The sequence below is a fragment of the Mesorhizobium sp. P2_A8 genome (genome assembly GCF_056404935.1).
Genome location: NZ_JBFUDB010000003.1, coordinates 565,505 through 610,829 on the forward strand (window position 1 = coordinate 565,505; position 45,325 = coordinate 610,829).

Here is a 45,325-nt window from a genome sequence, read left to right on the forward strand (position 1 = left end):
TCCCGGCGTTGCCAGCCTGCTGCCTGGGCAATTGGTGTCGATCTACGGCGCGCGCACCTGCGGCTTGTGCCGTGCCTGCCGCGAAGGCCGCGACAATCTCTGCGAACATGTTTCGGGCGTTCACGGCTTCCATCTCGACGGCTTCGCGCAGGAGAAGATCAACCTGCCGGCCCGCCTGCTGGTCCCCGCCCCGCCCGGCGTGACCGATATCGGTGCAGCGGTGGCACCCGTCACCTTCGGCACCGTCGAGCATATGCTGTTCGACAATGCCCGACTGCAGCCCGGCGAGACCATTCTTGTCCATGCCGGCGGCTCCGGCATCGGCTCGGCGGCCATCCAGCTGGCGAAGCGGATGGGCTGCACGATCATCACCACGGTCGGTTCGAACGACAAGATCGACAAGGCCAAGGCGCTCGGCGCCGACCACGTCATCAACTATCGAGACGACCGTTTCGAAGGCGTCGTGCGCAAGCTGACCAAGAAGAAGGGCGTCGATGTCGTCTTCGAACATGTCGGCGCCGACACTTTTGCCGGCTCGATGCTGTGCCTGAAGCGCGGCGGCCGTCTGGTGACCTGCGGCTCCACCTCGGGCGTGTCGACGCAGATCAATTTGATGCAGCTGTTCCAGCAGCAGTTGAAACTGCTCGGCTCCTTCGGCTGCCGTATGGAGAACATGGCCAACGCCATGCAGAAAATGGCGGCGGGACAGGTCGCACCGGTCATCGACACCGAAGTCGGCTTCGACGAGATCGATGCCGCGCTGAAGCGCATGGAAAGCCGCGACGTGTTCGGCAAGATCATCCTGCGCGTCGGCTAGGGCCCTGACCTCAGTGTTCAAGAAGTTTCGCCGGGATCTCAAATTTCGCTATGGCAGGCAGCTGCGCCAGTTGAACTACTGGCTGGTTGCGCGCGCGGCGATGATGATCATCTCGATCCTGCGCCTGCTGCCGGCCGACAGGGCACTGAATTTCGCCGACCGCGTCGCACGCCGTATCGGCCCCTGGGTGGGGCGCCATCAGGTCGCCGTCGACAATCTGCGCAAGGCCTATCCGGAAAAGAGCGAAGCCGAGATCCAGACCATCGCTTCCGACATGTGGGGCAACATGGCTCGCCTCGCCGCAGAATACATCTTCCTCGACGCCCTGTTCGACTACGATCCCGCAGCCACCAGCCCGGGACGCGTCGAGGTCAAGGGGATAGAGCATTTCGTCGAGATCGCCGCCGAAAAGCAGCCGCATATCGTCTTCACCGGCCATCTCGGCAATTTTGAATTGTTGCCGGTGGCCGCCGCCACCTTCGGCATGAACATCACGGCATTGTTTCGTCCGCCCAACAACCCCTACCTCGCCGACTACATCCTTTCGACGCGCCGCTCGACCATGGGATCGCTGCTGCCATCGATGGCCGGCGCTTCGTTTGCATTGGCGGGGGTCCTGGAGAATGGCGGCAACATCGGCATCCTTGTCGACCAGAAATTCTCCAACGGCCTGGAGACGACATTCTTTGGCCGCCCCTGCCAGAGCAATCGGGTGCTGGGCACCCTTGCCCGCCACTACGACTGCGACGTCTATCCGGCGCGCTGCGTCAGGCTGCCGGGTAACCGCTTCCGGCTCGAGATCGAGGACAAGTTGACCTTGCCGCGTACCGCCGACGGCAGCGTCGATGTCCACGCCACCACCCAGCTTCTCGCCGACGTGGTCGAACGCTGGGTGCGTGAAGACCCCGGCCAGTGGATGTGGTTCCACAAAAGATGGGAGATCGGCGGCGGGCGGAGAAAGCGGCCCCCACAGCCGGCTTCGATTGCAAGCACATGAGCCGATCCGCCGGCGGGAAAGCGGGTTCCGCGTCAGCCGACAATACTACGGCAAGCGAAACCGGGCTTCAGTTCGTCACGACAATCCGGGTGTTGCCGAAACCCACTTCCCGCACCATCGAATAGAAGGTTGCGGCATTGGCCGTGTGCAGCCGCACGCAGCCATGCGATGCCGGGCGGCCGAGCTGCCTGACGGCGCCCGTTCCATGGATGGCATAGCCGCCATGGAAGAACACGGAATAAGGCATCGGCGACATATGGTATTTGCGCGAATACCACATCCGGGCGGTACGCTGCGGACGATAGGTGCCGCGCGGCGTGAAATAGCCGGGTCGCGCAGTGGACACGCTCCACCGGTAAACTGAAAAGCCATATCTGACCGTCATCGTCTGTGACGATACGTCTATGTTTGCAACGAGGCTGGCTGCCCAGCCCTGCCCCGCAGCACCGAACAGCATCGCGACAAACACGGCTGCCATGAGAACTGTCTTTTTCATGCGATCAAACCCCTTTGATTGCCCTTTACTTGCCTGCCATCACGTTGTTTTTCATCTTTTTAATGGCTGGTGACCGGGATAACACACACTCCTTGACCAATTCGCCAATGCGATGCAGCGAATTTGAACGATTTCCCGCGATAGTTGCCGCAACGACACGCCGCACGGATCTCATCACCAGCGGGCTTGCAAAACCGTTGATATCGCTGCTCAACTTGTCGCATGAACGAGCGACTCCTCAAGGCAATCGATGACCGGCGCGACGATGTCGTCGCGCTGACCGCAGACCTGATCCGTTTTCCCACCATCAACCCACCCGGCGAGGCTTACAGGCCATGCGCCGAGTTTCTCGGTGCGCGGCTGAAGAAGAGCGGCTTCGAGACCGAATTCATCCGCGCCGAAGGCACGCCCGGCGACACCGATCGCTACCCGCGCGTGAACGTCGTCGCCCGTTTCGACGGGCGGTCGCCCGGCGCCTGCGTCCACTTCAACTCGCATATCGACGTTGTCGAAGCCGGCGACGGTTGGACCGTCGACCCCTTTGCCGGGGTCGTCAGGGACGGCAAGGTCTACGGCCGCGGCGCCTGCGACATGAAGGGCGGCCTGGCCGCCTCGGTCATTGCCGCAGAAGCTTTCATGGAGGTGTTTCCCGACTTTCCCGGCGCCATCGAGATATCGGGCACTGTCGACGAGGAGTCCGGCGGCTTCGGCGGCGTCGCCCATCTGGCCAGGCTCGGCTATTTCTCGAAACCCAGGGTCGACCACGTCATCATTCCCGAGCCGCTGAACAAGGATCGCATCTGCCTTGGTCATCGAGGCGTCTGGTGGGCCGAGATCGAAACCAGGGGCGAGATCGCGCACGGCTCGATGCCGTTCCTTGGCGACAATGCCGTACGCCATATGGGCGCCGTGCTGCAGGCCTTTGAGGACGATCTGTTCCCCGCGCTCGACCGCAAGATGACGCGCATGCCGGTCGTGCCCGAAGGCGCAAGGCGCTCGACCATGAACATCAACTCCATCCATGGTGGCCAGACCGAGGATTTCCGGCCCGGCCTGCCTTCGCCCAACGTGCCCGATTCCTGCCGGCTGACCATCGACCGCCGCTTCCTGCTCGAGGAGGATCTCGACACGGTCAAGGGTGAAGTGACCGGCATTCTCGACCGGCTGAAGCGCGAGCGGAAAAAATTCGACTACGAGATCCGCGACCTGATGGAAGTGCTGCCGCTGATGACGGAGCGCGACGCACCCGTGGTCAAGGCGGTGGCGCAAGGCATCATGGCAATCTTCGACCGCGAACCGGACTATGTCATTTCGCCCGGCACCTACGACCAGAAGCACATTGCCCGCATCGGCCACATCTATGATTGCATCGCCTATGGCCCGGGCATCCTCGACCTCGCCCACCGGCCGGACGAATGGGTCGGGATCTCGGACATGATCGAATCGGCCAAGGTGATGGCGATCGGGCTCAACGTGCTGTTGCGCGGCACAGCCGCGGGATAGCCGCGCATCGCGACAAGCTTCGACCTGCCTATGGCACTGCAACGGCAAAAATATTCCCAGCCATCCTGCCGGGCAGAACGAAACGCAATTTACTCCGTGGCAAAATCACGCTTCTATCGCCCGGGTTTGAGCACGTGTCTGAAACGCATGGGAGTTGCACGATGAGATTGTGGAAAACCATTCTGGCCGCCGCGGTGCTGTCGCTGGCCGCTGGAACCGCGGCATTCGCCGCGCGAACCGATCTCGTCATCGGCATTCCGCTCGAACCGCCGCACCTCGATCCGACGGCCGGTGCCGCCGCGGCGATCGACGAGGTTCTCTACGCCAATGTGTTCGAGGGCCTGACCCGCATCGGACCGAATGGCGAGGTGCTGCCGGATCTGGCCGAAAGCTGGACCATTTCCGATGACGGCAAGGTCTACACCTTCAAGCTGCACACCGGTGTCAAATTCCACGACGGCACCGATTTCGACGCCAGCGACGTGAAATTCTCGCTGGATCGCGCGCGCGCCGACAACTCGGTCAATGCGCAGAAGGGTCTGTTCGCGGCGATCGACAAGGTCGACGTCGTCGATCCGGCAACGGTCAAGGTCACGCTGAAGAACCCGCAAGGCTCCTTCCTCTACAATATGGGCTGGGGCGACGCGGTAATCGTGGCGCCGGAATCGGCCGACACCAACAAGGAGAAGCCGATCGGCACCGGCCCGTTCAAATTCCAGAGCTGGGCCAAGGGATCGTCGATCACGCTGGTCAAATCGGACAATTACTGGGGCACGCCGGCGTTCCTCGACAAGGCCGAGTTCCGCATCGTTCCCGATGCCGCGGCCTATGTGCCGGCACTGCTCTCGGGCGACATCCAGGCTTTCCCGTTCTTCGATGCCGACAGCGTCGCGCAGGTCAAGGACGATCCGCGCTTCAAAGTGGTGATCGGCGCAACCGAAGGTGAAACCCTCCTGTCGATCAACAACAAGAAGCCGCCCTTCGACAAATTGCAGGTCAGGCAAGCGATCTCCTACGCGCTCGACCGCAAGGCGATCATCGACGGTGCCTCGGCGGGCCTCGGCCAGCCGATCGGCTCGCACATGTCGCCGGCCAACAAGGACTATGTCGACCTCACCGGCCGCTATCCGCATGACGTTGCCAAGGCCAAGGAACTGCTGAAGGAGGCAGGCCTCGAGAACGGCTTCAAGGCAACGCTGAAGCTGCCGCCACCTTCTTACGCGCGGCTCGGCGGCGAGATCATCGCCTCGGAGCTTCGCGACGTGGGCATCGATCTAGAGATCGTCCCGGTCGAATGGGCGCAGTGGCTGGATCAGGTGTTCACCAAGAAGGACTACGACCTGACCATCGTCTCGCACACCGAGCCCAACGACATCGATATCTATTCGCGCAAGGATTATTACTTCAACTACGACAATCCGGCCTTCGACAAGGTGATTGCCGATCTGAACCTCACCTCCGACGAAGCCAAGCGCAAGGAACTGCTGGGGCAGGCGCAGAAGATCCTGGCCGATGATGCCGTGGTCGGCTTTCTCTTCGAACTGCCCAAGGTCGGTGTCTGGGACGCCAAGCTGCAGGGGCTGTGGGAAAACGCGCCGATCCAGGCCAATGACCTGACAAAGGTGAAGTGGAGCGAGTGAGGCTGTTGGCCAAAAGGCGACGCTTGCGCTCCTTCGCGTCCCCCTCGGAGGGGGGCGCCGCAGAACGATACCGTAGCCCGATCTTTGGGACCGGGAACGCAGCTGTTCTTTCACCTCCATGACCGCCTATCTCCTCAAGCGCCTTGCCATTGCGCTCGCCACGCTGGTGCTGGCCTCCATGGTGGTATTCGCCGTGCTGGAGATCCTTCCCGGCGATCCGGCGCGGCTGATGCTGGGCATGAACGCCAGTGCCGACCAGGTCGAGCTGCTGCGCAACCAGATGGGTCTCAACGCGCCGCTGCCTTGGCGCTATCTGCACTGGGCCGGCGGCTTGCTCAGCCTCGATTTCGGCCGCTCCTACACCTATTCGGTACCGGTCATCGATCTGGTGCGCGAAAGGCTTGCCGTCTCGCTGCCGTTGGCGCTGATCGCGCTGGCGCTCTCGACCCTCATCGCCATCCCGGTCGGCCTGTTTTCCGCCAGCCGGCGCGGACGCGCGGGCGACACGGTGGCGATGGGCGCCGCACAGCTTGGCGTCGCCGTTCCCAATTTCTGGTTCGCGCTGATGCTGATCTATGTCTTCGCCGTGTGGCTGCGGCTGGTCCCGGCCGGCGGCTTTCCCGGCTGGAGCGCCGGCGTCTGGCCGGCGCTGAAATCGCTGCTGCTGCCGGCAGTGGCGCTTGCCTTGCCGCAAGCGGCGATCCTGGCACGCGTTACCCGCTCGGCGCTGATCGAGGTGCTCAACGAGGACTATATCCGCACCGCCCGCGCCAAGGGCCTGCCCTATCGCGCCGTGTTGTGGCGGCACGCGCTGCGCAACGCCATGATCCCGGTGCTGACCATCCTTGGCCTGCAATTCGCCTTCCTGCTTGCCGGCACAATCATCATCGAGAATGTCTTCTACCTGCCCGGCCTCGGCCGGCTGGTGTTCCAGGCGATCACCCAGCGCGACCTGATCGTCGTCGAAAGCGTCGTCATGCTGCTGGTTGCCGCCGTCATAGCCGTCAACCTCCTCGTCGATCTTTCCTATGCGATCGTCGATCCGCGCCTGAGAGGCCGGCAATGACGCTGCACATCGACATCCCCGAGGAGACGTTCAGCAGCATCCTGGCCAAGGCGTTCAGGAACACCGCCTTCGTTACCGGTTTCGTCATCACCTTGCTGATCCTGGCGATGGCGATCGTCTCCTATGGCTGGACGCCCTACGATGTCACGAAACTCGTGATATCCGACAAGACGCAAGCGCCCTCGCTGGCGCACTGGTTCGGCACCGACCATTTCGGCCGTGACATCCTGTCGATGGTCATGGTCGGCGCCCGCAATTCGATTGCCGTGGCGCTCGTCGCGGTCGGCATCGGCATGGGTGTCGGCGTCCCGCTCGGTGCCTTTGCCGCGGCCCGCGGCGGCCTCGTCGACGAGGCGCTGATGCGGCTGAACGACCTCGTCTTCGCCTTCCCTGCGCTGCTGTCGGCGATCATGATCACCGCCATCTTCGGGCCGGGCGCCGTCAATGCCATCATCGCCATCGGCATCTTCAACATTCCGGTGTTCGCGCGCGTCGCCCGAGCCGGCGCGCTGGCGATCTGGCCGCGCGAGTTCATTCTTGCCGCGCGCGCCGCCGGCAAGAGCAGCACGCAGATCAGCATCGAACATGTGCTGCCCAACATCGCTACGCTGCTCCTGGTACAAGGCACCATCCAGTTCGCGCTCGGCATCCTGGCCGAAGCCGGGCTTTCCTATTTGGGCCTGGGCGCGCAGCCGCCAATGCCGAGTTGGGGCCGCATGCTGTTCGACGCGCAGACCCGCATGGTGGTGGCGCCATGGATGGCGATCTTTCCCGGCATGGCGATCGTGGTCACCGTGCTTGGGCTCAACCTCCTGGGCGACGGCATCGCCGATATCCTCGACCCGAAATCGCGGCGGCAGCGATGAGCCTGCTCGACATCGAGAACCTGTCGCTGACCATCGGCGACACGCCAATTCTGAGCGGTATCGACCTTTCCGTCGCGCCCGGCGAAGTGATGGGCCTGGTCGGTGAGTCCGGCTCGGGCAAGTCGATGACCGCGCTGACGATGATGCAGCTTCTGCCTTGGGCCGCGCGTGCCACCGGGCGCGTCACCTTCGACGGCATCGACATCCTTGCGGCTACCGAGGACCAGATGTGCGCGCTGCGCGGCGACGACATCGGCATGGTGTTCCAGGAGCCGATGACGGCGCTCAATCCGGTCAAGACCATCGGCGAACAGGTCGCCGAAGGCATACGCTGGCACACCAAAGCAAGCCGCGCCGACGCCGAGGAGCGGGCGCGAAAAATGCTCGACCGCGTCGGCTTGCCCTCGGCGAAATTCCCGCTGTCGCGCTATCCGCACGAACTGTCGGGCGGCCAGCGCCAGCGCGTCGTCATCGCCATCGCCTGTGCGCTGAAACCCAAACTGCTGATCGCCGACGAGCCGACCACGGCGCTCGACGTGGTGCTGCAGGCACAAATCCTTGACCTGTTGCGCGACCTCGTCGCCGAGAGCCGCATGGGCCTGCTCCTGATTTCGCACGACCTCGCGGTGGTAACCGAGATGGCGGACCGCATCACCATTCTGCGTCGTGGCGAGGTGATGGAAGCCGGCGACACGGCACGCACGCTGTCGCAACAACTCCACCCCTACACGCGCCAGTTGGCGCAAGCCTCGATGCATGTGCCGGCGCGGGCAAGACCGCATGGCGTCGAATCGGGCCAACCCTTGCTTCAAGTCGAGGGCGTGACCCGCGACTATCCCGGCCGGCGCACATCGCTGTTCAGGCGAGCAGCCTCGATTCGTGCCGTGGACGACGTATCACTGTCGATGGCGCCGGGCCAGTCGGTGGCGCTGGTCGGACGCTCCGGCTGCGGCAAGTCAACGCTCGCGCGCATCATCCTGGCGCTGGACCGGCCAAGCTCGGGCACGATCCGGTTTCGCGGCGAGACCATGACCGGCAAGAACGAAGCGGAACTGAAGCCTGCCAGACGCGATATGCAGGTTGTCTTCCAGGACCCCTATGGCTCCTTCGACCCGCGCCAGAAGGTTGAAAAACTGGTCGCCGAACCCCTGCATGTGCTGGACAAGAAGCCGACGCGCGCCGAGCGCCGCGAGATGGTGGCGGACGCGCTGCACGAAGTCGGCCTCGACCAGCGCGACATGGACAAATATCCGCACGAATTTTCAGGTGGCCAGCGCCAGCGCCTGTCGATCGCCCGCGCCATCATCACGCGCCCCAAGCTCCTCGTCGCCGACGAGCCGGTCTCGGCGCTCGACGTTTCGATCCGCGCCCAGATCCTCGACCTGTTCGCAGAGCTCAACCAGAAACTCGGCATCGCTTATCTCTTCATCACCCACGACCTGACCGTCGCCCGCGCCATCACGGACGAGGTGCTGGTCATGCATGACGGCAAGATCGTCGAGCGCGGCAACACGAACGAGGTGCTGGATCACCCGCAATCCGAAGCAGCCAAGGCGCTGGTCACCGCCGCTCCCGATTTGCACCGGGCGATCGCTCGACGAATGCAGGAGCAGGGTTAGCCCTTCAGATCATCTGGAATTTTCCGGTGGTCTTGAATCGCAGATAGGCCTCGATGCTGCGCGCCATATTGGGCAGCGTTTCGGGCAAGCTGTCGACGGCGAACCAGCCGACCGCGCTGCTCTCGTCGTCGGTGACGGCCGGCTCGCCTTCAAACGATCGCGTGTAGAACATCAGCGCGAAGAACTGGGCGCGATCGCCATTCGGAAACTGGAAGGTTTCATGGCGCGGGTCACAGCCAAACCCGAACGGCTCGACATCGCTGACGATCAACCCGGTTTCCTCGAGTACCTCCCGGATCACCACGGTCTCCAGGCCCTCGCCTTCCTCGGCACTGCCGCCGGGCAGGCCCCACAAGCCAAAATCGGTCCGTTTCTGCAACAGGATGCGGCCATCGGCGCGTTCGATGACGATGCGCGCGCCCGGCATCAGCACCAGACGATCACCGATCAGCGCCCGCAACTGTCCCAGATAGCTATCGGCAAAGCTCACACAAACGGCCCTCAGCGCCGGCGATTGGTTCTGCCACGCAGCGCCTCAGCCTTCCGGCTTGACCACGTCGACCGGACTGATGTCGAGCAGGTCGAGCGTGCGGCGGAGCAGCCGCACCTCGCTCTCGGCCAGCTGCGAATCCGCCTTGGCGATCTCGGCCATGTGGCGGGCCAATTGCTTGCGCCGCTCGATGTCGAGGTCACGGAACAGCGCAATGGCCTGCGAGCCGTTGGTCTCGTAGCCGAACTCGTTGAGATATTCGATGACGCTGTCGATGCTGGTTTCGGCGATGCCGAAGGCGTCCTTGCAGATCCTCCGGAAGGCAACCATCTCACTCTCGCTGACCGACCCGTCGGCCAGGATCATGCGGAACAGCATCAGAAGTTCCGCTGACAAGACCGGATCGTCCGCCACCTTGCGCACGCCCGGGTCGCCGTCGAAGATCGAGCGTATCTGGTCCAGCAATGCGAATGCCATCAGGGGCCTCTTTCCGATTCAGATGCGTCGCATGATTCCGTCCAAGAGCGACGCGCTTGGATAGAGGTAGCGCGGAATCGGCCTTGCGCAAACAGGGCGGTCGTGGTCGAACGCCCGATATCTCAGCCGACCGGACATCTCCATATATCAAATGATCGACCTTAGCACTCATACCGTCGCCATGCTGGCGTTCGCCGGCTTTGCCGCGGGTTTTGTCGATTCGATCGCCGGCGGTGGCGGATTGATCACCATCCCGGCGTTGCTGCTTGCCGGTTTCTCGCCGGTCGAAGCGCTTGGAACCAACAAATTGCAGGGCATGTTCGGCTCCGGGTCGGCGACGATCCACTATGCGTCCAAGGGTCATGTCGACCTGCGCCGGCAATTGCCGTCAGCGCTGCTTGCGCTTGCCGGAAGTGCTGTCGGCGCCTTGCTGGCAACGATCGTGCCAGGCGATCTCTTGCGCGCCCTCCTGCCCCTGGTGCTGATCGCCATCGCGCTCTACTTCGCGCTCAAGCCAAACATGAACGACGTCGACCGCACTGAGCGCCTGTCGCCATTCCTGTTCGGAGTGACCCTGGTTCCCGCCATCGGCTTCTATGACGGCCTGTTCGGACCGGGCGCCGGCTCCTTCTACATGCTGGCCTTCGTCGCCCTTGCTGGATACGGCGTGCTCAAGGCGACAGCGCACACCAAGCTGCTCAATTTCGCCTCCAACATCGGCGGCTTCATCGTCTTCGCCGCTGTCGGTGTCGTCTACTGGAAGATCGGCCTGATGATGGGTGTTGCCCAGTTCCTTGGCGCCCGCGTCGGCGCCAGCTTGGCCATGCGCGTCGGCGCAAGACTGATCAAGCCATTGCTGGTGATCGTCTGCCTGGCGCTGGCCGTGAAGCTCCTGGCCGACCCGGCGAACCCGCTGCGTGTCATGATTGGTGTGTGATCACGCGCCCTGATAGAATGCCGCTGTTCGAATCATGTTGCGAGGAGCCAGACATGAATCTTAGCGCACCCACCCAGATCGTTTTTATCATTTCCGTTGTTATCGCCATCATCGGCGTTCTTGCCGCGCTTGGCGTTCTTGCGTTTATTCCACTCGCATCGGTGTGGATTGTTCTTATTGCTTTCATCGTGCTTGCCGGCGGCTGCTTGATGCGCGGCGCCTGACACGTTTCCCTTGAAGTGGGGACCATGAGCGCCCGGCCAAAAGCCGGGCGTTTTTGATTCTGGTCTGAGGTCTGCTAGATTTCTGTCCGTTGAAGGATGCCGATGCCAGTCGAGATGCAACGCCAGCAGGAACAGGACCGGTCGGTCGCCGGGCGGTTCGAGATGCGCCGGCGTATTCCCAATCCTGCACTTCAAGGCACTATCACCGACATTTGCGGCTATCGCGAAATGGCGCCGGGCCATTTGCGCAATGTCGAATACGCATCGCTGACCGTGCCGCTGGTCATCAGCTTCGCCGAGCCTTTCGCCATCGGACTCGGCAAGGCGCCGGGTGACAATGACCGCTTCGCCAGTTTCGCCGCCGGCCTCTATGCCGGACCGGTGGTGATCGAATCCTTCGGCGGCGCCTGCTGCGTTCAGGTCAACTTCACACCGCTTGGCGCACGCCGGTTCTTCCGCCGGCCGATGAGCGAACTGACCGACAGCATGATCGTCCTCGACGACGTGCTTGGCGCCGAAGGCATGGCGCTGCGTGAACGGCTCGGCAACGCGCCGGACTGGTCGGCGCGTTTCGATATCGCCGAAGCCTTCGTCGCCGCCCGTCTCGACCATGCCGCCGAAACGCCGCTCGAGATCGCCTGGGCCTATGACCGCATCATCACCTCTGGTGGCCGGACCCGCATCTCATCGCTTGCCGAAAGGCTGGGCTGGAGCCGCAAACATCTTGCCAGCGGCTTTTCCAATGCGATCGGTATCGGCCCCAAGACGCTGTCGCGCATCGTGCGCTTCAACCGGGCGCTCGGCCTGTCGAGGCAGCCGACTGCCGACTGGGCGGATATCGCCGCGGACTGCGGCTATGCCGACCAGGCGCATCTGGTGCGTGAGTTCCGCGACCTTGCCGGAGAGACGCCGACCGCACTTTCGGTCAGGTAACATTTCTTCAAGACGATGGAACGGCCTTCGACCAAAATTGGGATATCGACCAACCCGGATGAAGGAGTTTTCATGCCCACCACCACTGAAGCACCCCGCCTCTACCCCGCGTTGCGCTACAAGAACGCGGCAAGAATGATCGACTGGCTGTGCGACGCCTTCGGCTTCAGCGTCCGTGCCCGTTATGGCGAAGGCGATGTCGTGCACCATGCCGAATTGGTTTTCGGCTCTTCGATGATCATGCTCGGCACAGTGCGCGACGACGACTACGGCAAGATGGTGGGCGAGCCCGGCTCAGGCGGCGGCAAGTCGATCTACATTGCCGTCGACGACGCCGATGCCGCCTATGCCAAAGCCAGAAAGGCCGGCGCCACGATCATCCAGGAATTGACCAACCGCGACTATGGCAGCCGCGAGTTCATCTGCCGCGATCCGGAAGGCAGTGTCTGGTCGTTCGGCACCTACTGGCCGAAGGCAGGCGAAAAGGCGTAACCCTACCGGGCCAGCGCGAAAATCGCGTCGCAGTCGAGGTGGGTTTCCAACTCGGCTGCGACCTCGTCCAGCGCCCGCTCGACTTCGGCCCGATAGTCGATGCCGCCACCCTTGATACCGAGGCTTTCGAGGAATTTCCCGCGAAAGCCGTCGGCGCCGAACAGGCCATGCAGATAGGTGCCGACCACCTTGCCGTCAGCGGAAACGGCGCCATCCTCGACGCCATTGATAATCGCCGACGGTCGCACCAAGTCCGGACCGGTGGTGCGGCCGAGGTGGATTTCGTAGCCTTCGAGCGGTAGGTCGAACAGCACCGAGCGGGCGCTGACATTGCGCACCGTCTTTTCCGGTTCCATCACTGTTTCGACATCGAGCAGGCCGAGCCCTTCGGCCTCGGTGACGCTGCCTTCGATGCCGTCAGGGTCGCGCACTGTCCGGCCAAGCATCTGGAAGCCGCCGCAAATGCCGACGACATGGCCGCCCCGCTTGCGATGCGCGAGCAGATCGCCATCCCAGCCGTTCTCGCGGAATTTCAGGAGATCACCGATCGTCGACTTGGAGCCGGGGAGGATCACCAGTCCGGCATCGGCGGGCAGCGGCTTTCCCGGCGGCACGAACACCACCTCGACCTGCGGTTCGGCCTTGAGCGGATCGAGATCGTCGAAATTGGCAATGCGGCCTAGCATCGGCACGGCAATCTTGAGCGCACGCGTCTCGCCGGACACCAGCCGTTCCAGCACCACCGAATCCTCCGAAGGCAAGCGTGCTGCCGCCCTCAGCCACGGCACGACGCCAAAACAGCGCCAGCCGGTGAATCCTGTGATCGACCTTAAGCCGTCGTCGAACAGCGAGACGTCGCCGCGGAACTTGTTGATGAGGTAGCCGACGATCATGCGTCGGTCTTCTTCCGGCAAGATCAGATGCGTGCCGGCGATTGAGGCGATGACGCCGCCGCGATCGATGTCACCGACCAGCACCACCGGCACGTCGGCGCGCGTCGCAAAACCCATATTGGCAATGTCGCGGCTGCGGAGATTGATCTCCGCCGGCGAACCGGCGCCCTCGACGATGACCAGATCGGCGCCCTCGCCAACCTTGCCCCAGGAGTCGAGCACGGCATCCATCAGCCGGCCCTTCAGCGCCTGATAGTCGCGCGCACGCGCTTCGCCAAACACCTTGCCCTGCACAATGATCTGGGCGCCGACATCGGTTTGCGGCTTGAGCAGCACCGGGTTCATATGCACCGATGGCACCACACCGCATGCGATCGCCTGCAGCCATTGCGCGCGGCCGATCTCGCCACCACCGGCATTGGTGTCGCCGGGAATGTCGGCGACGGCGGCATTGTTCGACATGTTCTGCGGCTTGAAGGGCCGCACCTTCAACCCGCGCTTTTTTGCTGCGCGGCAGAGGCCGGCGACCAGCACCGTCTTGCCAACATCGGAGCCTGTGCCCTGCAGCATGATCGCCTTGGCCATCAGTTCCTGCCCTGAGTAGCGGTGGCGGTAATCGTGGATTTCGCCGCCAGCGGCCCGCCGCGCCAGATGTAAAGCGCCAGCAATGGCTCTTCGGCCGTTCGCATGGCGTGGTTGACGTTGGAGGCGTGGTGGACGACCTCGCCGGCCGCGCGCCGGCGAAAGCCGCCCTCACCCATGCGCCATTCGGTCCCGCCGGTCAGCGGAATGTAGATTTCCTCGGCAACGTGATGATGGTCGGGATAGACGATTTCGGGGCCAAGGATCAGCAGGCCAGCGGCGACATCGTCGTTGGCGAAGTGGCCACGCGTGCCGAACATCTCCAGCCAGCCGTAATTGTCGATGAATGCCTTGCCGAAATCCGCCTCGCCATAGGTCTGTCCCCAGCGAAGATCGTCCCGGTGCTCGGCCAGCCATTGCACCAGCGGCTTGGCAGCCAGCGACGCCAGTTCCACGGCGCGATCGAGGTGGCGCAGGCAGCCAAGCCGATGCGGCTCCAGCGCGCGAACTGGCATGTCCCAGGCGATCCGCGCCACGGCGTCGCGCACCAGGGTGTCATCCACGGAAGCGAGATAGGTGTGGAACCGTTCCAGCAGCTCATCGAATTTTGTCGTCACATCTTGCTCCGGACATGCATTGGTGCACAGCCGCTCCGCGGAAGGTCGGGTTGCGCGGCGGCATCATTGGTCTAGATTGGTCTGCGCGAAAAGCCAAAAACGACAGGCCAGCGAGCTAGCTGGCCAGCACATAGGGAGCACGCCATGGACGCCGCGGTCGATGCGAGCACCAGCCAGTTCGAACTCAACGAGGAGCAGCGCGCCATCCAGGAGATGGCGCAGGCGTTCGCCGCCGACCGCGTCGCGCCGAACGCGCTCGACTGGGATCGCAGGAAACACTTTCCCGCCGACGTGATCCGCGAGACCGGCCCGCTCGGCCTCGGCGGCATTTACACCCGTGACGATGTCGGCGGTTCCGCGCTTGGCCGACTCGACGCCGTGCTGATCTTCGAGGCGCTGTCGCAGGCCGATCCGGCCTTTTCATCGTTCATCTCGATCCACAACATGGTGGCCTCGATGATCGACCGTTTCGGCAATGACGAGCAGCGCCAGCGCTTCCTGCCCAAGCTCACCTCGATGGAATGGCTGGCGAGTTATTGCCTGACCGAACCCGGTTCCGGATCCGACGCCGCGGCGCTGAAGACGCGCGCGGTGAAGAGCGGCGGCGACTATGTGCTGAACGGTACCAAGCAGTTCATCTCGGGCGCCGGCGACAGCGACGTCTACGCCGTCATGGTGCGCACCGGCGCCGACGGGCCGAAAGGCATTTCCACCATTGTTGTACCAAAAGATGCGCCTGGCCTTTCCTTCGGTGCCAACGAGCACAAGATGGGCTGGCACATGCAGTCGACCCGACAGGTCATCTTCGAGGACTGCAAGGTGCCGGCGGAAAACCTGCTGTCGGGCGAAGGCGCCGGCTTCGGCATCGCCATGGCGGGGCTCGACGGCGGCCGGCTGAACATCGCCGCCTGTTCGCTGGGCGGCGCGCAATCGGCGCTCGACAAGGCGCTCTCCTACACCGCCGAGCGCAAGGCTTTCGGCTCCAAGATCAACCAGTTTCAGGCGCTGCAGTTCAGGCTGGCCGACATGGAGACCGAGCTGCAGGCGGCGCGCATCTTCCTCTATGCCGCCGCCTCGAAGCTCGACCGCAAGGCGCCGGATGCCGGCAAATGGTCGGCCATGGCTAAGCGCTTCGTCACCGACACCGGATTCAATGTCGCCAACGATGCACTGCAACTGCTCGGCGGTTACGGCTATCTGCACGATTACGGCATCGAGAAGCTGGTGCGGGACCTGCGCGTGCACCAGATCCTTGAAGGCACCAACGAGATCATGCGCGTCATCATCGCGCGGGCGTTGATTGGCCGCTGACGCCAGAAGAACCCGGGAGAGAGACAATGACGACGATCGCCTTCATCGGCCTCGGCAACATGGGCAATCCAATGGCCGCCAACCTGGTCAAGGCCGGGCATGCCGTGCATGGCTTCGACCTGATGCCGGAGAATCTGGCGGTCGCGCGCGAGCATGGCGTCGTCATCATGGCCAACGCGCCGGCCGCGGTGAAGGACGCCGATGTGGTGATCACCATGCTGCCGGCCGGTAAGCATGTGTTGTCGGTCTATGAAGACATTGCCCCCAGGGCGAAAAAGGCCGCGTTGTTCATCGATTCCTCGACCATCGACGTCGAATCGGCGCGCAAGGCGCATGCCGTCGCCGCCAAACACGGCCTACGGTCCATCGATGCGCCCGTCTCGGGCGGAACCGGCGGCGCGGCGGCCGGCACGCTGACCTTCATGGCCGGTGGTTCCGACGATGCCTTCGCCGCCGCCGAGCCGATCCTGAAGCCGATGGCCGGGCGCATCGTCCATTGCGGCGGCGACGGCGCCGGACAGGCGGCCAAGATTTGCAACAACATGATCCTCGGCATTTCCATGATCGGCGTCGCCGAAGCCTTCGTGCTGGCGGAAAAGCTCGGCCTGTCGCATCAGGCGCTGTTTGATGTCGCCTCGACATCTTCCGGCCAGTGCTGGTCGTTGACCACCTATTGTCCCGTGCCCGGCCCTGTGCCGACATCGCCCGCCAACCGCGACTACAAGCCCGGCTTTGCCGCCGCACTGATGCTGAAGGACCTGAAGCTGGCGCAGGAAGCAGCACAAGGTTCCGGCGCGGTGACCCCGCTTGGTGCCGAGGCAGCCCAGCTCTATGCGCTGTTCAACGCTCAGGGGCATGCGGGCGCCGATTTTTCCGGCATCATTAATTTTCTGCGCGGCGCAAATCCATAAACTACTAAAATGACTGGGTTTTTTCGCACATCTTGAGAGAAACCCCGTGAAATTTAGGTTTGCTTAAGGTCTCGATAACCCCCCGGTAACGATGTCTCTATAAAACGGAATGCGAGGCGGACATATCGCGTCCGCCCGGCGCTCCGGATCAGGTCTCGCGTACCGGAGCCCGTAAGTTTCGCCAAGTGTTTGAGTAGCGAAGTGCCGTGCGTATCTGGCAAAAGCCGCGTTCCCGATGGAGCGCGGTTTTTGCGTTTCTGCGGGTCTGTCTGCGCAACCTGGTTTTATATTCCGATTGCCGCATTCGGGATCGAGACATGATCTTCGTTGATCAGCACGATCGGAGCATCGGCTCCCTCGACCCTGACCACCAGCAGGCGCAGGCTCCACGTGCCGGCCGTCCGGACAGCGGTTGAGTACGCGGTGCCCTTGCCCGTGGCGCCATGGACCGGAATGCTGAACTGGGCGTCGCCCGCCCCATTCGCATTGACATTGAGATGGCCACCGACCCAGAAACTGTCGGCCACGCCATCACCGAGAGCGGTCTTGACGCGATCGTCGGCGCGTAGCTTGTCCATCGTCATGTGATAGGCATCGCTGCCTTTCAGGACGTAGGGGATGCCGCCGACTATCGCCGCACAGCCGCCGATGCTGACCACCCAGACGGCAAGGCCGGCGATTGCCCAGTTGCGTTGCGTCTTGCGGAACTGTTCCGCGTCGCGCCAGACGCGGTTCTGCCAGGCCCAGCGGCTGCCGCGCGCACCCAGCACGATGATCATGATGATGTTGACGACAGGGATCAGCGCCAGCAGGGCGATGAAGGTGCTGTTGCCGATACCCCAGATCCAGTTGAGGAAGAAGGCGCCCCAGTTCCAGCGGTCGAGTTCAGCCGGAATTTCGGCGGGCTGGTTGAGCGGTTGTCCGGCCATAATGTTCCCCATCGGCAGATGTGCCTGACAGGGTTCTAACGTATGACCTCGAAAAACGGGAATCGGTTTTTCTGGATCGGCCTTTCGTTGTCAGGCCTTGTTGGACAGCCGGCGAAAGTTCGCTTTCACCGCGCGGCTGGCCGGCTTCAGCGCGGCGCTGATCGACTGTTCGGCCGCGACGCCGTTCAGCAGCGACGGTGTGCGGCCGGAAAAGATTTCCGGCCAGAACCGCGACACCGACTGCAGGAAAGACATCTGCGCCGCAAGCGCGCCTTCGGTCATTGCCACGGTCTTCTCGTTTACCGCACGCGCCGTCTCGGTGCCCCATGGCTGGCTGCTCCCGGCATCCATGGCCATCAACGGCAGCCGCATCATCGCCACCAGCGGCGCCAGCATCAGGTCACCGCCAATGCTGGCCGCTTCTGGCGTCCGTCGGCTCTTGCCGGTCTTTCTCATGAAAACAAACCCCTTTTTCGCGGCCGAATCAGCCGCTGCCCCACACACTACGCGCTGGGGATGGTATTCGTTCCCAATGTTTCTCCAGGCCGGGCGCTCCTGTCGAAAGAACGCCCGGTCGAGGGTCGTGCTCTACCGCTTGCGCAGATCCGCCTGTGCCAGATCCAGCGCCCTGGCGATACGATCACAGGCCATGTCGATCGTGTCGCGGGTCCAGATCAGTGGCGGCGACAGGATCATGGTGTCGCCGGTGGCGCGCAGCATCATGCCTTGCGCGATCGCGTGGTCGCGCACGGTCACCGCCGCACTTCCCGACGGCAGGAACCGCTCCTTGGTCGCCTTGTCCTTGACGATCTCGATCGCGCCCATCAGCCCGATCGAGCGCACCTCGCCGACCAGATCATGCCCGGCAATGCGCTCCTGCAAGGCCTTGGCAAAATACGGACCGGTATCGTTCCTGACACGGTCGACCAGCCCTTCCCGCTCGATGATTTCGAGGTTCTTCAGCGCCACGGCACAGGCCACCGGGTGACCGGAATAGGTGTAGCCGTGATTGAACTCGCCGCCCTTCTCGACCAGCGTCGCGGCGATGCGGTCGCCGACCAGCAATGCCGACAGCGGCTGATAGCCAGAGGTCAGCGCCTTGGCCGTGGTGATGGTGTCGGGCTCGATGCCGAGCGTTTGTGCTGCGAACCACTCGCCGGTGCGGCCGTAACCCGTGATGACCTCGTCCAGCATCAGCAGGACATCGTATTTGCGGCAGATGCGCTGCACTTCCGGCCAGTAGCTGACCGGCGGTATCTTCACGCCGCCCGCTCCCATCACCGGCTCGCCGATGAAGGCTGCAACCTTGTCGGCACCGGCTTCGAGGATCGCATCCTCGACGGCCTTTGCCGCCCGCAGGCCGAAATCATGATCGCTCTCGCCAGGCAGCGCCAGCTCATAGGCATAAGGCATCATCACATGGACGATGTTGGGCACCGCACCGCCGAGCTGCTTGTGCATGCCGTCCATGCCGCCGAGCGAGGTGCCGGCAACGGTCGAGCCGTGATAGGCCATCTTGCGCGAGATGATGCGGTTCTTCTCCGGCTTGCCTTCCAGCACCCAGTAATGGCGCACGAGACGCAGCGCCGTGTCGTTGGCTTCCGAACCGGACGAGCCGTAGAACACCTGGTTGACGTGCTTCGGCGCGATCTCAGCCAATTTCTTGGACAACAGCACCGGCGTCGGCGTCGAGCATTTGAAGAATGAGTTGTAGTATGGCAATTCCTTCATCTGCGCGTAGGCGGCATCGGCCAGTTCGTCGCGGCCATAGCCGATGTTGACGCACCACAGCCCGGCCATGCCGTCGAGGATCTCAGCCCCTTCGGAATCGTAGATGAACGGCCCATTGGCATGGGTGATGATGCGCGAGCCGGCTTCGCGCAGTTCCTTGTGGTCGGTGAACGGGTGGAGATGGTGCGCGGCGTCGATCTGCTGAAGCTGCTTCAGCGAATAATTCTGATAGGTCATGAATCTGATCTTTCCTCTGGATTCTATCCGGCTGCGCCGGGGCGAATTCGTCAGAGGAAAGCAGGTGGCGAATAACCGATGCGGGCGCACAGCCGCAAAAGCTCGGCGCGCAGCGTGCGCGGTGACGGTGTCACCGCGACCCGGAATGCGCGAGCCGATATCCTGACGAGAGCCATGGACGGCACCTTAGAGCAATTCCGGTGAAAGTGTGAAACGGTTTTCACGCGAAAAGCGCGTAGCGCTTTCCCCAGGAATTGCGTCAAGAGCAAAGGGCGGTCGAGGTGAACCACCCTTTGCGTCCGCGGAGCCTAGGCCTCATCTCAGGCCTTGCCGCTTAGCGCCCTTTGGAGGAAGACATATTTCATCGCCGTCTGCGCCGCCTGCGGCCGGCGGTCGCCGCGTCCACCATGTCCACCTTCGGTCTCCTCGAAGAACAGCGTCCGCGCATGGCCGGCCTCCTGCAGGCGGGCGGCCATCTTGCGCGCATGGCCGGGATGGACGCGGTCGTCCGCCGTCGACGTCGTCAGCAGCACCGGCGGATAGGCTGCACCGGCGTCGACATGCTGGTAGGGCGAGTAGGCCGAAAGCCACTTCGCATCTTGCGGTTTCGACGGATCGCCATACTCAGCCGCCCACGAGGCGCCGGGCGGCAATTCGGTGTAGCGCAGCATGTCGAGCAGCGGCACCTCGATGATGACGGCACCGAAAAGCTCGGGATGCTGCGTCAAGGAAACGCCGGTCAGCAGGCCGCCATTCGAGCCACCCTGGATGCCGAGCGAAGCGGCTGTGGCAATGCCACGCCTGACGACATCCTGCGCAACAGCGGCGAAATCGTCGAACCCGTTCTGGCGATTGCCCTTGAGCGCGGCCTGATGCCAGGCCGGACCGAATTCGCCGCCGCCGCGGATGCAGGCCTGCACATAAGCATTGCCCTTCTCCAGCCACAGCCTGCCGCGCACGCCGGCATAGCCGGGCAGCAGCGGCACTTCGAAGCCGCCATAGCCATAGAGCAGCGTCGGCACTGGACCCTTCTGGTCGCGTCGCCGGACGACGAAATAGGGGATCATCGTGCCGTCCTTCGAGCGTGCCTCGAACTGTTCCGAAATCAGCGGAGAGGCATCGAAACGCGCCGGCTGCGACTTCACGGTGGCCAGCGTCTCGCCATTGTCATCCGACCAGATGATCGAGCTCGGAGTCAGGAAATCGGTGAAGGAGAAGGAAACGCTGGAGCCGAAATGTTCGGCATGGCTGAGGCCGACATTGCCGTTTTCGGGCAGCGCCACAGGCTTCAGCGCCCAGCTTCCATCGTTACGTTCGCAGACGACGACCTTGCCGCGCACATTGTCCATCAGGTTGATGAACAGACGGTCCTGCGTGCGGGCAATGCCGGCAATCGACACGCGATACGCCGGCTCCAGCAAAGTCTCCACCGGGCCGAGCGTGCCGGTCTCGACCCAACGCGCCAGGTCCAGCGAATAGAGGCCGTCGGGTTTGCACGATGTGCCATCGGGCGCCGTCCACGGGCTGCGCACGCCGAAGACGAGCTGATCTCTGAAGATCGCCGTATCGGTCATGTCGTCAGGCAGCGGCAAACGCTTGTTCTCGCCCGAAGGCAGCCGCAGGAAGATATTCGAGGCGAAGAAATCGAGCGTCCGAGCCAGGATCAGATAGCGTCGGTCGCCATCGAACTCGAGGGCGGCACCGACAGCGAGATCCTCCTTCTGCGCCTCGAAGATCGGTGTCGCGTCTTCCAGTTTGGTGCCACGCTTCCACAGCTTGATCACGCGCGGATAGCCGGACTGCGTCTTGTCGGCCTCTTCGAAGGCCGCCGAGACGATGACAGTGTCCTTGTCCAACCAGCCGAAGCCCGACTTCGAGGCCGGCGCGCGAAACCCGCCTTCGACAAAGGATTTGCTCTCGATATCGAATTCACGCATCTCGCTGGCGTCACCACCGTCCGGCGACATCGAGACCAGGCACAGGTTGAAGTCCGGATAGAGCCGGCTGGCGCCGCTGAACACCCACTTGATCCCATCCTTCGCCGCAAGCTCGTCGAAGTCGACGATCGTTTCCCAATCCGGCTTCTCGGTCTTGTAGGAAGCGACCGTCGTGCGGCGCCACACGCCGAGCACATTGGTCTTGTCCTGCCAGAAATTGTAGACATGTCCGGCAATGGCGGCGCCGACCGCGATGTTGTCCTCGGCCGTCATCAGGTCGAGGGCGGTCTGGAACGCCGCCTGATAGGACGGATCGCCCTGCAACTCGCCAACCGTGACCTCGTTCTGACCATGCACCCAGTCGAGCGACTCTTTGCTGGTCCTGTCCTCCAGCCAGAGGAACGGATCGTCGGTCAAAGGGGTGGAATTGGACGTATTGGTGATGGGCTTGGTCATGAGATCTCCGATAAACGCGTCGCTGTTGGCACTGCCAACATCGATATGCTTTGTCCGATATTCAATATGTTCAGCCGACGATTGAGGCTTTCCGTCGGCCAGTAAGGCTCGCAATCGCCAGTGCCAGACATAGCAGGCCGAGTGTGATCGGCAGGCCTCTTGCCCCCACAATGTCCATCGCAGTGCCCGCCAGTGGCGGCACGGCGATGCCGCCGACGCCCCACATCAAGGAGAAGGCCGCGTTGCCGGCAACCAGTGTCGAGCCGGTGAAGCGTTCGCCGAGCTCAATGATCGACATCGTGTAGATGCCGTAAGAGACGGCGCCCCAGACAAAGATCATCGGCCAGATCAGTGGCGTGTCGATGACGATCGGCAGGAGCAGGCAGCCGAGCACCGTGATCGCGACGCAGGCAAGCCGCACAAGACGCGACGAGAGCCTTTCCGCCAGCAGGCCGAGCGGCACCTGCATGGCGATGTTGCCGGCGATCATCACCGACAGCAGCGCCGACATGCGGGGCTCGGGGATGCCGTGATGGGTGCCGTAGACCGGTAGCAAGGCCAGCGCGCCCTGCTCGAAGCCTGCGGCCACGATCACGGCAAACAAAAGCAGCCACGCCAGCGGCACGAAGCCAAGCACGGAAACCCGATGCCCGGCCTCATCGACCTTGGGCAAGCGCGGCAGCACCGAGGCCAGACAGATGCCACACAACACGAAGGCGAAAATGCCGACGAGGAATGGCGGCCAGCCTTCCGTGCCGACGGCAAGCAGGCACAGCGGCCCAGCCGCAAAGCCGGCCGAGATGATCGTCGAATAGACGCCCATGACGCGGCCTCGCCGCGCCGGCGGCGCCAGCGCGATCACCCAGATCTCGCTCAGCACGTAGAGCGGGTTGGTCACCACGCCGATCAGCAAGCGCAGTGGAAACCACAAATAGACATTCTGCGTCCAGCCGATCAGCGCCAGCACGATTGCCGAAAGCGCCGCACAGGTGAGCGCCGTGCGCCCTGCCCCGAACCGGCGCGCCAGCGCCGGTATCAGCGGCGACGAGACGATGAAGCCGACCGGTGTCATTGCCGCCGACAGACCGATCATCGCCGGCGACACGCCCTGCCGCTGCAGGATGAAGCTCAGCAGCGGATAGGACAGCCCCTGCGCGATGGCGAACACCGAAACGGTGGCGATCACGCCAGTGATCGCAGCCCATTGCATTCCCATCTCGCTGTTGCCCGAACCGCTCGCGATCATGCGTTGCCGCTCCGGCGCACGGACGAGCGATACAGTGCGAACATCACCAGCAACGCGTCGAGGCCGGCGATCACGACCGGCAGGCCAAGCGGGCCGATGCCTTGCATGAGCAGGCCGGCGCCGGGCGGCCCGACGATGCCGCCGGCGCCCCACATCAGCGCAAAGGCGGCGTTGCCGGCGACCAGCACCGAGCCCTTGAACCGGCTGCCCAGTTCGACCAGCGCCATCGTGTAGACGCCGTAGCCGACCGCGCCCATCACCAGCAGCACGCCCCAGATCAGCGGCGTCATGATCAGCAGCGGCAGCAAGAGCGCGCAGGTGGCGGTCGCCAGCGCACAGACGATGATCATGGCGCGGCCGCCAAAACGCTCCGCCAGCAGGCCGAGAGGAATCTGCAGCAGGATGTTACCCAGCGAAAGCGCCATCACCAGCGAGGCAAGCACGGCTTCCGCCAGGCCGTAGCTGGAGCCGAAGACCGGGACCAGCGCATAGGTGCTCTGCTGGACCGCGGCCGAAACCAGAACGGCAAGCAGCAGTGCCGGCGCCACCCTGGCAAAGCCGACAAGGCCGCTGGCGGGCTGGCCGTCCTCCTCGAAACCGGTCAGCTTTGACGAGACGGCGCGCAGGATCACCGCACACAGCGTGAAGCCGGCGACACCGACCAGGAAGGGAGCCCAGCCCGACGTGCCCAGCAGGGTCAGCGCGAATGGCCCGGCCGCGTAACCGACCCCCATCAGCGTGTTGAACACGCCCATGACCCGGCCCCGCCGCGATGGCGGCGCCAGCGACAGCGCCCAGACCTCGCCAAGGATGTAGAGCGGGTTGATGACCACACCAATGATGAAACGGATGACGAACCAGGCCACCCAGTCCTGCAGATAACCGATGGCCAGGAAGCAGATCGCGCCGATCAGCGAGCAGCCGACCGCCAGCGTGCGCGCGCCGACCAGCCGCACCGCGGCCGGCACGAAGGAAGCCGACAGGATCAGCCCGAGCGGCATCATCGCCGCTGACAGGCCGATCAGCGCCGGCGACATGCCCTGTTTCTGCATCAGCAGCGTGAACAGCGGCGAGCTCAGCCCTTGCGCCGCGCCGAACATAGCAAGTGCCGCGGTGACGCCGGCAAGCGCCGCCCACTGCGTTCCCGCTTCGCCTTCGCTCGAGCTGGTCGCGACCATGCTGCAATCCATGTGAAATGCTGGCCATCCGACCGGCGAGCCCGACTAGCTACTGGTTCGATCCGGGTAAAGGAAGGGCCGGTGGGCGAAATCCGCTTGCGCCAACGGGACGGTGCGGCCAAGCCGATCTCCTGGCCGCGCAACTGCCGTTCCGGCATGTCGCTTCCCTCGCCCTAGTGGTCGCCGCCTCCGCAATGGCCGGCCGGTCGCCGGTCCATTATGCCGCCCGCTATTGCATCGTACGAGGACCATCATGACCGCCGCCCTACAACCTGCAGAACCGGCATTGGCCACCGACCGCGCCCGTCGCGGCGGCCGCGCCGGAAAGCGCGCCGGCGGCTCGGCCGCGTTCGAGCAGCCGGCCTTCCGCCAGCTGAAAAACCCGCTGACACCGACCAGGCTGGTGTCGGACGACGAGCTGGAATCGATCCATCTCGCCTCCTTGCGCGTGCTGCGGGAAATCGGCGTCGATGTTCTGCATGACGAGGCCCGGCGCATCATGAAGGCGCACGGCGCCGACGTGCGCGACGGCAGCGAGCGGGTGCGCTTCGACAGCGACATGATCCTCGAGCTGGTGTCGCACTGCCCGTCGGAATTCACCATCCATGCGCGCAATCCCGCACACAATGTGCGCTTCGGCGGCAACAATGTGATCATTTCGATGATGGCGTCGGCGCCCAATTGCTCCGACATCGATCGCGGCCGCCGGCCAGGCAACCAGCAGGACTACCGCAACTTCCTCAAGCTTGCGCAGATGCACAACATCCTGAACTGCACGGGCGGCTATCCGGTCGAGCCGACCGACATCCATCCGTCCGTCCGCCACCTCGAATGCATCCGCGATCTCAGCGTGCTCACCGACAAGGTGTTCCATATCTATTCCCTCGGCAAGGAGCGCAACGTCGACGGCATCGAGATCGCCAGGATCGCGCGCGGCATCAGCCACGAGCAGCTGCTCGAGGAGCCGTCGGTCTTCACCATCATCAACACCAACTCGCCGCTCAAGCTCGATGTGCCGATGATGGAAGGCATCATCCAGATGTCGAGCAAGGGCCAGGTCGTTGTCGTCACGCCATTCACGCTGTCGGGCGCCATGGCGCCCGTGACCATCGCCGGCGCGCTGGTGCAGCAGAACGCCGAGGCGCTTGCCGGCATCGCCTTCGCGCAAATGGTGCGCAGGGGCGCGCCGGTGGGCTATGGCGGCTTCACCTCCAATGTCGACATGAAGTCCGGTTCACCGGCCTTCGGCACGCCGGAATACATGAAGGCGCAGCTCGTCGGTGGCCAGCTTGCCCGCCGCTACAACATCCCCTACCGCACCTCCAACACCTGCGCCGCCAACACGGTCGACGCGCAGGCGGCTTATGAGAGCGTGTTCTCGCTGTGGGGCGCCATTCAGGGCGGCGGCAATCTGATGATGCATGCGGCCGGCTGGCTCGAGGGCGGCCTGCGCTGCTCCTACGAAAAGACCATTCTCGACATCGACCTGCTGCAGATGGTGGCGGAGTTCCTGACCCCGCTCGACTTGTCCGAAGAGGCGCTCGGCTTCGACGCCATCCAGTCGGTCGGCCCCGGCGGCCATTTCTTCGGCACCCAGCACACGCAGGACCGCTACAAGACCGCCTTCTATTCGCCGATCCTGTCCGACTGGCGCAATTTCGAGACCTGGGCAGAAGCTGGCTCGCCGACAGCGCTCGAAAAGGCCAACAAGGTGTGGAAGGAGCGGCTGGCATCCTACGAAGAACCCTATTTGGACCCGGCCATCCGCGAAGAACTCAACGACTTCGTCGACAAGCGCCGGTCCGAGGGCGGCGCGCCGACCGATTTTTGATCGCCCGGCATCCGACTTTGGCATCGCGGCGCACCGCACACCAAACAACTGATTCAGTTTACGCAAAAACGGACCTATCTTGATGAAATCTCACGTAAAAGCGGTTGTTATCGGCGGCGGCGTCGTCGGCTGCTCGGTTCTCTACCATCTGGCCAAGGCCGGCTGGACTGACATCATGCTGATCGAGCGCTCGGAGCTCACCTCCGGCTCTTCCTGGCATGCGGCCGGCGGCTTCCATACCCTGAACGGTGATCCCAACGTCGCTAAGCTGCAGGCCTATACTGTGCAGCTCTACAAGGAGATCGAGGAACTCTCCGGCCAGTCCTGCTCGCTGCACCTGACCGGCGGCGTGATGATGGCTGACACGCCCGAGCGCATGGACTTCCTGCGGCTTGCCCACGCCAAGGGTCGCTATCTCGGCATGGACACCGAGCTGATTACCCCGTCCGAAGCCAAGGCAATGTTCCCGCTGATGGACGAAACCAATTTCGTCGGCGCCATGTGGGATCCGGTCGAAGGCCATCTCGATCCATCCGGCACGACGATCGCCTATTCCAAGGCGGCCAAGAAGCTGGGCGCTGAGATCGTGCTGCGCAACCGCGTCGTCGAGCTGACGCAGGAGGTCGACGGCACCTGGAACGTCGTCACCGAACAAGGCACGGTGAAGGCAGAGCATGTCGTCAACTGCGGCGGCCTGTGGGCGCGCGAGATCGGCCGCATGGTCGGCGTCGAACTGCCGGTACTGGCGATGGAGCATATGTACCTGCTCACCGAGCCGATGCCGGAGGTCGAGGAATTCAACAAATCGACCGGCCGCGAAATGATCGGCGTGCTCGATTTCAAGGGCGAGATCTACACCCGCCAGGAGCGCAACGGTATCCTGCTGGGCACCTATGAGAAGGCCTGCAAGCCGTGGTCGCCGGTCAACACACCGTGGGATTTCGGCCATGAATTGCTCCCCCCCGATCTCGACCGCATCGCGCCGTCGCTGGAAATCGGCTTCAAGCATTTCCCCGGCATCGAGAAGGCCGGCATCAAGCAGATCATCAACGGCCCCTTCACTTTCGCGCTCGACGGCAACCCGCTGGTCGGCCCGGTGCAGGGCTTGACCAATTTCTGGTGTGCCTGCGCCGTCATGGCCGGCTTCAGCCAGGGTGGCGGTGTTGGCCTGGCGCTGTCGAACTGGATGGTCCATGGCGATCCCGGCTTCGACGTCTGGGGCATGGATGTCACCCGCTTCGGCGAATGGGCCGGCTTGCGCTACACCAACGCCAAGGTGCGCGAAAACTATTCGCGCCGCTTCTCCATCCGCTTCCCCAATGAGGAACTGCCGGCGGCGCGTCCGGCGCAAACGACGCCGCTCTACGACACGATGCTGGCCAACAACGCTGTCATGGGCGACAGCTGGGGTCTCGAGACCCCGCTCTGGTTCGCGCCGAAGGGCAAGGAGCCGAAGGACGTCGTCTCGTTCCACCGCTCCAACGATTTTGGGCCGATCGGCGAGGAAGTGCGCGCCACGCGTGAGCGCGTCGGCGTCACCGAGATCGCCAACTTCGCCAAATACGAAGTGTCGGGACCGGGCGCGGAAGATTTCCTCAACCGGCTGATGACCAACCGCATGCCGAAGACCGGCCGTATCGTGCTGACGCCGATGATCAACGAATTCGGCAAGCTGATCGGCGACTTCACCATCGCCAAGGCCGGCGAAGACCGCTTCATGATCTGGGGCTCGTCCGCCGCGCAAAAATATCACATGCGCTGGTTCGAGAAGCATCTGCCGAAGGATGGTTCGGTGCGCATCCACCGTTTCGACCAGACACTGGTCGGCCTGTCGATCGCCGGACCAAAATCGCGCGACCTCTTGCAGAAGCTGGTCGACGTCGACATCTCGACCAGGGCCTTCCGCTTCATGGATTTCCGCGAGATGGCGGTCGGCGGCGCGCCCTGCCTGGTCAACCGCATCACATACACAGGCGATCTCGGCTACGAGATCTGGATGGCGCCCGCCTACCAGCGCCTCGTCTACAAGGCGATCAAGGACGCTGGTGAGGAATTCGGCCTCGTCGATTTCGGCATGCGCGCCTTGCTCTCCATGCGCCTCGAAAAGAACTTCCCGACCTGGTTCCGCGAGCTGCGGCCGATCTACGGACCGTTCGAAGGGGCGATGGACCGCTTCATCAAGCTCGAGAAGAACGACTTCATCGGCCGCGAGGCAGCCGCCAAGGAACACGCGGAGGGGCCAAAACTGCGCCGTGTCTCCTTCATCGTTGACGCCGCCGACGCCGATGTGATGGGGGACGAGCCGATCTGGGCCAAGGTCAGCAAGGACTACGGTACGGTGGAAAAGCCGCATGGCTACGGCGCACCGCGCTTCGACACGGGCGGCAAGGAAATTCGCGGCTCCAAGGCTGCGGAAGGCGCCTCCGCCGTGCGCGGTATCGTCGATGGCGACTGGCGTGTAGTCGGCTGGGTGACGTCAGGCGGCTATGCCCACTATGTGCAGAAGTCGATGGCCCAGGGCTACGTCCCGGCAGCGCTCGCCGAGGATGAGAGTGCAGGACTGTTCGAGATCGAGATCCTCGGACACCGGCGCCCAGCCCGCATCAATGTCGAGGCGCCTTTCGATCCGAGTGGCGAGAAGATGCGCACCTGAGGTTCGACCATGGACAATGGGGTGCCAAAGGGCAGCTTTGGCCGCCATCGCAAGATCCTGCCGTTCGAGCCTGGCTCGATCGAGGCGCTGCGCGACGCCTCCCGCCAGAAGGCGGCTTCGCTCAACCAGCATGTGCTGGGGTATGGCGCGCAAGCGGAAGCCGAATGGGCCGCGGCAGGCATTGCCGCTCCAGACCTGCCGGCGATGCGCAAATACCGGCTGGACCGCATTCGCGCCGAGCTGAAGCGCCGCGACTATGCCGGCGCCCTGCTCTACGACCCCGTCAACATCCGCTACGCCACCGATTCCACCAACATGCAGCTGTGGGTGGCGCACAATCCGACACGGCATTGTTTCGTCGCCACAGAAGGGCCGGTGGTGCTGTTCGACTATTTTTCCTGCGAGCACCTGTCCGACCATTCCGGCGTCGTCGACGAGGTTCGCCCCGCCGTCTCGTGGATGTATCTCTATGGCGGCGAACTAACCGAACAGAAAGTGCGCCGCTGGGCCGCCAGTATTGCCGATCTGGTCAGGGAACATGGCGGCGGCAACAGCCGCATCGCGGTCGATCACATCAACCCTGAAGGCGTCGAGGAGCTCGCTCGCTTTGGTGTTTCGATCGGCAATGGCGAAGCGGTGATGGAAAACGCGCGGCTGATCAAATCATCAGACGAAATCTTCGCCATGCGCCGCGCAATCGTCGCCTGCGAGGCGGCGATTGGCGAGATGGAACAGGCTCTGCAGCCAGGGATTTCCGAGAATGAATTGTGGGCCGAGCTGCATCGCGGCAACATTGCGCGTGGCGGCGAATGGATCGAGACGCGGCTGCTGACGTCAGGCCCGCGCACCAATCCGTGGTTCCAGGAATGCTCGTCACGCAAGATTGAAGCCGGCGACCTCGTCGCCTTCGACACCGACCTGATCGGCCCCTTCGGCTTCTGCGCCGACCTGTCGCGCACCTGGCTGTGCGGCGATGAAAAGCCGACCAATGAACAGCGCGGCCTGTTCCGCATCGCCGCCGATCAGATCACCCACAACACCGCATTGATGCAGCCGGGCATCTCGTTCCGCGACCTTGTCGAGCGCTCGGCGGTGCCGCCCGGAGACTGCTTCCCGACCCGTTACGGCGTGCTCTATCACGGCGTCGGCCTGGCCGACGAATACCCGACCTTGCCGCATGCCAGCGACTGGACATCAGACACGCCGGACGGTGTCCTCGAACCCGGCATGGTGCTGTGTGTCGAGAGCTATATCGGCCGGCTTGGCGGGCGCGAGGGCGTCAAGATCGAGGAGCAGATCCTGATCACCAAAACCGGCAACGAGAAGCTTTCAACCTACCCTCTGGATGCGAGGCTGCTCGGCTAGTCCGGCAATGGCCTCGCGCAGCGCCCTGACCGTCTTTTCCGGTGTTGTTGCGGCGGTGATGAATGGCAGGCCTTTGCGCCGGCCCGTCCAGCCGACGACCCCAACCTTCTGCGCCGCCGGCTCGAAACGCTGCGCCAGCGCCCAGCTTTCGCAGTCGATGGCGGCAACATCCGCCTTGCCATCGGCGACAGCGACGATCGAGCCACGATGACCGCCGCTTTCGCCGCACGTCGAGAAAATGTCCAGGCTTTCGCCGGCCGCTTGCAGGTCGCGCGTCAGCGCAATGATGCCCGACATGGAATCGAGGCTGTTGAAGGTGAAGCGCTTGCCGCGGATCAGGTCGAGCGGGATGAGAGCGCGGCCGTCCGCAGGCGATCGAACCTCCGGCCCCTCGCCTGCCCGCATCACCAGCGCGCTCGAATAGAGTTCGCCCTGCCCGCCTTCACAGGAGTCGTAGCTCGGCTGGCCGACCACCTGAACGTGCCTGGCCAGGCCGAGTTCCATCGGTCCCCAGCAGGTCTGTGCGAACAGCAGCGCCGGATGCAGCCAAAGCTTGTGAAAATCGAGTTCGTCCGGTGGCAATGTCGCCGGGTCCGGCGCGATCAGTTTTCCCTGGGCATCATGAATGCCGCCCGGCACCGGTGGCAGGTCGCCATTGCGGTGCACGATCGATTGTGGCGCGTTGATCCCCCTTTGCCGGAAGGCATCGCGCAACCGCCCCCATTGGGCGTCGACCTCGTCGCGCGCCTCCGGCCAGTCATACATCGGCAACGCCGCAACCAAATCGCTCATGCCGGAATCTGACCGTTATTTCTGGGATTGAAGGGACCGACCGCAGCCAGTCTAGCAGACCGCACCTGCTCGCCGCAAAGAACTCATTCCTTGGGCGGCTCGGCGGGCACCGGCGCACTGCCGAGCCCATTGATGCTGCGCGCCCTGATGCGTGGCTTGAACGCCCTGCCCGGCTCCGGCGCACGCCGCAGCACCGGATGCACGATCGGCTCTTTGGCCTTGAAGGCATAGGCTTTGATCAGCGCGAAATAGTTCGGATAGGCATAGCCATTGTTCATCCGCAGCCATTCGTCGCGGCGATCGCGAAACAGTTTCGGCAACCGGTACCAGGCCACGGTCGGGCTCTTATGGTGGACGAAATGCAGATTGTTGTTGAGGAACAGGAACGACAGCGGCGAGCGTTCGACGATCACCGTGCGGCCTTCCGGATGTTCCGACCATTGATGCTCGGCAAAGGTTCGGATCGAGATCAGCGACTGGCCGAGCCAGACCGGCACCAGAATGTAGAGCCACAACGGAATGCCGAAGCCGAACTGGACGATCGGCACCACGATCGCGAGCCCGATCGCATGCAGCAGCCAGGCCTTGCGGATCACCTTGTCGCCGGCGATCATCTGCTTGGCGTCGTCGATGAAGAAGCCGACGCAGGACAGCCAGGGGCCGAGCACGAAACGGCCAGCCATTGTGTTGTTGATCTTGAGCAGGAATTTCATCGTCGGCGGCAGGTCATCATGCTGCCAGAGCGCCTGGTAGTAGCTCTCGGGGTCATCCAGGGGATCAGTCAGCCGCTCGTCAGCATGGTGGCGCAGGTGAATGGTCTTGAAGCGGCGGAACGGCCAAACGAGGCCAATCGGCAGGAAGACGAAGGCTTCGTTGACCCGCGCATTGCGCGTCGGATGGCCGTGCAGCACTTCGTGCATGATCGAGGATTGCAATGCGGCGGTAAAGGCCAGGAAGGCGAGCGCCAGGATGGGATAAGAGGGCCAGAGCAGCAAACCGGTGGCAAACCAAATTCCGTAGCAGAAGAAAGCGAGAACCACGGTCGGCCATTCGATGGCCGGTACGCTACGCTGTCTGATGCTCTTGCCCGTCATGCTATCGACCACTGTCCCTCAGTCGCCGGAACCCCGATTGGTTCCTGACAGTATTGTGTCAGGAGAAGTGATTCCACTCAACGAGACAAAGTGCACAAACTGTTGCGATTGCGCATTTTTGACCGCATATGTACACATTGTAAACAGACTTAGGGATTCATTTACGCCTGAAGCGCGCATTGAGAGGCTTTGGCGCAAATTTTTCCTCCCGATTCGCGGAGTCAGGTGATGGACAAACGAGACCTGTCAGCAGTCTTTCGGGAGCGTCTGAAGCTGCTCCTGACACGCTCCGATCTCAACCAGTCGGCTTTCGCGACGGCGGTCGGCATCGACCGCTCGGCGCTTTCGCAACTCTTGTCTGGCGCCTCGACCCGCCTGCCCCGCGCCGAGACGCTGCTTAACATCGCAGCCGAATTCAAGGTGTCGCTCGACTGGCTTCTCGGCCTCAGCCAGGACGAGGGTCTCACCGGCGAAATCCGCGAGAGCCTGGAGATCGAGGAGGCGCCCGACGGCTTCGACCGCACGCTGCTAGCCAAATGGCACGCCGAGGCGGCCGGCACCAAGATCCGTTATGTTCCGGCCGGCATTCCCGATCTTCTGCGCACCGAAGCGCTGGTCGACTACGAAGCGGGCATCACCAACAAGAGCCGCCTGGCTCAGGCCGGCGAAACCCAATACCGCATCGACTACAACAGGCGGCCGGAAACCGACATGGAAGTCTGCATGCCGCGCCACACGCTGGAGATTTTCGCGCGCGGCCTGGGTGTTTGGGACCGTTTCCCGGAAGCCGACCGCCGTGCCCAGTTGCTGCACATGGCGACGCTGCTCGACGATCTCTATCCGACCTTCCGGCTGTTTCTTTATGACGGGCGGATGCGATATTCGATCCCCTACACCATCTTCGGGCCCTATCGCGCCGCCATCTATGTCGGCGACATGTATCTTGTGCTCAACGCCACCCAGCCGATCCAGACGCTGATCCAGCATTTCGACAATCTGATCCGCGCCGCCGATATCAATGCACACGAGGCGGCTGGCTTCGCGCAGAAGCTGGCCGGAATGTCGTTCCCGTCAGGCACGGCCTGAGCTTCGGCAATCCTGATCTTTTGGACGGAAACCGGCATCGGCATCGGCGACGCCGCCACAGCTATTTCATTGACTACACATAAAGACTTCTTTATATCCTTATTCGAATTCGAAACATGAAAGCCAATCCGATGACGACGACCAACCCGATCGATGCGCTGCTGGCTGAGAAGGGCGTGCTGCTGGCCGATGGCGCCACCGGCACCAATCTGTTCGCCATGGGCCTGGAGGCTGGCGAAGCGCCGGAGTTGCTGAACGAGACGGCGCCCGACACCATCACCAGTCTGCATCAGAATTTCGTCGATGCCGGCGCCGACATCATCCTGACCAATTCCTTCGGCGGCACCCGTCACCGGCTGAAGCTGCATCATGCCCAGGACCGCGCGCATGCGCTCAACAAGCGCGCCGCAGAACTCGCGCGTGCCGTCGCCGACAAGGCCGGCCGCAAGGTGATTGTCGCCGGCTCGGTCGGCCCGACCGGCGAATTGCTGGTGCCGCTTGGCGCCATGACTTATGACGAGGCGGTCGAGGCCTTCGCCGAACAGATCGAGGGCCTCAAGGCCGGTGGCGCAGAAGTCGCCTGGATCGAGACCATGTCGGCTCCCGACGAGATCCGCGCCGCCGCGGAGGCCGCTATTCGTGTCGGCATGCCCTACACCTACACCGGTTCCTTCGACACAGCCGGCCGCACCATGATGGGCCTGCTGCCGAAGGACATCCACGGCGTCACCGACGGGCTGTCGCAGGCGCCGCTCGGCGTCGGCGCCAATTGCGGCGTTGGTGCCTCCGACATCCTGGCCTCGCTGCTCGACATGACCGAGGCGAAGCCGGAAGCGACTATCATCGTCAAGGGCAATTGCGGCATTCCCGAATTCCGCGGCACCGAGATCCACTATTCCGGCACGCCCGAACTGATGTCCGACTATGTCAGGCTCGCCGTCGATGCCGGCGCCAAAATCGTCGGCGGCTGCTGCGGCACCTCGTTCCAGCACCTTGCCGCGATGCGCAAGGCGCTCGACGCGCACACCAAGGCCGATCGCCCGACCGTCGAAAAAATCGTCGAGCGCATCGGTCCGATGCGCAACAAGGCGGCAACGGAAAACACCGCCGAGACCAGTGAAGCCCGCCGCGAACGTCGACGCAGCCGGGCCTGACGCGATATTTCTTTTTCGACTATTCGCTGTTGTCGGCGTAGCTCGACTGCGCCGACTTGAAATCGGTGCCGGCACCTGCGGCTGTATCGCCGCGCATCGTCATCAACGCACCGGATGCGCTGGGGTCGGTGATCTGCTCCAGCATGACGCGAAAGCGGTCATTGTTCAGCGCTGACAAGGCGGTGTGACGTGCCTGGGCGACATCGTCGCTGATCCGCCTGGATTCTGCCGACGGTCCGGACGAAGCCGCCGATCCCAGTGCCGGCATATCTCGTGATATCGAGTTCGCAACAGTCCTGATCAGCAATTCCGGCTCCCTCAAGCCCAAACATGAGCCTCTCCGTAACAAGAGGAAATTGCGATCATGTACCGGAAATCCAACGCAATTTAACAATCCGCAAAAAAAGGGCCGGCAAGGGAATGAATCCCTCGCCGGCCTGCCTCACCCGCCCGTGGGTCGGTTTCCCGTATCAGAACGATCCCATCTGAAAGAAACCGGCCGTCATCACCACTACCGGTTACCGCCCAGCGCCGAGGCAAGGCGCACAAGCGAGAGGAACTCGGACCTGTACCCAAACGGGTCGGCTCCTCGAGCGGCAGTGGCAATCTCCATGATCTTGTCGTAACCGAACTTCGCGGTCGCATCCTCGTCACGCAGCTTCTGGCCGAAGGCCGCGACCGCCACGGAGAAGCGCTGGTCGGTACTGGCCTGGTCGAAGGACGAAACCTCATTCTCCGAGGTCACCGGCGTAGTGATCAGCTTCGAGACGTCCTCGTTGGGCAGCTTGTAGCGGATCTTGACGAAGGCATATTCACCCGCATTGGCGACGCCGCCATTGTCCACCGACGCCTGGCCGTAGCGCAGCGGATCGATCTGTTCGCCACCGCTGCCCTTCGGCGTGATCTCGTAGATCGCGGTGACCGAGTGGCCGGAGCCGATATCGCCGGCATCGACGCGGTCATTGTTGAAATCCTCGCGGTTCAAGGCCCGGGTCTCGTAGCCGATCAGGCGATATTCGGAGACCTTGTTCGGATTGAACTCGACCTGGATCTTCACATCCTTGGCAATGGTGAACAGCGTCGAGGAGGCATCCTCGACCAGCACCTTTTCCGCCTCGGCCAGCGTATCGATATAGGCGGCGGTGCCGTTACCGTTTTGGGCGATCGTCTGCATCATCTGGTCGTTCAGATTGCCACGCCCAAAGCCGAACACCGACAGGAAGACACCGGTCTTGCGCTCACTCTCGATCAACCGCTTCAGATCATCGTCGTCGGTCTGGCCGACATTGAAGTCGCCGTCGGTAGCGAGCATCACCCGGTTGACGCCGTCCTTGACGAAGGACTGCTGGGCAAGCTTGTAGGCCTCCTTGATGCCGGCCTCGCCGGCCGTCGAGCCGCCGGGCTGCAAATTGTCGATGGCATTGAGAATCTTGTCCTTCTCGGCAACCTTGGTCGGCATCAGCACGGTGCCGGCCTCACCCGCATAGGTGACGATCGAGATGGTGTCGTCGGCCTTCAGCTTGCTGACCAGCAGCCGGAAGGCCGATTTGAGCAGCGGCAGCTTGTCCGGCTCGTCCATCGAGCCCGACACGTCGATCAGGAAGACCAGATTGGCCTTCGGCTGCTCGGTCGGCTTGACGTCGAAACCCTTGATAGCGACATGCATCAGCTTGGTGTGCGTGTTCCACGGCGTCGGCATGACGCTGACGGTCGAGTTGAACGGCATCGAAGCCGAGTCCGGACCCTTCCAGTCATAGGGGAAGTAGTTGATCATCTCCTCGACGCGGACCGTATCGGCCTGCGGCACGAACCCTTCCTTCAGCGAACGCCGCACGAAGGAATAGGAAGCCGTGTCGACGTCGATCGAGAAGGTCGAGACCGGATCCTCGAGCGCGGCATGCACCGGATTGGTCTTGAAATCCTCGATGCGGTCGCGGTTTTGCTCTTGCGGCTGAACCTGGTCGGCCGGAGCCGTGGCTGGCTGCTGCGCCATCAGCTTGGACTCGGCCGGCGCGAGACTCCGCGACATGCTGGGCGCATTTAGCGCGACCTCACCTGTCGGGGCCGGTGCCGGGGGGGCAATGTTCACCTTTCCGGCGTGGGCGGCATCCTGTCGGGGAGCGCCCGTCGCCGCCTCCTTCTGTGCGCCGCCGATAGCAACGGTCGATTCGGATTTCGGCGGCGAGGCCGGCGCGACAAGCGCGTCTGTGGCGTCGCGGCTTTCCACGTCCGCGTCGGCCTTCTTGTCTTTCTCCAGCTCGGTGCGGGCCGGCTTGGGCTCGGCGGTCGTTGGCTTGAGGGTCGCCGGCTTGTCGGCCAGCGTCTCGGTGATCTTCTCGTCGCCACCGAATTTGGGTGGCTGTTCCCTCAGCATGTGGAAGGTGGCGTATCCGGCGATCGGCAGGGCGACGAGCCCGGCAAGGGCCGGTGCGGCAATGAGTTTCTTTTGCATGATCTCGCTCCAGAGCTTTTGTGCTCGCTCTGTGAGACGAAGCCCGCCAACCGATCCTTGGGTGAGCGTCGAGATATTTTCCTGATCGTAGGCGCGCAGGGCGGCTTCGAAGGCACGTGCCTTCGCGCTCTCGCCCGGTGCCGGTGCTGCGATGTCGCGCAGTCTCTTGAGTTTGTTGTCGTCGACCATGGTCACACTTCCCCGGCCGAGCGCATCAGCGTCTTCAGCCGTTTCTTCGCTTCATGGATGTGCCAGGAAACCGTCGTCTCCGAGATCGCCATCGCCTCGGCGGCGGCTGAATGGCTCAAGCCCTCGCCATAAACCAGCAGCACCGCGTCGCGCTGCTTGTCCGGCAGTTGCCGTACCGCCGCCCACAACGCCTCGGCCGGATCTTCGGGTTCGACCGAAGCCTCGCTCGAGATCAGCGCGTGAACGCCGTAGGCCTCGGTCTTTGCCATGTCGCGGGCGGACTTGCGCATCATGTCGCGCGCGGCGTTCAGGGTCACGGAGTAGAGCCATGTCGTGAAAGCGCCGCCGCCGCGATAGTCGCGGATCGCCCGGCCGAGCCGGACGCAGACTTCCTGGGCGATGTCTTCGGCGTCGGCCTTCTTGCCGCACCAGCGATAGGCAGCGCGATAGACGAAGTCGTAGTGCCTTTCCAGCAATTTGCCGAAGGCCCCCCTGTCTCCGCCCTTCGCCCGCCCGATCAGTTCGGCGTCGGAGGCTTCGCTCTCATCCAGCATCATCGCCATCATTTGCCTGTTGGACGAAGGCTAATGGCGATTCCTTGGGGCAATGGAAAGATTTTTTTGGAAAGCGGGGGATGGTGGCCATCGATGCCCCCGCTTGACACATACATATCTCTGCGGTTATACGTCAATCAATAGCCACGGGGTTATCGATCCCAAATGACCAACGCTCACGACGTCCTTTTCAGAACGCTCTCCGATCCGACGCGTCGGGCGATCTTCGAGCGCCTATGCCGGGACGGTGAGCAGACAGTCGGCGCTCTGACAGCTCAGTCGGGAGTCTCGCAACCGGCGGTGTCAAAGCATCTCGGCCTGCTGAGGCAGGCCGGGCTGGTGCGTGACCGCCATGAAGGACGGCAGACCCACTACACTGCCCAGCTCGCCGCGCTTTCCCCACTGATCGACTGGACGAACCAGATGAACGCATTCTGGCAGAGCCGGTTCGACGATCTCGAAGATCTGCTCAAAAGAATGGACCAATGACCAACATTGCGACCGAAACACGCTCCGTCATTGTCGAACGCGAGATCCCCTATCCGCCGGAAAAGATCTGGCGCGCGCTCACCCAACCGCATCTGATCGAGGAGTGGCTCATGAAGAACAACTTCAAGCCAGTCGTGGACCACCGTTTCAATCTCAGCGCAGACTGGGGCGGCGTCGACTGTCAGGTCCAGACAGTCGATCCCAACAAAACGTTGTCCTACACATGGGACACCAAGGATCTGGAGAGTGTGGTCACCTGGACGCTCACCCCCACGAGCACGGGAACCCATTTGCGCATGGAGCAGACGGGCTTCCGGCCGGATCAGCAGCCTTACTACCGCGGCGCCACGGTCGGCTGGCAGAGGTTCCTTGCAGCCCTGGAACAGGTCCTGGCGCGGATAGATTGAGACCCGCCCGCATGCGGGTCGCGCTGGTCCGCTTCGGCTCGTTTGACAGGAGGTGCCATTGGACTGGAACAAGTGGGTTCGGCAAATTCATCGCTGGCTGTCGATCATCTTTACGCTGACCGTCATCGCCAACTTCGTCGCCATGGCATTGGGGCAGCCTCCCGCCTGGATTGTCTACTCGCCGCTCTTGCCGCTCTTCTTGCTGCTGTTCAGTGGCCTGTACATGTTCGTGCTGCCGTATGCCGCCAAGGGACGCGGCGGGCAGCGTGCCGGCGGGTAGGAATGGGAAGAATGGCCAAGACGCAGGGGCAATCGACCAAAGTCGCAGCCAAGGCACCGATCCTGCTCTCGGGCGGCAACCCGCAAATCGCGAAGGGGGACGGCGACACCCCGGTGCAGGCCTACATCGCCGCAATGCCGGGTTGGAAGCGCGGCCTTGGCGAGCGCCTCGACGCGCTGATCGTGCGCAACGTGCCTGATGTACGCAAGGCCGTGAGATGGAACTCACCATTCTACGGCATCGAGGGCCAGGGCTGGTTCGTGACGTTCCATGTCCTGACCCACTACGTGAAGGTGACCTTCTTCAGCGGCATGTCGTTGCGACCGATCCCGCCCGGCGGCACGGTGAAGAGCAAGGAGGCGCGCTGGATCGACATCCGCGAAGCCGACGCGTTCGACGAGGCGCAGATGGCGGACTGGATCAAGCAGGCCGCGGCCCTCCCCGGCTGGGTCCCGTAGCCGCGGCAGCGGACAGATTGAAGCCTGCCAGTGCAATTCAAATCCCGCCCTGCCGACAGGGCGGCACCGAACGCGACAGAGGAGAAATAGCGATGAAGATGAAGCTGACCAGCGTCTATGTGGACAACCAGGAAAACGCCCTGCGCTTCTACACCGACGTACTGGGCCTTACCAAGAAGGCCGACTTCAGCAATGGGCCCTATCGCTGGCTGACCGTTGCATCCGCGGAAGAGCCTGATGGAACCGAACTGCAGCTCGCGCTCAACGACAACCCCGCGGCCAAGGTCTATCAGCAAGCCATCTTCAAGCAGGGCCAGCCGGCGGTGATGTTCTTCACCGACAACGTCAAGGGCGACTACGAGCGCATCAAGGCGAACGGCGGCGAGTTCACCATGCCGCCGACCGAGGTGACCGGCTCGACCATCGCCCAGCTGAACGACACCTGCGGCAACCTCGTCCAGATCACCCAGTTGGCGCGCTGGTAGGCTGCAACCAGAACGCGTCGAGGCAGAGGAATTCGAGGTACCCAATGACTCCATCGGAACAGATCGACCAGTTGATCGCAGGATTGACGGACTGGCGTGGCAACACGCTCGCCGGCGTCCGCAAGGCCATTCTCGAAGTCGATGGCGAGATCATCGAGGAATGGAAGTGGATGGGAAGCCCGGTTTGGTCCCGCGACGGAATGATTGCCGTCGGCAACGCTCACAAGGACAAGGTGAAACTCACCTTTTCCCACGGCGCCAGCCTGCCGGATCCCGGCAAGCTCTTCAACGCAGGCTTGGACGGCAAAGTGTGGCGCGCGATCGATCTTTTCGAAGGCGATGAGCTTAATGAGCGTGCCCTGAAGGAGCTCGTCCGGGCCGCCATCGATTTCAACCAGGCCAAAAAGAAGAAGAAGGCACCTGCGGGTGCTCGGGCGAAGGCGTAGAAGTAGCATCATCGCCATTTTTCGAACTAGCGCTTGACTAAGGTGTGTCGAGATTCAGTCAGCTGAATATCAACACACCCTAGGCCGCCTGCCCCGCGACCCAGCCCGACGACCACGCCCACTGGAAATTGTAGCCGCCCAGCCAGCCCGTGACATCGACGACCTCGCCGATGAAGAACAGCCCCGGCACGGATTTCGCCTGCATCGTCTTCTGGTCAAGTCCGTTGGTGTCGACCCCGCCCAGCGTCACTTCGGCGGTACGGTAGCCCTCCGAACCGGCCGGCTTGATGCGCCAGTCGTTGACCGCGGCGGCGATGGTTTTGATCTGTGCGTCCGAAAGATCGGCGAGGTTGCAATCGATGCTGGTGCGCTCGGCGATCGACTGCGCAAGCCGCTTCGGCAGGTGATTTGCCAGCACAGTCTGTACCGCTTGCCGTCCGTTGCCTCGCTTGGCGGTGCGAATGAGATCCGCCACATCAACGCCCGGCAGCATGGCGATACGGATTTCGTCGCCCTCGCGCCAGTAGGACGAGATCTGCAGGATGGACGGTCCGCTGACGCCGCGATGCGTGAACAGCATCGCTTCGGAAAATCGCGTCTTGCCGCAGGCGACTTCCGCTTCGACGGCGTTGCCGGCCAGAGGCGCCAGCCGCTCGAGGGTTTTTGCGTCGAAGGTCAGCGGCACCAGCGCCGGCCGCGTTTCGACGATGGCAAGGCCAAACTGTTCGGCAAGCTCATAGCCGAAGCCGGTCGCCCCCATCTTGGGAATCGACTTGCCGCCGCACGCCACGACCAGGGACTGGCAGATGACCGTGCCGGTGGAGAGGGTGAGCGCAAACCCCTCCACGGTTTTGCGGACATCCCTCGCCTCGGTCGACAGTGCCAGCTCCACGCCCCTGCTCTGCATTTCCCCGACCAGCATGTCGATGATCTGGCGTGCGGAGCCGTCGCAGAACAATTGTCCCAGCGTCTTCTCGTGATAGGCGATGCGGTGGCGTTCGACGAGCGCGATGAAGTCGCGTTGCGTGTAGCGGCTGAGCGCCGAGATGCAGAAATGCCGATTGCCCGAGAGAAAGTTCTTCGGGCTGGCATGGATGTTGGTGAAATTGCACCGCCCCCCGCCGGAGATGCGGATCTTTTCGCCAGGCATCGCCGCGTGATCGAGGATCAGCACCGAACGGCCGCGCTTGGCCGTCTCCACGGCGCACATCATTCCAGCGGCACCCGCGCCGATGATCACGACATCATAGGTTTGCATCCTGCAGTCTCTACCCGTTCGGTACGACCGCAGGCAACGCTTCGACCGGCGTTTTTAGGTGTGTTAGATCAGCGTCTCGGCAAAGAGCGTCGTCAACCGCTTCCAGTGGCGCTCGGCACCTGCGGCATCGAAGACGCTGTGATCCGGCACGCACCAGCCATGCGCCACCCCGACATAGTTCTCGATGACATGATCGACTTCCGCAACCCGCAGCGCCTCCGCAAGCCGCGCCGACTGCTCCGGCGGGAAACTTCTGTCGACACCGGACGTGCCGACATAGACACGCGCCTTGATCGAGGCAGCCTTGCGATGCGGGCTGTCGGCGGCATCGCTGGCGAGATTGCCACCGTGGAAACTGGCCGCCGCCTTTATCTGCTCGGGATAGGTTGCAGCGGCGTTCAATGCCCGTGCGCCGCCCATGCAATAGCCGACAGTACCGATCGGCCCGGCAACACCTTCAGCAGCCAGCGCATCGAGGAATGCACCGCTGTCGCTGATGGTCATCGCCTGCGTGGTGCCGGTGACCAGCGCCATCAGCGCTGCCTTGGTCTTTTCCTCGGCAAAGGCGGTTTTGGCGTCGAACGGCCCGTAGGGCGCATTGCGGTAGAACAGATCCGGCACCAGCACCGCATAGCCTTCGCCCGCCAAGCGTTCCGCCATGCCATCGAGCGCAACGCGCGGCCCGAACGCGTCCATATACAGGATGACGCCGGCCTTGGCCGGGGACGTGTCTGCAGCGCGGAAAAGTCCTGCGCTGGCAACGCCATCCCTGGTCTTGATCTGAAGGTCTTGTTTCGTCATCGCCTGCTCCGTTCGTCAGATCGCGATACATATCCGCGCGAGCCGCCAGAGCAAGGCATTCCCTGAACCTGGCAGTCAACATTTCGTGCAGGATCGCGTGACGACTACAGACCGGCGAATGCCGCCATATGAAAGGTCTGGACCTCCGGTGGATAGCGATAGGCCGTGCCATAGGGACAGGCATTGCGGTCGAGGCAGCCGCCACTCCGGCACAGTCCGCCATTCGTTCCCCGCACATGCGCCAGGCAGGACTGGTAGGCGAAACCTTGCGCGGAATATGCGTCGACCGGACAGGATTTCAGGCAAGGTTTTTCCGCACATGCGTCGCAAAGGTGGAGCACCGTCTCAGCGGCTTGAACCGGAAGTTCGTGCTCGAACAGCAGCGCACCACGATAGGCGTGCCACAGCCCATATTGCGGATGCATGAGGATGCCGAGCGGTGACGGCTTCAGCCCCTCCGCCCGCATCGCCCATTGCTGGAAAGGCAGATACGGCCTGTCGGATGGCGAAACGGCCCTCGCCCCGAATGTCTCCGCCACCGCCCTGATCACTTCGCGTGACCAGGTGTCGAGCGGATTGGCGATGGTCCGCGAATGCTTTTCCCGCCAGCGCATGAAATGCGGCCAGGGCGCGGCACCCGCCTGCCCGACCAGCAGGACGGCCTTGGCGGGAGCGCCTGAGGGACCAAGTGGTGGCGTTTCGCCCGGCGCAAAATTGAAGCCGCCACGACGAATAAGGCCGTTGGCGAGAAGCGCCGAAGCGATACGGTCGACGCTGCCGGCAGACGCAATCATTCCTTCTTGACCGGATCGGAGAAAGCGCTCCGCCAGACTTCCTTGTGGATGATGTTGGCGACTTTAGCCCCGCCTGACTCGGGCTCCTTTCAAGTGAAGGCGTCGGGCATCGACCCCTTCTTCTTGGCGATGAAGTCCTTCAAGGCTTCGTCGATGCTCGGATCGAGATAGGGCGCCTCGTAGCTTTCCAGCCAGCGGCGGGCGAGTTCGTTGGCACGCTGCGGCGCGGTCTTTTCACCCTCGGCCAGCCACTGCTCGTAGGAATTGTTGTCGGCGATGTTGGAGCGGTAGAAGGCGGTCTGGAAATTAGCCTGGGTGTGGTCGCAACCGAGATAATGGCTGCCCGGGCCGACCTGGCGGATGGCATCCATCGCCTGGCCGTTTTCCGACAGGTCGACGCCTTCGGAAAACTTCTGCGTCATGCCGAGCTGGTCGATGTCCATCATGAATTTTTCATAGCAGGAGGCGAGGCCGCCCTCGAGCCAGCCGGCCGAATGCAGCACGAAGTTGGTGCCGGCCAGGATGGTCGAGTTCAGCGTGTTGGCGCTCTCATAGGCCGCCTGCGCGTCCGGAACCTTGGACGCGCAGAGCGAACCGCCGGTGCGAAACGGCAGGCCGAGGCGACGCGCGAGCTGTGCCGCGCCATAGGACACCAGTGACGGCTCCGGTGTGCCGAAGGTCGGCGCGCCCGACTGCATCGAGATCGAGGACGCGAAGGTGCCGAACAGCACCGGCGCACCCGGCCGGATCAACTGCGTGAACGACGCGCCGGCCAGCACTTCGGCCAGAACCTGCGTCAGCGTGCCGGCAACCGTCACCGGGCTCATCGCCCCAGCGAGGATGAATGGCGTCACGATGCAGGCCTGGTTGTGGCGCGAATAGACTTTCAGCGCGCCGAGCATGGTCTCGTCGAACACCATCGGCGAGTTGGCATTGATCAGGCTGGTCAGCACGGTGTTGTTTTCGACGAAGTCGTCACCGAACACGATCTTGGCCATGGCGACGGTGTCTTCGGCGCGCTCCGGCGCGGTCACCGAGCCCATGAACGGCTTGTCGGAATATTTGATGTGGCTGTAGATCATGTCGAGATGGCGCTTGTTGACCGGCACATCGACCGGCTCGCACACCGTGCCGCCCGAATGGTGGATCGACGGCGCCATATAGGCGAGCTTCACGAAATTCTGGAAATCCTCGATCGTCGCATAGCGCCTGACGCCATCGAGATCGCGCACGAAGGGTGGGCCATAGACCGGCGCGAAGACAGTGGCGTTGCCGCCGATCTGCACCGAGCGCTCGGAATTGCGGGCGTGCTGGGTGTAGACGGAAGGCGCTGTCTTGAGCAGCGAACGGCAGAGACCTTTAGGGAAGTGCACTCGCTCGCCCTTGACGTCGGCGCCGGCCTCTTTCCACAACTGCAACGCTTCCGCGTCGTCGCGGAAAATGATGCCGATCTCCTCGAGCACCGTGTCGGTGTTCTTCTCGATCAGCGCCAGGCCTTCCTCGTCCAGCACCTCGTAGACGTTGATCTTGCGCTTGATGTAGGTCAGCTGGGTGCCGGGGCCGCCGCCCGAACGTGCCGCACGCCGGGCAGCCGCCCCGCCGCTGGCGCCGCGCCCGCGTCGCGCGTTTGACGCTTCCTGATCGACTGCCGCGTGTTCGCTCATGATCGCTCTTCCCTGAATTTGTTCTTGTCCGGAATCCATTGCGGCAGCGTATCGCCGCTTCTCGCCGGATCGTAGCCATGCACCCTATTCGAAACGGCCCGCCAGCGCCAACGCCTGTCGCAAAATCGACAAGAATTCCAAGAGAGTTACGGTCGCTTTCCTTTTGCGGGAAGTCGCAAATCAGCTATGGATACACGCCCCCAGCGGGTTAGGTATGAACGCGAATATTTTGTGCCTTGCGACGCAGTCGCGATGCCGGCAGGAGCTTGATACAAATGTCCGACGACGAGATCATCCTATCCGAACTTTCCGACGACGAGTTGGTGCAGCAGATGCACGACGACCTCTATGACGGGCTGAAGGAAGAGATCGAGGAAGGCACCAACATCCTGCTCGAGCGTGGCTGGGTGCCCTACAAGGTGCTGACGGAAGCGCTGGTCGAAGGCATGCGCATCGTCGGCGAGGATTTTCGTGACGGCATCCTGTTC

The 45,325-nt window shown here is 63.1% G+C and carries 46 protein-coding genes (1 of these 46 only partly in view); 25 read left to right on the top strand and 21 right to left on the bottom strand.

All coding sequences use genetic code 11. The annotated features are described in order from the left end of the window. Positions 1-817 carry the 3' portion of a zinc-binding dehydrogenase gene (locus tag AC1D10_RS12335; RefSeq protein ID WP_477271966.1) on the top strand. It extends 212 nt beyond the left edge of the window, so the window shows 817 of its 1,029 coding nt (coding positions 213-1,029); its start codon lies beyond the left edge, outside the window; it ends in the stop codon at positions 815-817. Between the two features lie 13 nt (positions 818-830). Further along, positions 831-1,814 (top strand): lipid A biosynthesis lauroyl acyltransferase, encoded by a 984-nt coding sequence (locus AC1D10_RS12340; RefSeq protein WP_477271968.1) that lies wholly within the window; start codon positions 831-833, stop codon positions 1,812-1,814. Between the two features lie 67 nt (positions 1,815-1,881). On the opposite strand, the gene AC1D10_RS12345 is transcribed toward AC1D10_RS12340, so the two are convergent. Beyond that, complete coding sequence (locus tag AC1D10_RS12345; RefSeq protein WP_477271970.1) at positions 1,882-2,310, bottom strand: L,D-transpeptidase; 429 nt, start codon at positions 2,308-2,310, stop codon at positions 1,882-1,884. A 222-nt stretch (positions 2,311-2,532) separates the two neighbouring features. On the opposite strand from AC1D10_RS12345, the gene AC1D10_RS12350 reads away from it, so the two are divergent. The 5 genes from AC1D10_RS12350 to AC1D10_RS12370 all read left to right on the top strand — a co-directional run bounded on the left by AC1D10_RS12350 (position 2,533) and on the right by AC1D10_RS12370 (position 9,004). After that, entirely contained in the window at positions 2,533-3,813 is a 1,281-nt protein-coding gene (locus AC1D10_RS12350) for an acetylornithine deacetylase/succinyl-diaminopimelate desuccinylase family protein (RefSeq protein WP_477271972.1), read from the top strand. A gap of 161 nt (positions 3,814-3,974) precedes the next feature. Further along, entirely contained in the window at positions 3,975-5,453 is a 1,479-nt protein-coding gene (locus tag AC1D10_RS12355) for an ABC transporter substrate-binding protein (protein ID WP_477271974.1), read from the top strand. 118 nt (positions 5,454-5,571) lie between these two features. Further along, complete coding sequence (locus AC1D10_RS12360) at positions 5,572-6,519, top strand: ABC transporter permease (RefSeq protein WP_477271976.1); 948 nt, start codon at positions 5,572-5,574, stop codon at positions 6,517-6,519. Further along, positions 6,516-7,385, top strand: a complete 870-nt coding sequence (locus tag AC1D10_RS12365; protein ID WP_477271978.1) for an ABC transporter permease — start codon at positions 6,516-6,518, stop codon at positions 7,383-7,385. The genes AC1D10_RS12360 and AC1D10_RS12365 overlap by 4 nt, the downstream gene beginning before the upstream one ends. Next, on the top strand, positions 7,382-9,004 hold the full coding sequence (locus AC1D10_RS12370; protein ID WP_477271980.1) for an ABC transporter ATP-binding protein: 1,623 nt from the start codon (positions 7,382-7,384) through the stop codon (positions 9,002-9,004). The genes AC1D10_RS12365 and AC1D10_RS12370 overlap by 4 nt, the downstream gene beginning before the upstream one ends. 4 nt (positions 9,005-9,008) lie before the next feature. Here AC1D10_RS12370 and AC1D10_RS12375 read toward each other — a convergent pair whose 3' ends face one another. Together AC1D10_RS12375 and AC1D10_RS12380 are read right to left on the bottom strand one after the other, a co-directional pair. Further along, complete coding sequence (locus AC1D10_RS12375) at positions 9,009-9,494, bottom strand: NUDIX domain-containing protein (RefSeq protein ID WP_477271982.1); 486 nt, start codon at positions 9,492-9,494, stop codon at positions 9,009-9,011. A 45-nt stretch (positions 9,495-9,539) separates the two neighbouring features. Then, a complete protein-coding gene (locus AC1D10_RS12380) occupies positions 9,540-9,971 on the bottom strand; it encodes a TerB family tellurite resistance protein (protein ID WP_379096634.1) in 432 nt (143 codons plus the stop codon). Between the two features lie 151 nt (positions 9,972-10,122). Between AC1D10_RS12380 and AC1D10_RS12385 the strand changes: the two genes are divergently transcribed. From AC1D10_RS12385 to AC1D10_RS12400, 4 genes are all read left to right on the top strand, one after another. Beyond that, positions 10,123-10,908 carry a TSUP family transporter gene (locus AC1D10_RS12385; protein WP_477271985.1) on the top strand — a complete coding sequence of 262 codons (786 nt, stop codon included), beginning with the start codon at positions 10,123-10,125 and terminating at the stop codon, positions 10,906-10,908. 53 nt (positions 10,909-10,961) lie between these two features. After that, positions 10,962-11,132, top strand: coding sequence for a hypothetical protein (locus AC1D10_RS12390; protein WP_023812274.1), 171 nt, complete (start codon positions 10,962-10,964; stop codon positions 11,130-11,132). Between the two features lie 102 nt (positions 11,133-11,234). Beyond that, the gene (locus tag AC1D10_RS12395; RefSeq protein ID WP_477271988.1) at positions 11,235-12,065 is read left to right on the top strand and encodes a helix-turn-helix domain-containing protein; all 831 of its coding nucleotides are present in this window, start codon (positions 11,235-11,237) and stop codon (positions 12,063-12,065) included. Positions 12,066-12,137: 72 nt separating this feature from the next. Next, the gene (locus AC1D10_RS12400; RefSeq protein WP_477271990.1) at positions 12,138-12,557 is read left to right on the top strand and encodes a VOC family protein; all 420 of its coding nucleotides are present in this window, start codon (positions 12,138-12,140) and stop codon (positions 12,555-12,557) included. Between the two features lie 2 nt (positions 12,558-12,559). Here the strand turns inward: AC1D10_RS12400 and AC1D10_RS12405 are convergent, their stop codons facing one another. Next, complete coding sequence (locus AC1D10_RS12405) at positions 12,560-14,035, bottom strand: cobyric acid synthase (protein ID WP_477271992.1); 1,476 nt, start codon at positions 14,033-14,035, stop codon at positions 12,560-12,562. Further along, positions 14,035-14,649 carry a dimethylsulfonioproprionate lyase family protein gene (locus tag AC1D10_RS12410; protein WP_477271994.1) on the bottom strand — a complete coding sequence of 205 codons (615 nt, stop codon included), beginning with the start codon at positions 14,647-14,649 and terminating at the stop codon, positions 14,035-14,037. Before AC1D10_RS12410 ends, AC1D10_RS12405 begins: the two co-directional genes overlap by 1 nt. Positions 14,650-14,793: 144 nt before the next feature. Between AC1D10_RS12410 and AC1D10_RS12415 the strand changes: the two genes are divergently transcribed. Beyond that, on the top strand, positions 14,794-15,960 hold the full coding sequence (locus tag AC1D10_RS12415) for an isobutyryl-CoA dehydrogenase (RefSeq protein WP_477271996.1): 1,167 nt from the start codon (positions 14,794-14,796) through the stop codon (positions 15,958-15,960). A gap of 26 nt (positions 15,961-15,986) precedes the next feature. Continuing rightward, positions 15,987-16,871 carry a 3-hydroxyisobutyrate dehydrogenase gene (gene mmsB, locus AC1D10_RS12420; protein ID WP_477271998.1) on the top strand — a complete coding sequence of 295 codons (885 nt, stop codon included), beginning with the start codon at positions 15,987-15,989 and terminating at the stop codon, positions 16,869-16,871. Between the two features lie 284 nt (positions 16,872-17,155). Here the strand turns inward: mmsB and AC1D10_RS12425 are convergent, their stop codons facing one another. The 7 genes from AC1D10_RS12425 to AC1D10_RS12455 form a co-directional block, all read right to left on the bottom strand. Further along, positions 17,156-17,800, bottom strand: a complete 645-nt coding sequence (locus AC1D10_RS12425; RefSeq protein ID WP_477272000.1) for a cytochrome c oxidase assembly factor Coa1 family protein — start codon at positions 17,798-17,800, stop codon at positions 17,156-17,158. 90 nt (positions 17,801-17,890) lie between these two features. Next, positions 17,891-18,256 (bottom strand): hypothetical protein, encoded by a 366-nt coding sequence (locus AC1D10_RS12430; protein ID WP_477272002.1) that lies wholly within the window; start codon positions 18,254-18,256, stop codon positions 17,891-17,893. Between the two features lie 132 nt (positions 18,257-18,388). Further along, on the bottom strand, positions 18,389-19,768 hold the full coding sequence (locus AC1D10_RS12435) for an aspartate aminotransferase family protein (RefSeq protein WP_477272004.1): 1,380 nt from the start codon (positions 19,766-19,768) through the stop codon (positions 18,389-18,391). A 50-nt stretch (positions 19,769-19,818) separates the two neighbouring features. Beyond that, on the bottom strand, positions 19,819-19,944 hold the full coding sequence (locus tag AC1D10_RS12440) for a capsid protein (RefSeq protein ID WP_477272006.1): 126 nt from the start codon (positions 19,942-19,944) through the stop codon (positions 19,819-19,821). Positions 19,945-20,088: 144 nt separating this feature from the next. Next, positions 20,089-22,161, bottom strand: coding sequence for a prolyl oligopeptidase family serine peptidase (locus tag AC1D10_RS12445; RefSeq protein WP_477272008.1), 2,073 nt, complete (start codon positions 22,159-22,161; stop codon positions 20,089-20,091). Between the two features lie 70 nt (positions 22,162-22,231). Then, positions 22,232-23,407: an MFS transporter gene (locus AC1D10_RS12450; RefSeq protein WP_477272010.1), complete on the bottom strand. Its 1,176-nt coding sequence runs from the start codon at positions 23,405-23,407 to the stop codon at positions 22,232-22,234. Beyond that, a complete protein-coding gene (locus AC1D10_RS12455; protein WP_477272012.1) occupies positions 23,404-24,585 on the bottom strand; it encodes an MFS transporter in 1,182 nt (393 codons plus the stop codon). Before AC1D10_RS12455 ends, AC1D10_RS12450 begins: the two co-directional genes overlap by 4 nt. A 253-nt stretch (positions 24,586-24,838) precedes the next feature. Between AC1D10_RS12455 and AC1D10_RS12460 the strand changes: the two genes are divergently transcribed. The 3 genes from AC1D10_RS12460 to AC1D10_RS12470 all read left to right on the top strand — a co-directional run bounded on the left by AC1D10_RS12460 (position 24,839) and on the right by AC1D10_RS12470 (position 30,434). Next, positions 24,839-26,416, top strand: coding sequence for a trimethylamine methyltransferase family protein (locus AC1D10_RS12460; protein WP_477272014.1), 1,578 nt, complete (start codon positions 24,839-24,841; stop codon positions 26,414-26,416). An 82-nt stretch (positions 26,417-26,498) separates the two neighbouring features. Then, positions 26,499-29,069 (top strand): GcvT family protein, encoded by a 2,571-nt coding sequence (locus AC1D10_RS12465; protein ID WP_477272016.1) that lies wholly within the window; start codon positions 26,499-26,501, stop codon positions 29,067-29,069. 9 nt (positions 29,070-29,078) lie between these two features. After that, positions 29,079-30,434 (top strand): M24 family metallopeptidase, encoded by a 1,356-nt coding sequence (locus AC1D10_RS12470; RefSeq protein ID WP_477272018.1) that lies wholly within the window; start codon positions 29,079-29,081, stop codon positions 30,432-30,434. Here the strand turns inward: AC1D10_RS12470 and AC1D10_RS12475 are convergent. Beyond that, entirely contained in the window at positions 30,399-31,226 is an 828-nt protein-coding gene (locus AC1D10_RS12475; RefSeq protein WP_477272020.1) for a phosphate/phosphite/phosphonate ABC transporter substrate-binding protein, read from the bottom strand. The genes AC1D10_RS12470 and AC1D10_RS12475 overlap by 36 nt on opposite strands. 83 nt (positions 31,227-31,309) lie before the next feature. Beyond that, on the bottom strand, positions 31,310-32,320 hold the full coding sequence (locus AC1D10_RS12480; RefSeq protein ID WP_477272022.1) for a fatty acid desaturase: 1,011 nt from the start codon (positions 32,318-32,320) through the stop codon (positions 31,310-31,312). 228 nt (positions 32,321-32,548) lie between these two features. Between AC1D10_RS12480 and AC1D10_RS12485 the strand changes: the two genes are divergently transcribed. Together AC1D10_RS12485 and bmt are read left to right on the top strand one after the other, a co-directional pair. Further along, positions 32,549-33,406, top strand: coding sequence for a helix-turn-helix domain-containing protein (locus AC1D10_RS12485; protein WP_477272024.1), 858 nt, complete (start codon positions 32,549-32,551; stop codon positions 33,404-33,406). Between the two features lie 131 nt (positions 33,407-33,537). Then, the gene (bmt, locus tag AC1D10_RS12490; protein WP_477272094.1) at positions 33,538-34,560 is read left to right on the top strand and encodes a betaine--homocysteine S-methyltransferase; all 1,023 of its coding nucleotides are present in this window, start codon (positions 33,538-33,540) and stop codon (positions 34,558-34,560) included. A 19-nt stretch (positions 34,561-34,579) separates the two neighbouring features. Here bmt and AC1D10_RS12495 read toward each other — a convergent pair whose 3' ends face one another. The 3 genes from AC1D10_RS12495 to AC1D10_RS12505 form a co-directional block, all read right to left on the bottom strand. After that, a complete protein-coding gene (locus AC1D10_RS12495; protein WP_477272026.1) occupies positions 34,580-34,867 on the bottom strand; it encodes a hypothetical protein in 288 nt (95 codons plus the stop codon). A gap of 204 nt (positions 34,868-35,071) precedes the next feature. Next, the gene (locus tag AC1D10_RS12500; protein WP_477272028.1) at positions 35,072-37,201 is read right to left on the bottom strand and encodes a vWA domain-containing protein; all 2,130 of its coding nucleotides are present in this window, start codon (positions 37,199-37,201) and stop codon (positions 35,072-35,074) included. A 2-nt stretch (positions 37,202-37,203) separates the two neighbouring features. Beyond that, entirely contained in the window at positions 37,204-37,764 is a 561-nt protein-coding gene (locus AC1D10_RS12505; RefSeq protein WP_477272030.1) for an RNA polymerase sigma factor, read from the bottom strand. Between the two features lie 156 nt (positions 37,765-37,920). On the opposite strand from AC1D10_RS12505, the gene AC1D10_RS12510 reads away from it, so the two are divergent. The 6 genes from AC1D10_RS12510 to AC1D10_RS12535 all read left to right on the top strand — a co-directional run bounded on the left by AC1D10_RS12510 (position 37,921) and on the right by AC1D10_RS12535 (position 40,320). After that, on the top strand, positions 37,921-38,244 hold the full coding sequence (locus AC1D10_RS12510; protein WP_477272032.1) for an ArsR/SmtB family transcription factor: 324 nt from the start codon (positions 37,921-37,923) through the stop codon (positions 38,242-38,244). Beyond that, the gene (locus AC1D10_RS12515) at positions 38,241-38,651 is read left to right on the top strand and encodes an SRPBCC family protein (protein ID WP_477272034.1); all 411 of its coding nucleotides are present in this window, start codon (positions 38,241-38,243) and stop codon (positions 38,649-38,651) included. The genes AC1D10_RS12510 and AC1D10_RS12515 overlap by 4 nt, the downstream gene beginning before the upstream one ends. Before the next feature lie 58 nt (positions 38,652-38,709). Then, positions 38,710-38,931, top strand: coding sequence for a hypothetical protein (locus AC1D10_RS12520; protein WP_379096554.1), 222 nt, complete (start codon positions 38,710-38,712; stop codon positions 38,929-38,931). Positions 38,932-38,942: 11 nt separating this feature from the next. Further along, positions 38,943-39,389, top strand: coding sequence for a DUF1801 domain-containing protein (locus AC1D10_RS12525; RefSeq protein WP_477272037.1), 447 nt, complete (start codon positions 38,943-38,945; stop codon positions 39,387-39,389). A 92-nt stretch (positions 39,390-39,481) separates the two neighbouring features. Next, complete coding sequence (locus tag AC1D10_RS12530; protein WP_477272039.1) at positions 39,482-39,874, top strand: VOC family protein; 393 nt, start codon at positions 39,482-39,484, stop codon at positions 39,872-39,874. 44 nt (positions 39,875-39,918) lie between these two features. Next, a complete protein-coding gene (locus AC1D10_RS12535; RefSeq protein ID WP_477272041.1) occupies positions 39,919-40,320 on the top strand; it encodes a DUF1801 domain-containing protein in 402 nt (133 codons plus the stop codon). Between the two features lie 79 nt (positions 40,321-40,399). Here the strand turns inward: AC1D10_RS12535 and AC1D10_RS12540 are convergent, their stop codons facing one another. The 4 genes from AC1D10_RS12540 to AC1D10_RS12555 all read right to left on the bottom strand — a co-directional run bounded on the left by AC1D10_RS12540 (position 40,400) and on the right by AC1D10_RS12555 (position 44,837). Further along, positions 40,400-41,578, bottom strand: coding sequence for a BaiN/RdsA family NAD(P)/FAD-dependent oxidoreductase (locus AC1D10_RS12540; protein ID WP_477272043.1), 1,179 nt, complete (start codon positions 41,576-41,578; stop codon positions 40,400-40,402). A gap of 63 nt (positions 41,579-41,641) precedes the next feature. After that, positions 41,642-42,379: a dienelactone hydrolase family protein gene (locus tag AC1D10_RS12545; RefSeq protein WP_477272045.1), complete on the bottom strand. Its 738-nt coding sequence runs from the start codon at positions 42,377-42,379 to the stop codon at positions 41,642-41,644. 104 nt (positions 42,380-42,483) lie between these two features. Then, a complete protein-coding gene (locus AC1D10_RS12550; RefSeq protein WP_477272047.1) occupies positions 42,484-43,173 on the bottom strand; it encodes a hypothetical protein in 690 nt (229 codons plus the stop codon). Positions 43,174-43,262: 89 nt separating this feature from the next. Further along, on the bottom strand, positions 43,263-44,837 hold the full coding sequence (locus AC1D10_RS12555; protein WP_111547485.1) for a trimethylamine methyltransferase family protein: 1,575 nt from the start codon (positions 44,835-44,837) through the stop codon (positions 43,263-43,265). Between the two features lie 275 nt (positions 44,838-45,112). Here AC1D10_RS12555 and AC1D10_RS12560 point away from each other — a divergent pair. Further along, on the top strand, positions 45,113-45,325 hold a 213-nt coding region (locus tag AC1D10_RS12560; RefSeq protein WP_477272049.1), incomplete at its 3' end, for a B12-binding domain-containing protein.

Bases quoted from the DNA above. Each gene is read 5' to 3' on its own strand.
- AC1D10_RS12385 (WP_477271985.1), top strand. From the start codon at position 10,123: ATGATCGACCTTAGCACTCATACCGTCGCCATGCTGGCGTTCGCCGGC.
- AC1D10_RS12510 (WP_477272032.1), top strand. From the start codon at position 37,921: ATGACCAACGCTCACGACGTCCTTTTCAGAACGCTCTCCGATCCGACG.
- AC1D10_RS12390 (WP_023812274.1), top strand. From the start codon at position 10,962: ATGAATCTTAGCGCACCCACCCAGATCGTTTTTATCATTTCCGTTGTT.
- AC1D10_RS12370 (WP_477271980.1), top strand. From the start codon at position 7,382: ATGAGCCTGCTCGACATCGAGAACCTGTCGCTGACCATCGGCGACACG.
- AC1D10_RS12360 (WP_477271976.1), top strand. From the start codon at position 5,572: ATGACCGCCTATCTCCTCAAGCGCCTTGCCATTGCGCTCGCCACGCTG.
- AC1D10_RS12530 (WP_477272039.1), top strand. From the start codon at position 39,482: ATGAAGATGAAGCTGACCAGCGTCTATGTGGACAACCAGGAAAACGCC.
- AC1D10_RS12535 (WP_477272041.1), top strand. From the start codon at position 39,919: ATGACTCCATCGGAACAGATCGACCAGTTGATCGCAGGATTGACGGAC.
- AC1D10_RS12430 (WP_477272002.1), bottom strand. From the start codon at position 18,256: ATGAGAAAGACCGGCAAGAGCCGACGGACGCCAGAAGCGGCCAGCATT.
- AC1D10_RS12455 (WP_477272012.1), bottom strand. From the start codon at position 24,585: ATGGTCGCGACCAGCTCGAGCGAAGGCGAAGCGGGAACGCAGTGGGCG.
- AC1D10_RS12460 (WP_477272014.1), top strand. From the start codon at position 24,839: ATGACCGCCGCCCTACAACCTGCAGAACCGGCATTGGCCACCGACCGC.
- bmt (WP_477272094.1), top strand. From the start codon at position 33,538: ATGACGACGACCAACCCGATCGATGCGCTGCTGGCTGAGAAGGGCGTG.
- AC1D10_RS12505 (WP_477272030.1), bottom strand. From the start codon at position 37,764: ATGGCGATGATGCTGGATGAGAGCGAAGCCTCCGACGCCGAACTGATC.
- mmsB (WP_477271998.1), top strand. From the start codon at position 15,987: ATGACGACGATCGCCTTCATCGGCCTCGGCAACATGGGCAATCCAATG.
- AC1D10_RS12555 (WP_111547485.1), bottom strand. From the start codon at position 44,837: ATGAGCGAACACGCGGCAGTCGATCAGGAAGCGTCAAACGCGCGACGC.
- AC1D10_RS12450 (WP_477272010.1), bottom strand. From the start codon at position 23,407: ATGATCGCGAGCGGTTCGGGCAACAGCGAGATGGGAATGCAATGGGCT.
- AC1D10_RS12380 (WP_379096634.1), bottom strand. From the start codon at position 9,971: ATGGCATTCGCATTGCTGGACCAGATACGCTCGATCTTCGACGGCGAC.
- AC1D10_RS12500 (WP_477272028.1), bottom strand. From the start codon at position 37,201: ATGGTCGACGACAACAAACTCAAGAGACTGCGCGACATCGCAGCACCG.
- AC1D10_RS12480 (WP_477272022.1), bottom strand. From the start codon at position 32,320: ATGACGGGCAAGAGCATCAGACAGCGTAGCGTACCGGCCATCGAATGG.
- AC1D10_RS12470 (WP_477272018.1), top strand. From the start codon at position 29,079: ATGGACAATGGGGTGCCAAAGGGCAGCTTTGGCCGCCATCGCAAGATC.
- AC1D10_RS12545 (WP_477272045.1), bottom strand. From the start codon at position 42,379: ATGACGAAACAAGACCTTCAGATCAAGACCAGGGATGGCGTTGCCAGC.
- AC1D10_RS12515 (WP_477272034.1), top strand. From the start codon at position 38,241: ATGACCAACATTGCGACCGAAACACGCTCCGTCATTGTCGAACGCGAG.
- AC1D10_RS12405 (WP_477271992.1), bottom strand. From the start codon at position 14,035: ATGGCCAAGGCGATCATGCTGCAGGGCACAGGCTCCGATGTTGGCAAG.
- AC1D10_RS12465 (WP_477272016.1), top strand. From the start codon at position 26,499: ATGAAATCTCACGTAAAAGCGGTTGTTATCGGCGGCGGCGTCGTCGGC.
- AC1D10_RS12415 (WP_477271996.1), top strand. From the start codon at position 14,794: ATGGACGCCGCGGTCGATGCGAGCACCAGCCAGTTCGAACTCAACGAG.
- AC1D10_RS12540 (WP_477272043.1), bottom strand. From the start codon at position 41,578: ATGCAAACCTATGATGTCGTGATCATCGGCGCGGGTGCCGCTGGAATG.
- AC1D10_RS12435 (WP_477272004.1), bottom strand. From the start codon at position 19,768: ATGACCTATCAGAATTATTCGCTGAAGCAGCTTCAGCAGATCGACGCC.
- AC1D10_RS12400 (WP_477271990.1), top strand. From the start codon at position 12,138: ATGCCCACCACCACTGAAGCACCCCGCCTCTACCCCGCGTTGCGCTAC.
- AC1D10_RS12345 (WP_477271970.1), bottom strand. From the start codon at position 2,310: ATGAAAAAGACAGTTCTCATGGCAGCCGTGTTTGTCGCGATGCTGTTC.
- AC1D10_RS12525 (WP_477272037.1), top strand. From the start codon at position 38,943: ATGGCCAAGACGCAGGGGCAATCGACCAAAGTCGCAGCCAAGGCACCG.
- AC1D10_RS12550 (WP_477272047.1), bottom strand. From the start codon at position 43,173: ATGATTGCGTCTGCCGGCAGCGTCGACCGTATCGCTTCGGCGCTTCTC.
- AC1D10_RS12440 (WP_477272006.1), bottom strand. From the start codon at position 19,944: ATGGCTCTCGTCAGGATATCGGCTCGCGCATTCCGGGTCGCGGTGACA.
- AC1D10_RS12355 (WP_477271974.1), top strand. From the start codon at position 3,975: ATGAGATTGTGGAAAACCATTCTGGCCGCCGCGGTGCTGTCGCTGGCC.
- AC1D10_RS12475 (WP_477272020.1), bottom strand. From the start codon at position 31,226: ATGAGCGATTTGGTTGCGGCGTTGCCGATGTATGACTGGCCGGAGGCG.
- AC1D10_RS12425 (WP_477272000.1), bottom strand. From the start codon at position 17,800: ATGGCCGGACAACCGCTCAACCAGCCCGCCGAAATTCCGGCTGAACTC.
- AC1D10_RS12445 (WP_477272008.1), bottom strand. From the start codon at position 22,161: ATGACCAAGCCCATCACCAATACGTCCAATTCCACCCCTTTGACCGAC.
- AC1D10_RS12365 (WP_477271978.1), top strand. From the start codon at position 6,516: ATGACGCTGCACATCGACATCCCCGAGGAGACGTTCAGCAGCATCCTG.
- AC1D10_RS12350 (WP_477271972.1), top strand. From the start codon at position 2,533: ATGAACGAGCGACTCCTCAAGGCAATCGATGACCGGCGCGACGATGTC.
- AC1D10_RS12485 (WP_477272024.1), top strand. From the start codon at position 32,549: ATGGACAAACGAGACCTGTCAGCAGTCTTTCGGGAGCGTCTGAAGCTG.
- AC1D10_RS12395 (WP_477271988.1), top strand. From the start codon at position 11,235: ATGCCAGTCGAGATGCAACGCCAGCAGGAACAGGACCGGTCGGTCGCC.